Below are 41,815 nucleotides of genomic sequence, written 5' to 3' on the forward strand. Positions count from 1 at the left end.
TTAAAATTAAAGATTATGTCAGACATTGCATCAAGAGTAAAAGCGATTATCGTAGACAAATTAGGCGTTGACGAAAACGAAGTTGTAACAGAAGCAAGCTTCACAAACGATTTAGGAGCTGATTCATTAGACACTGTTGAGCTAATAATGGAGTTCGAAAAAGAATTTGATATTCAAATTCCAGACGACCAAGCTGAAAACATTGCTACGGTAGGTCAAGCAATTTCTTACATAGAAGAAGCTAAAAAATAATATTTTCAAACATCTGTAAGTGAAATACATTGCAGGTGTTTTTTTATTTTTTAATGTCTTTAAAATCTTTTGTAGATTTGTAAAAAACATTGATTGTATTACAATCATAAAAATATTTATGTAATACCCCATTGTTTCTTTTAGTAATAATTAAAAGTGCTTTGGGTTTTTTTATATTAAACAAAACGAACTAAACTATGCAATTAAAGCGAGTAGTAGTAACAGGATTAGGTGCTCTTACACCAATTGGGAATAATATTCAAGAATATTGGGACGCTCTAATAAGTGGAAAAAGCGGTGCTGCTCCAATCACTTATTACGATACCGAGAAACACAAAACTAAGTTTGCTTGCGAGGTAAAAAACTTCAATATTGAAGATTTTATGGATCGCAAAGAAGCCAGAAGAATGGATAAATTTGCTCAATATGCTGTTGCAGCAAGTGAAGAAGCTATAAATGATGCTGGAATAACCGATACCAATGTAGACAAACATAGAGTTGGTGTTATTTGGGGAGCTGGAATAGGCGGACTAGAAACTTTTCAAGAAGAAGTTTTAAGTTATGCTAAAGGCGACGGAACTCCAAGATTCAATCCTTTCTTTATACCAAAAATGATTGCCGATATTGCTCCAGCTCATATTTCTATGAGAAATGGTTTTATGGGTCCAAACTACACTACTGTTTCTGCTTGTGCTTCTTCAGCAAATGCATTAATTGACGCTTTCAATTATATTCGATTGGGAATGTGTGATGTTATTATTTCTGGAGGTTCAGAAGCTGCTGTAACTATTGCAGGAATGGGTGGGTTTAATTCGATGCAAGCATTATCTACTAGAAATGACAGCCCAGAAACTGCTTCGAGACCATTTGACGCTACACGCGACGGATTTGTTCTTGGTGAAGGTGCAGGCGCATTAGTTTTAGAAGAATATGAACATGCAATTGCTCGTGGGGCAAAAATATATTGTGAAGTTGGTGGTGGTGGAATGTCCTCTGATGCATATCACTTAACAGCACCGCATCCAGAAGGATTGGGTGTAATTGCTGTAATGAATAATACACTTCGTGATGCTGGGATGAATCCTGAAGAAGTAGATCATATTAATACTCACGGAACCTCAACTCCGCTTGGAGATGTTGCCGAATTGAAAGCGATAAGTCATGTTTTTGGCGCTCATGCTAAAAACATTAATATCAATTCGACAAAATCGATGACCGGACATTTACTTGGTGCTGCTGGTGCTATCGAAGCTATTGCTTCTATTTTATCTATCAAACACGGAATTGTTCCACCTACAATAAACCACACAACCATCGATGAAAACATTAATCCAGAATTAAACTTAACACTAAACGTAGCTCAAAAAAGAGACGTAAAAGTGGCTATGAGTAATACTTTTGGTTTTGGTGGTCACAATGCGTGTGTTTTATTCAAAAAATTAGTTTAATTACTCGCATGAGTCTTATTAAAAAAATATTTTCAAATTCCCGTTCTCCAGAGGACGGGCTTTTTTTTGATAAACTCGAAAAAATATTAGGGTTTAAACCTTCAAATCTTATTCATTTTCGCAAAGCATTTACACATCGATCGATGAATAAATTAGACGAAAAAGGAAATCCGATGAATTATGAGCGCCTAGAGTTTATGGGCGACGCTATGTTGGGTAGTGTTATTGCTGCTCATTTATTTAACATGGTGCCTACTGGTGATGAAGGATATTTAACTAAAATGCGATCTAAAATTGTAAGTCGTGAACACTTAAACGAATTAGGAAAAGATCTTAATCTGATTCAGTTTTTAGAAAGCAAAGTAACCCTTCAAAATTTTGGAGAAAATATACACGGAAATCTTTTTGAAGCATTTATAGGCGCTATTTATCTGGATAGAGGTTTTGTGTACTGCGAAAAATTTATCCATAAAAAAGTCATCAAACCTTATGTAGATATTGACAAATTAGAAGGAAAAGTCATCAGCTACAAAAGTCTTGTTATCGAATGGTGTCAGAAAGAAAAAAGACAATTTCATTATGATATTTATGAAGATGACGATGCTGGAAAACTTAAATATTTTGCTGTAAAATTAAGTATTGATGGTAAAGTTATTGCAAAAGCTCGGGCTACATCAAAAAAGAAAGCCGAAGAAATAGCCTCTAAAAGAGCGTACTTTGCATTTCAGACTAAAATAGATGGGAAATAACTATTTCATTTTCTGAAAAATGTTAAGTTTATTCAATCAAGACAATTCTATCCCTCAGTTTTTAATTTTCACTCTCATTTTATTGTTTCTTTTCAAGTACTTTTGTGAAAATTTCATTCAAATGCGCACTACAATATATTTTTTACTTCTCTTTATTACCAATATTGCTTTCTCTCAAAGCAAATTTGTTTTAACAGACCAAGAATACCAAAAATTACATGATAAATCACGATTGTTAATAAACTCTAACGTAGATAGTTCGTTTGTTTATGCAAACAAAATTGAAAAATCAAATAATCCTTTACACAAAGCTTTTGCTTACGGAATTAAATCTTATTTGTATCAGCTAAAAGGAGATAGCATTAAGTCTAAACAATTATACAAACAAGCATTTACTTATTTAAATAAAATTCCTCAAAGTGTCGAAAAGACAAAGCATCATTCATATTTGTTAGCTTATGGGGGTTTAGCAGAATCAGTTAGAGGGAATTTAAGCGATGCATTATTGAAATATGAAGAAGGAAAAAAAATTGCGATAAGCACAAATGATTTCCTGCAAGTAATCAAGTTTAGTAATAATTTCGCTTCTTTGTACGGAGATGCAGGAAATTATAAATTAGCAATCAAGGAAGCTCGAATTTCCGATAAAATAATTGATAAATACCAGTTTGAAATATCTAAAGAAAAATATGAAAATAATAAAAGTAATGTAAATATCTGTTTAGGAAATTTTTACGAGTCATTACACCACTTGAATTTAGATAAAAAATCACTTGATTCATCAAAATATTTTTATGCAAAAGCAATTTCATTTTCAGAAAAGCTAGTGTCAAATAGAATTAGTGCAAAATGTGGACTGGGAAATATTTATTGCTTGAAGAATAATTATCCGGAAGCCATTAAAACATATTTAAGTCTTTTTGTTGATTTAAAGGAAAATAATCAAAAATTGGAAAATGCTCAAATATATTATAATACGGGAATTTCCTATTATAACATGAAAAATTATGATGAGGCCTCCGTTTATTTCGCAAAATCAGATTCAATATATCAAATAAATAAATTTAATATAAGTCAGTATTTAGATTCGAATTATTATCAAGCAAAAATTTATGAAATAAAGAATGATCCCGCAAAAGCTTTATTGCACGCCAAAATATATTTGGATAATTTTGAATTAAACGAAATTAAAAAAAGTAATAAAAAAAACGAAATCAATTCTATATTAGGTAAAAAAGACATAGAAAGAGAGATGATTAAAATAAGAGAAAAGTATAGAAAGCAAGCTCTTTTAGAAAGTTTTTTCAAATGGGGAGGCATTGCAGTTATTTTTACGCTGATTATAGTATTACTAATCAATCTTCGTAATAAAAAAGTTAATGATGGAAAATTTAAAAATCTATTACTTGAATTTGAATCAATTACAAACAAACAAGAATTAAATAAGGATGATTACAGTAACGGAGTTTCATCTGATATAGAAAAAAGCAAGAAAAGCGGTTTGTTTAATTTGGACGAAGAAAAAGAAAAAGAACTATTGCAAAAACTTTCGAAACAAATAGACAAAAAAGAATTTTTAAAAGAGGGTTTTACTTTACTATATGTTGCTAATAAAATAAAGACAAATACCACTTATTTGTCCTATGTAGTAAACAAGGAATTTGAAAAAAGTTTTAGCGATTATGCGAATGAACTTAAAATTAATTATGCGATAAACGAGATGATTAACAATCCTACCTATCGCAAATATTCAACGCAAGCAATTGCCGAAAGTGTTGGGTTTAAAAATGCCATTTCGTTCACTAAGTCATTTAATAAAAGAGCCGGAGTGACACCGGCTCAGTTTATCAAAAGAATAGATCATTAATTAGTTGAGGTCACTATAGTGCCGTCTGAAAGTCTACAGTGTAAAAGCTCACCATCAAAATTATAATAACAAGTCATAGGTGGATCAGTAGGACCGGAACCTGGTTTAACAACAACTGTTGGTTTTGGCTTGTCATCAGTACCACATTTAATATTTTTACATTCTTCTGATGTTAATTGCATTGCTTTGAAGCGATCTAAATTTAATTTCATTGTTTTCATTATTTATTTTTTCAAATTTAAGAAGAAATAGAAAAGCAAATCGTTCTTTTCAATTCCCAATTTATTTTAAATTCAATATTTAACATAACTAATTGTCATTCAATAATTTATGTATTTTTTTATATCTAAATAATTTATAAATTATGTATGGTATAATTTACAAATTGTAAATGCACACGCTTTTTTTTAGTCATGAACCGTCTAATCTTTGTCAAAATATTTAGAAAGTCATATTTGGTTTTCGTAAAATAAATAAGATGATAAACATAGTTAAAACGTATTTAGCGTTAAGTCAATTTTCAGATCAGAAAGATAATTTTGAAGATTTATTCTTATCACACCCCAACTACCCAAGCGTATTTGCTATTACGGATTCGTTAGACATTTTGTCTATAGATAACTTAGCGATAAAAGTACCCAAAGAACAATTTGTACAACTTCCCGAATTTTTCCTAGCAGTATATAATCAAAATTTGGTTTTAGTGACTAAAACCAATAAGAGTATTACAATTGAAACTGAAGAAGGAAAGCAACAAAAACTAAGTTTTAATGAATTTCTTACTGGTTGGAACGACATCATTGTTGTAATAGAACCCAATTCAAATACTATAATAAAAAAACAAGAAATAAATACAAAGTGGTTATCATATACTTTGCCTGTTATTGCACTCATTATATTGTCTGCTACTTTCAATAATTACAATTTTAATGCAGCAGTATTATTAAGTACTTCAATCATAGGTTTATTGATAAGTATATTTATTGTGCAAGAAAAATTTGGAATTAAAAATGAAATCGCGTCAAAATTTTGCAATATTAACTCAAATACATCTTGCGATTCGGTAATTAAGTCGAAAAAAAGCGAAATTAACAAATGGGTTGGTTTCTCAGATTTACCCTTGTTGTTTTTTAGTATCAGTATTCTGTCTATCATTATGCAGCCTGAAGAAGCAAGCAATATAATAGGATTTCTAAGTTTAACAGCAACTCCATTAATTCTATACTCGGTTTGGTTACAAAAATTTCAATTAAAAAAATGGTGTGTGTTGTGTTTAGTAGTTTCGGTTGTAATTGTATTGCAAAGTTTGGTTTTTGGTTTCACAACCACATCATTTTCTAATTTCATAGCGATAAACTTTTTTGGATTTTTGTTTTCAGGCATTTTACTCACAACAATATGGTTGTTTGTAAAACCCATTTTTGAAGACAAAATAAAAGCAGAAAAAGATGTAACCCAATTAAAAAAATTCAAACGAAACTATGAAATTTTCAGTTCTTTATCAAAAGATATTTCAGTTCTAAACGGTTTTGATAAACTCGAAGGATTACAGTTTGGAAACAAAACAGCAAGCATACAACTAACCATAATTATTAGTCCGAGTTGCGGACATTGTCACAAAGCTTTCGAAGACGGATTTAATCTAGTCACAAAATTTCCTGAAAAAGTATTATTAAATGTGCTTTTTAATATCAATCCCGAAAACAATGACAATCCTTACAAAGCAGTTGTTGAAAATTTACTTTCTATAAGTAATATAAATCCTGAAAATACAGAAAGTGCTATTTCCGATTGGCATATCAAGAAAATGGATTTAGAAACGTGGCTTAAAAAATGGAAAATGAATACTGTAGATATGAAAGTGAACCATCAGATACACCAACAATATAATTGGTGTCTGGAAAACGAGTTTAACTACACACCAGTAAAAATAATAAACAACAAACTATTTCCTAACGAATATGAGATTAGCGAACTAAAATATTTTCTGAATGAATTTTCGCAAGAAAAAGAAGAAAATTACATTTTAGCAGAAGCATAAAAAACAAATAACACCCTTTAACATAGAGTTTGTCATTCCGACGAAGGAGGAATCTCATAACGAAAGCATCTAATGTGATTCTTCGTTCCTCAGAATGACAAAATAAAGTCTATTCTTATAAAAGTAAAGCATAAAACATAGCAAAACATTCTTGGCCGAGAATCAGACACAAGATCCAAGTGTCTTAAAATGATTGGATTATAAATCAACAAATAAATTATTATATCATGTTAAAAAACATTTTAAAATTAGACGGCGCTCAAAAATTAACAAATAATGAGCAAAAAAGTATTAATGGTGGAATGACAAGAGCTTGTTCAAATGCTATTGCAGCTGGATGTGTGGTAAACGTTTCCGCAGCAGCTTGTTTTGCAGCTGAAGGAGTATATAACTCAGCTTGTAAATGTTGTAACTACTAATCATTAAACTTAAATATCATGTTAAAAAACATTTTAAAATTAGACGGAGCTCAACAATTGAGCAAAAATGAGCAAAAATCAATTAATGGTGGGTTAACTGTAGCTTGTGCTAATGCATGGAGTCATATGTCTTGTACAAATTCAACTTTAGCAAATTGTAGAATTGCAGTTGGGTCGTATTTTTGTGGTAAATGTTGTTTCTAATCATTAAAAACTAAAAAACATTTTAAAATTAGACGGAGCTCAACAATTATCTAATAATGAGCAAAAATCAATTAATGGTGGGATTACAAGAATTTGTAATAATGCAATTCAATTTGGAAGTTGTTATTGGAAAACAGTTGGTGTAGCTTGTTTACCTGGATTTACAACAAATTCTGGAGCTTGTTCAATGGCGAATGTTTGCTGTGGATTAGGTCTTTAATATTGAGATCATTAAACTGCCTAAATTTTTTTTAGGCAGTTTTTTAACCTATTTTTGAATCCAAAATATAAAACTTGAAAAAATTCCCTAATTACATACAAGCCGACAGTAAAGATTGTGGTCCTACTTGCCTAAAAATTGTTGCCAAACATTATGGTAAGACAATCAATATACAAGAATTACGTGATTATAGCGAAACCACACGCGAGGGAAGTAATTTATTATTTCTGAGTGATGCAGCTGAGAAAATAGGATTTCGTACGTTAGGTGTGAAGCTAAATTTAGAACGACTAGATGAAGCGCCGTTACCTTGCATTTTGCACTGGAACAAAGAACATTATGTAGTCCTTCATAATATAAAAAAGGACAAATATTATATTTCCGACCCAGGTTATGGTCTAATAGAATACAATCAAAAAGATTTTATAAAATTCTGGATTGGTAACAATGCAGATAATTTTACCCAAGAAGGGATTGCTTTATTATTGGAACCAACACCTGTTTTTTATCAATCAGAATTTGATAAAGAAGAAAAAAAAGGACTTGGTTTTAGCATGTTAGCAAAATATGTTTTGCCCTACAAGTCATTTATAGTTCAGTTAAGTATAGGATTATTTGCGGGTAGTTTACTGCAACTTATTTTTCCGTTTTTAACCCAAAGTATTGTCGATGTTGGAATTCAGAATCAAAACATCAATTTTATCTACATGATTCTTTTTGCGCAATTATTTTTGTTTGCCGGAAAAACAGGATTAGAGCTCATCCGAAGCTGGATTATGCTTCACCTTTCTACAAGGATCAACATTTCATTAATATCTGATTTTTTTATCAAATTAATGAATTTACCTATATCATTTTTCGATGTCCGAATGACAGGAGACATCATGCAACGCATCAATGACCATCATCGCATCGAAAGAATCTTAACTACATCTTCACTCAACGTATTGTTTTCAGTAATTAATATGTTTATTATGGGGGGTGTTTTAGCATATTACAACTTGCAAATATTCTTAGTGTTTTTTGCAGGAAGTATTCTCTATTTTGGCTGGATAACCTTGTTCTTGAAACGAAGAGAAGAACTGGATTACAAGCGTTTTTCGGAAGTCTCGCAAGAGCAAAGCAAAGTCATGGAGCTCATAAACGGAATGCAAGAAATAAAACTACACAATGCTGAGAAACAAAAGCGTTGGGGTTGGGAATATGTGCAAGCCAGATTGTTCCGAGTTTCTATAAAAGGATTGGTTTTAGAACAAACACAAACCATTGGTTCGTCGGTAATCAATCAATTAAAAAACATTTTCATCATTTTTCTTTCGGCAAAATTAGTTATCGATGGTCAAATTACGTTAGGAATGATGATGGCCATAAGTTCTATCGTTGGCAGTCTAGATGGACCTATTTCGCAACTTATCAGTTTTGTTCGTGAAGTGCAAGACGCTAAAATTTCCTTAGCTCGTTTGTCTGAAATTCATGAAAAAGAAGATGAAATACAGCAAGAAGCAAATCAAACACATGATTTTCCTAAAGATGTTGCCATTGAAATAAAAGATTTGTCGTTTAGATATTTGGGTTCTGACATTCCAGTTCTAGAAGGTTTAAATTTGACTATTCCGCCAAATAAAATTACCGCAATTGTTGGTACAAGCGGAAGCGGGAAAACGACATTAATGAAGTTGTTGTTAAAATTTTATGAGCCAAATAGCGGTCAAATAAATATTGGTAACACCCAATTGTCTAATATTGCACAAAAAACATGGCGAGCTAATATTGGAGCGGTCATGCAAGAAGGATTTATTTTTAATGATACTATTGCCAATAATATTGCTATTGGGGTAGATATTATTAACAAAGAACGATTGGTTTATGCTGCCGATGTAGCTAATATAAAAGAGTATGTTTCTGGTTTGCCTTTGGGTTATAATACAAAAATAGGTTCTGAAGGTGTAGGAATGAGTACAGGACAAAAACAGCGATTACTCATTGCAAGGGCCGTTTATAAAAACCCAGAAATGTTATTTTTTGACGAAGCAACTTCGGCCTTAGATGCTAATAATGAAAAAGAAATCATGGAAAAACTCGATATTTTCTTTAAAGACAAAACCGTCGTTGTTATTGCCCATCGATTAAGTACTGTTATGAATGCAGATCAAATTGTGGTGCTCGACAAAGGAAAAATTATCGAAATAGGAAACCATGAACAATTGGTAAAACTAAGAGGAAGTTATTACGAATTGGTTAGAAACCAATTGCAACTAGGAAGCTAAAGAAATGGAAGAAAAAAATACAACATTCGAACTTCGTAGCGAAGAAGTACAAGATATTCTCACGAAAGTCCCACATTGGATGATTCGTTGGGGAACGGTTCTCATATTTGGAATCATTATTATGCTATTTTTTACCTCATGGTTCTTGAAATATCCAGACGTCGTAGCATCAGAAATAGTAATAACGACTAATATTCCGCCAGAGAAATTAGTGGCTAAAACTTCAGGTAGGATAGAAGCTATTTTAGTAAATGACAAATCGTTAATTATGCCTAACATACATCTTGCTATTATAGAAAATGCGGCCAATTATAAAGATGTATTGCTACTAAAAAGCATTGTTGACAAAACAGATATTAACGATTCAAAAAAAAACTTCCCTTTTAGTAAACTACAAAACCTGCAATTAGGAGATGTAGAAAGTGCTTATGCTATTTTTCAAAAAGATTATATTGCTGATGGTTTAAATGCAGATTTACAACCTTATCAAGTTGAAAATAATGCACAAAAATCCGAATCTACTCAAATTAAAGAAAGGTTAAGCTTGTTATTGCAGCAAAAAGAAATTAACGAGCAAGAGCTGAAATTGCAAAAAAACGAAATTACACGTTACACAATCTTGAATAGTAAAGGAGTTATTTCAGACCAAGAATTTGAAAGCAAAAAATTGAATTATCTTCAAGCTGATAAAAATTATAAGAGTTTATTGAGTTCAATTTCACAATTGCGATCTTCATTAATAGACAATTCAAGAGCAACGAAAGACACGCAAATTAGCGGAACAAAGGAAATGGTTAATTTAGACAGAAGTGTAACACAATCATTTTACCAACTAAAAAAAACAATAAAAGACTGGGAATTAAATTATACTTTAAAATCTTCAATTGCTGGAGAAGTTACTTTTTTACAAGTTTGGACAGAAAGCCAAACCATAACATCGGGAGATAATGTGTTCTCAATTATTCCAACCACTCAAAAAGGATTTGTTGGAAAAGTAAAAGCGCCAGCCTTAAATTCAGGGAAAATAAAAATTGGACAGCAAGTAAATATTCGTTTAGCAAATTTTCCTGACAGAGAATTTGGTGTTCTAAAAGGAGAAATAAAAAATATCTCTCTTGTTCCAGACAAAGAGGGTAATTTGTTAATAGATGTAGTTTTGCCTAAAGGATTACTCTCGTCATATAAAAAGCAAATCCCTTTTCAGCAAGAAATGAAAGGCTCTGCCGAAATTATCACCGAAGATTTACGATTGTTGGAGAGGATATTATATCAGTTTAGGGATGTTTTAAAACCAAATTAAGTTTTATTTTTTTAAAACCCTGATTATAAATAAAAAACAATTAAAACCACAATACCATCATTCATAAATTTAACAAAAACCTAATTTGTTAAATGGTTTTTAAATAATAGAAACGCTATCTTTACATCTTATTTTTTAGTGTTTTATGGCGATTCATAAATTACATCTCGAGGATTTTGATCAAGTCGATTATAACTTAATTGCCATTCATACGGCACAGGAAGATTATAAATTAGCATTTAAGCTAAATCAGAAACTAACTATTTCTCTTAGTAAAAACGAAAATGAAATTCCTGTGGAGATTCAGGAAAAACTAACTTATTTTTCTCGGTTTACTTATGATGATGAAGAAAAAATGGTCGTTTGGGATTTAATTCAAAATAAGCAAAAAATAGATTTGCCTGTTCAAAATTTACCAGCAAATTTATTTGAAAACAAGAATTTTACACGACGAATTTCTTTAGTTTCCGAATTAAAAAAAGTAGATTTTTTTCTAAAAATAGAACATGATTCTCAGTATAAAATAAAAGATATTATAAGCAAAATAAACAAAATTGATTCTATAAGTGCCGTTTATGAAATAAATGCAAACGAAATAAAATCAAAAAATAATTTAATTTTTTAAGAAATGTCAACAAATAAAAAAACTAAAATTGTAGCTACACTTGGACCAGCATGTAGTACAAAAGAAGTAATAAACGATATGATTGTAGCTGGAGTAAATGTCTTCAGAGTAAATTTTTCGCATGCAGATTACGATGATGTAAAATCTAAAATAGACATAATTCGAGGACTAAACGAAGAGTTTGGATACACAACAGCCATTCTTGGCGACTTGCAAGGACCAAAACTTCGAGTAGGTGTGATGAAAGAAGATGTAGTGGTAAACCCCGGAGATATTATCACTTTTCAAACAGCCGATGATGTTCCAGGAACTGCCGAAAGAGTTTATATGAACTACAAAGAATTTCCAAAAGATGTAAATCCTGGCGAAAAAATTCTTCTTGATGACGGAAAACTAATGTTTGAAGCCATTGAAACCAACAGAAAGAACGAAGTCATTTGTAAAGTAATTCAAGGTGGTCCGTTAAAATCGAAAAAAGGAGTAAATCTTCCTAATACCAAAATTTCGTTGCCTGCACTAACCGAGAAAGATATTAAAGATGCCTTATTTGCTATAGAGCACAAATTAGATTGGATTGCGCTTTCTTTTGTAAAAACACCAAGAGATTTACAAGATTTACAGGAATTAATTGCTAAAAATTCGGACTATAAAATCCCAATAATAGCTAAGATAGAAATGCCAGAAGCATTAGTAAACATAGACAAAATTATTGCTCATTGCGATGCTTTGATGGTTGCGCGTGGTGATTTAGGTGTAGAACTTCCTGCACACGAAGTTCCTTTAGTACAAAAAGATTTAATCTTAAAAGCTAAAACAGCTCGTATTCCAGTAATTGTTGCCACACAAATGATGGAAACGATGATTACAAGCCTTACGCCAACTCGTGCTGAGGTAAATGATGTTGCCAATTCTGTTATGGATGGTGCCGATGCAGTAATGCTTTCCGGAGAAACATCAGTAGGAAATTATCCTGTTCAGGTTATCGAACAAATGACTAGAATTATTGAAGCTGTTGAGGATTCTCCATTAATTCATGTTCCGCAAAACACTCCTCAAATAAAAACAAATCGATTTATTACCAAAACTATCTGTCACCATGCTGCTACTATGGCCAATGTGATTAATGCCAAAGCTATTTGCACCTTAACCAATAGTGGATACACCGCTTTTCAGATTTCTGCATGGCGACCATCGGCTCACATTTTAGTTTTTACATCCAATAAAAGGATTCTTACCCAACTTAATTTGCTTTGGGGTGTAAAATCATTTTACTATGACAAATTTGTAAGCACTGATGATACTGTAATCGATATAAACGAAATAGCGCGTGTAAAAGGATTTGTAGAAAAAGGTGATCTCTTAATAAATCTAGCAGCCATGCCAGTAACTGATAAAGGAATGGTGAATACGCTGAGGGTTTCGGAGATTGAGTAGTTTTAATTAAGTACAATTCAAATCCGTCTCGTTTTTTAAACAAGACGGATTTTTTTTAACTCAACACTTAACTGATTAATTCCGATTTTTTTATTTCGGCAATAAGTCGTTTGCCAAAAAAAATTTAGAGATATTTTAACAAATTTCTAATATGTTCTGGATACAATAATTCCTTTATCAGAAAAAATACAAAACAAAATTTCATTTCGGTTTGTTGGTGTTTCATTTCACTTCTGTGAATATAGTGCGCAATCTTATAATACCGAACGTGTTTTTTCCAAAGTGTTCCTAACAAGTTATTCGGCCATTTTTCTTTTTAAATCCTTTCCTGCATAAATAAACCTTATGGTACATTTTATACTGGTTGATTGGAAAAAAATATAATGAATCAGATTTAGGATGATATTATGAAAATAGAAAAAACAGTAGAAGAATAAGAAATCTACTTCAATTCCTTAATTGTACTTTTTTCTATCCAACCTTGTTTTAGATCTAAAAGCTGTATTTTTTTGTAGTTATTTAAGCTTTCTAATACAAAAACCTTGGTTCCTGCATGCAAAATAAAAGCTTCTTGTGCGGTTGATTTTGGTTCACTTTTTACTGATGTAATATTTGCAAAAACAATAGCAGGTCTGTCATTATTGCTTTGGTTTTTTTCAAAAAATCCTGCGAAAACGCTTACGATTGTAAACAATAATACAAAAAGCATGCTTGTAAAGAAAATCCTTTTTAGCATAGTGGAATTCGAAAAATAATAACCTACAAAACACATTAAAAACAAGAGTGAAAAAACGATAGCGATCCAAGCCCAAGTGTCATAATGAAAGCTCGAAGTGAAATCTCCTATAATTTTCGCAAAATCTACTTTTGGCACCTCTACAACTTCATCGATCGTCATTTTTTGAGCGAAATCAAGATTGTTTTGAATTTCTGCATCGTTAGGTTTTAGCAATAAAGCCTTTTCGAAATTAAATATTGCTGGGGCCACTTTGTTTAATTTATAAAAACAATTGCCTAAGTTAAAATACAATTCTGCTGATTGTTGTCCTGATTTTAGAACACTTTCGTAAACGTTTATTGCTTCTTGATAATTCCCTTTTTGGTACAAGTTATTCCCTTTATCGAAAGCAGTTTGTGCCCAAAATGTTTGGGTGATGAGAAGGAATATATAGAGTATATTTTTCATTTGGAACACGGATTTCACGGATTCGGTAAACCGAAAACGCGGATTTTACGGATTTTTTAAAATTATCAATTGTAAATTATTCATTATCAATTATGAAATTTGTTTTTCTAAAATTGATATTATTTCAACGGCTTTATTATAATCTTGTTGAATAGTTACGCTTGTTGATGGCGCATATCTTGCCAATTCGCAGTTTTCTGTTAATGCTATAAAACTACTTACATCTTCTGGGCTAGCATTTCTAGACAATAAGATTTCGCTTATTTTGTCTTTGCTCATTTCCGAAGTTTCGATATGTAATTTTGCTTTCAGGAAGTTGTGCATGGCTTTTTCTAAAGCGATGTAAAACGGTTCTTTGTTTGCAATTTGATTTTTGGCTTCCGATAAATATTTTTTTGCTAATTTGTTAGACAATTTAATTCTGTTTCCAACAAAATCGCCGTCTATCGCTTCTTTTTTCTTGCGAATTACCATTATAACTGGAATTAACAAAAACGGGAAGAACAACAATCCGTAAAATAATCCCGAGCCTAAAAAGTCAGTATTTTTAATATTTGATAAAACTGTTTTTAACTTTATAAATCCGAAAGTAGCGTTCGAAGCCACTTTTGTTTTATTAGAATCGTTACTCGCAACCGCATTGTTATTTGCTGCTGTTGGTCCGTCAAGTACTTCAATATTTATTTCTTTAGAAGTAATTGTTTTATAGGTTTTTGTTGCTAAATCGAAATACGAAAAAGTAAGCGGTTGTATAGGATAATTGCCTTTATATTGTGGAATTATAGTGTATAAATCCGAAATACTTCCTGCCATTCCCGAGAGTGGTGTGGTTACATTTTCTTTATGCACCGGATCGTACATTTCTAATGTACTCGGTACAATAGGTTTGGGTAAAGTAAATAATTTTAGATTCCCTTTTCCAGAAACAATTACATTCAGATCGAGAGATTCTCCGTTTTTTAATTTGGTTTTTGATGGAGTAACTTTAAAATCAAAAATTCCAACTGCTCCTGTAAATCCTTCTGGTTTTCCTGCTTCAGGTAATGGTTTGACATTAATAACTTTGGCACCAGCCGATATTTTTTTATTGGAAGTAGTCATAATAGGTCTTCCAAAAAAGTCTACTTCATTTGATGGAACTTCAACTTCAACATCTAAAGTTAATGGCTCAATTTCTAATTTCCCTGATTTTTGTGGATAAAGAACTGTTTTTCTAAGAACAGCATATCTGTAATCTTCTCCTTTAAACTTCCCTTGTTGAATCTGAAGTTGTTTCACATCGATATTCTGACTCCAAAAATTATTATATTTTGGAGTATCTGTTACTTGCCAACCACCTACTGCCGACCTGTTACTGACATATATTTTGTAAACCACCGTAATGGGTTCGTTTAGATACGGATTTGGATTAGAAATTTCCGCAACTAATTGCACACCACTTTTTCCGGCATAAGCCTGAGGTTGTTGTTGCTGTTGCTGCTGTTGATAATATGGATTATAAGGATCTCTTTCTTCGGCAACTGCATTTCCTACAGTGATTTTAATTGGATTGGTTTTATAAACCTGCCCGTTTATTTCGATAGAACCTGGTTTTATTATAAAAGTTCCTTTTTTTGTAGGTGATAAATAAAAGGAATATGTTTTTTCGAATGATTTCCGACCATTAACCCAAAGATAGCTTGTTGATTGGTTTGGGCCACCTATGATTTTGAATCCTTCAAATGCTGGTGCACTAAAATTATCACCATCATCATTCATCACAAAATCGATACGGAGACGTTCGTTGATACCCAATGAATTTTTGCTTACTTGTGCAACGAATTGCACTTGAGCAAAAATCCCTTGACAGGTTAATAATAATATAATAATGTATTTCTTCATTTCTAGTTTAATCGTTTTACAGATTTTGGGCTAAATCTACCAATCTTTATCGGTTTCGACAGGTTTGCCTTTTACTTTTTTTCCGTTTACTTTTTCTTGTGTTTTCTTCTCTTCATTATTCACCGCATCCAACAAATTTTTCATTCTTTCTTGATTTGCACCACCCTGTTGTGGTTGTGGTTGCTCATTTTGTTTGTCGTCTTTAGGTTTTCCTTTATCATCTTTCTTATCGTCACCTTCTTTTGGCTTGTCTTTCTTGTCGTCTTTAGGTTCGTCCTTTTTATCTTTGTCTTTTTTATCGTCCTTCTTCTTGTCGTCTTTTTTAGGAGGATTGTCTTTTAGCATTTTTTTAGCCAAAGCATAATTATACCTTGTTTGCTCATCTTTCGGATTATTTCTAAGCGCGTTTTTATAAGCATCGACCGCTTTTGAATAATCTTTTTCTTTCATGAAAACATTACCAATATTATGAAAAGCACTAAATTTTTGTTGTTTTCCTTTTGCGTTTTCTATCGCTTTCGAATAAGCATATTTTGCCTCTGTTGGTTGGTTTTGTTTATAAATAGAGTTCCCTAAATTATAAGAAGCGGTAGCTCTTTTCTCATTATTTGCTTTAGATACTCTGTAATTAGATTCTGCCAAAGCATATTCTTTTTTTACATAATTTTCGTTAGCTTGTGGCAAATCGAAGTCTTTTTTCTGTGAAAACATTGATATAGAAAAAAACGACATCAATATTAAAATGATATTTTTCATATTAATTCTTCTTTTTCTCGTTAAATAAATTCAATTTTTGTACCCATTTTGTTTTTCTTTCTAATAAAAAAACGTCTAATAATAATAAGAAAAATCCAATTCCTAAAAACCACTGGAATTGTGCTTGAAAGCTAGCTACTTCTGTAGCATCAAATTCTGTTTTCTGAATATTATTAAGTGATTTTTTAATAAAGCTTACTGCTTCTTTTGTGTTGTTTCCGTTTATATAACCACCTTTTGCTGCTTTTGCAATAGCTTCTAATGCTTCTGGACGCAATTTAGTAACTACAACCTCACCAGTACTTTTGTCTCTATGAAAACTTTCAATCACACCATTCTTCTTATTAGGAATTGGTCCGCCAGCTGTTGTTCCAACTCCAATAGTAATGATTTTCATGCCTATTTTTTTGGCTTCTTCTGCGGCGCTTTCTGCTCCTTCAGAATGGTCTTCGCCATCAGTAAGCATAATCATCAGCTTGCTTGTATTTGGGCTTCCCTCGAAATATTTTCCTGAAAGTTTTATTGCTTCATCAAGATTACTTCCTTGCGACGACACCATGTCTGGAGTCATGCTTTGCAAGAACATTTTGGATACATTATAATCGGTAGTGATGGGCAAAACTGGAAATGCACTTCCTGCATAAGCTATAATTCCTATGCGGTCACTTCCTAAATTATTTATAATTTGAGATACAACTTGCTTACTTTTTTCTAATCTATTCGGTGCAATGTCTTCGCAAAGCATACTTTTAGAAACATCGATTGCAAAAACGATATCTATTCCTTCACGTTTTACTTTTTCTACTTTTGTTCCAATTTTTGGATTAACCAATCCTAAAATAAGCATTGATATTCCGAATAAAAGAATACCGAACTTCAACGCAGGTTTGAAATTTGATTTCTCTGGACTTAATTTTTTTACTAATTCTAAATCACCAAATTCTTTTTGTTTCTTTCTTTTCCAGATTTCAACATATAAGAAAATTGCTGCCAAAATGGGCAGTAGGAATAATAAGTATAAATATTTTGATTCGTCTAATTCGTACATTTTCTTTTATATAAAACTTCTAAAAATAGTATTTCGTAATATAATTTCTATTAATAATAATAAACCTGCAAGCCAAACTAGTGGTCTAAATTTTTCATCATAATTAACAAATTTTAGATCTTCAATTTCAGTTTTTTCTAATTTATTTATTTCGCTATAAATACTTTCTAAACTCGTATTACTTTGTGCTCTAAAATACTTACCTCCTGTTTTTTTGGCAATATCTTTCATGAGTTGCTCATCTATTTCTACGGGTAACATTTTATATAAAAAACCTCCATTTGGCGCAATGGCATATGGGAACGGTGCGTTTCCGTTTGTTCCAATTCCAATAGTATATACTTTAATACTAAATTCTTTAGCAAACTCTGCGGCTGTAACAGGCTCTATAAATCCTGCATTGTTAACCCCGTCAGTCATTAATATAATAACTTTACTTTTTGCTTTGCTGTCTTTTAGACGGTTTACAGCCGTTGCCAATCCCATTCCGATTCCTGTTCCGTCTTGCAAAACATTATCGTATTTGATTGTGTTTATAGCGTCTAACACAACTGCTTTGTCACTGGTAACCGGAGTTTTTGTGTAAGCTTCGGCGGTGTAAACTACAACTCCAATTCTATCATTTGGACGAGCTTCAACAAAACTAGCGGCTACTTCTTTTAGCGCTTCCATTCGGTTTGGCTTAAAATCTTTGGCAAGCATACTGCTCGAAAGATCTATTGCCATAACAATATCGATACCATTTGTAGTATTTCTTTTGTTACTCACGTCGACTGTTCTTGGTCTTGCCATTGCAACTATTAATGCGCTTAAAGCCAATAATCGCATGGCAAACAATACTGGTTTTAGTTTTGGCAAAATCGATTTCGATAATTTAAAACCTTGTAATGAACTTATTTTTAATGTTGGTTTTTCTTCTTTTCGTTTAAAGAAATACCAGCCCATAGCAAATGGAAGTAGTAAAAACAACCAAAAAAATTCTGGATTTAAAAAAGTGATATTGGTCATACTAATTTGTAATTTGTAATTCGACAGAATTTAACATTCGCTCTGATATTTTTTCTGCATTTTCGTCACCTTCTTTGTGCGCTACCATAATTTGTTGTAATCCTCCGGATTGACTAAATAAGAGGATTTCGTAATACATTTTATGTTCATTATTGCTAAATGTTCCATAACCTTTTATTCCTTTAATCCCTTTTTCGGTGGTGAATTCTTCTTGTTTTGTAATGATATTTTGACAGCCTTGAGATTCTAATGTTTGAATTGTTCCGTTGAGCGATTGTGTTAAATCTATTTGCGTTTCTTTTTTGAATTGAATGGTTGAAACAATAATATTAAACTGACCAATTAAGTTTCCATAGCCAAACATTTGCATGTCTTTTATGAGCGCCATCGCATCATTTGGAATCGCTTTTTTAGTGTCTAAACGAGTTAATACTTTTGGTGTTTCTATTGTTACTGATGGATTTCCATAATCACTTTTTATCCAATCACCTTCTAATAATTCAGTGGTAGAATATCCTGAAAATCCGTTTATTACGTAATCTAAACCTTTTGTTGTAATTGTATAAGTAATTAGGAAAGCAATTATTCCGACCAATACGCCAGCAAAAGTCATTTTTTTCTTTCGTTGTTCTTTTTTAAGCTTGATTTCGTGTTGTTGTAATTCCCATTTTTTACTGTTTTCATCTACTACAACTGGAATAGATTTGTCGAGTATTACAATTGTTTTTTCGATTCGCTCTCTATCATCGGCAATTTCGAAATCTAGTGGTTTTACTTTGGCAAATTTCACTAAATCGGCTTGATTTAATACTTTTTCTAAACCTAAAAGAGTTTCTTTAGAAATCTTCATTTTTTTCTTAGTCGATGCTGCTCTAAGTGCCAGAATAAGTTCGGAAGTGGTGCTTTCTTTTGCAGGAATTTCTATGGCTTCTTCGATATAATCACGAGCAATATCTGTTAGTTCCGAATAATATTCTTTTACTTCGCCTTTTTCCAGTAAATGTTTTTGCTCTAACAAATGTAATAAACTCGTTGCTTTTTCTATGGGAGAATTATATACGATAACTTTTTCAGGTACTTTTCGGTATTTTTTCCAAAGAAAATAGCCAAGAAACCCTAAACCTAGAAGTAATAGAAACCCTAAAAGGTATTTCCACCAATCGCCCATTGGTTTTTCAACCAAAATAATAGGTTTGATGTCATACATTTTCTGTTTTAACGTATCGACCTTGATATTAAAAACTTCCACTTTTATACTATCTGAAAAAACTGGAATTCTATCTATTAAAACTGGAATTCTAGGAATTACGTATTTTCCAGAATCGAATTGTGTTAAACCATATTTTTTAATGAGCTCGAATTTATCGTTTTCTTTGATTGTGTCTATCGGATAGGATTCGATAATTTCTAAGCTTCCGAAATTTTTTGCATTTGGAAATACAACTTTCGAGGTAGATTTTACTTTCGCTTTTAGTGTTAATGTAAATTGCGCACCAATTTTATTCTTAGTAGTATCTATAGACGTTTCGACTTTTTGAGCAAAAAGTGAAGTCGAAATAAGTAATAATATGTATAGTTTTAATTTCATTTGATTGTTCATCATCATTCTTAAATCCTTATCTAGATTTAAAATATCCTAATAATTTTGTAACATAACTTTCGTCGACTCTTGTACTTACTGTCCCTGAACCGCATTTTGAGAATATGTCTTTAAAATAACTTACTTTTTCGTTATAATACTTTTCATACTCAAAACGGACACTTTTAGAATTTGTGTTTACCCATTGTGTTTCGCCAGTTTCTGTATCTTGCATAGCAACCAAACCTATGTTTGTCATTTTTTCTTCACGAACATCATATACACGAACGCCAGTGATGTCGTGTTTTTTAGAAGCTATTTTTAATGTTTTTCCGTAATCATCATCTGTAATAAAATCGGAAATCATAAAAACGATGGCTTTCTTTTTTTGTGTTCCAGATAAGAATTTTAACGCTTGCGAAATGTCAGTTTTATTGCTTTTAGGTTTAAATTCTATTAATTCACGGATAATTCTAAGTACGTGTGGTTTTCCCTTTTTAGGTGGAATATATAACTCGATTTCATCTGTAAATAAAATTAAACCTATTTTGTCGTTATTTTGAGTTGCAGAAAATGCCATTGTGGCGGCAATTTCGGTTACAATTTCGCTTTTTAGTTGGTTTTTTGTTCCGAAACTTTCCGAACCAGAAATATCGACCATGAGCATCATGGTAAGTTCTCGTTCTTCTTCAAAAACTTTTACATGAGCTTCATTATATCTTGCTGTTACATTCCAATCGATAGCTCTAATGTCGTCACCATATTGGTATTGTCGCACTTCCGAGAAAGTCATTCCGCGTCCTTTGAAGGATGTATGATATTCGCCCGAGAAGATATGATCGCTCAATCTTCGAGTTTTAATTTCTATTTTTCGGACTTTTTTTAAGAGTTCTTTTGTATCCATAGTTTCAGATTTCAGATTTTAGATTTCAGATTTCAGATTTTTTTCAAATCATCCTTCTAAACTCTAAAACCCTTTCATTTCTAACCTCAAATCTTTAAAATTTTAAATTTTTTAAATCTAAAATCTAATATCAGAAATCTAAAATTACTACGGCACTTCTATTTCGTTTACGATTTTGTTGATAATATCTACTGAAGTTACGTTTTCAGCTTCCGCTTCGTAAGTAATTCCAATTCTGTGACGTAATACATCATGCACCACTGCACGAACATCTTCTGGAATTACATAACCACGACGTTTTATAAATGCGTAACATTTTGCCGCCATGGCCAAATTGATACTTCCACGAGGCGATGCTCCGAAACCAATAAGTGGTTTTAGGCTTTCTAATTTGTATTTTTCTGGATAACGTGTGGCAAAAATAATATCGAGAATATATTTTTCGATTTTTTCGTCCATATAAACCTCACGAACTGCTTCTTGTGCACGAACAATTTGTTCTATAGAAACTACTGGATTTACTTTTGCAAAACCTCCATTTAGATTTTGACGGATTACCATACGTTCGTCTTCCATTTTTGGATAATCGATAACTGTTTTAAGCATAAAACGATCGACTTGCGCTTCTGGCAAAGGGTAAGTTCCTTCTTGTTCGATCGGATTTTGTGTAGCAAGTACTAAAAATGGTCTGTCTAATTTGAAAGTAGTATCGCCAATGGTTACTTGTTTTTCTTGCATGGCTTCCAAAAGCGCCGATTGTACTTTAGCCGGCGCACGGTTTATCTCATCGGCAAGAACAAAATTAGCAAAAATTGGTCCTTTTTTTATCGAAAATTCATTTGCTTTAATATTATAAATCATGGTTCCCACAACATCGGCAGGCAATAAATCTGGTGTGAACTGAATACGACTAAAAGAACCTTCAATAGCTTGCGATAATGTATTTATTGCTAAAGTTTTTGCTAAACCCGGAACCCCTTCAAGTAGAATATGTCCTTGTCCCAAAAGCCCGATAAGCAAACGCTCAATCATGTGTTTTTGTCCCACAATTACTTTGTTCATTTCCATGGTGAGAAGGTCTATAAAGGCACTTTCTCTTTCAATTTTTTCATTAATCGCTCTAATGTCTAAAGTTGTTGTATTTTCTTCCATTTTTATTTTTTTAAAGCCGTGAATTTAGGGTGTATTTTATTATGGTGCAAATTGAATTTTTTTTTAGAAGTAAGATGTTAAAAAATGGTTAAAACTTCTATGAAACATTTAATTTTAAGGATGATTTGTGATAGTATTTAACTATTTTTAAGAATTGAAAAAAAACATACTGTTTTGATTAATAAACGGCTCCTTATAAAAAACCTTTTGGCTCACAATGATGAGTGTAGTTTTTATGACAAAAAACGCCAGTTAAACTTGCATTCTCGTGAAGGTAAAGCTAAGTTTTTGAAACATATTTGCGCTTTGTCAAATTCAAATCCTACTAATAATTCTTATATTGTAGTTGGTGTTGAAGATTCTGATAATGAGATTGTAGGCGACGACTTTTTTGATGATAGTAGAATTCAGAATTTGGTGAATGCTTTTTTAGAAAATCCACCAAAAATCCAATACGAGAATGTTCCGTTTCCTAATCTTCCAAAAGATAAAGTGATTGGGTTGGTAACAATAAAACCTAATAATAAAGTATCATTTTTTAAAAAAGGAATTCATACGATTGTTGCCAATTCTACTTTCAAGCGTGTGGGAAGTAACACTGTTCCTACTGTAGATAAAATTCCTTTTTCCAAACAAAACACAGAAGCTGTAATTAGCATCGAAAATAATTCGAGAAATAGCATTGGTTATACGCTAGAAGGTGTTTTAGATTTTATAAACATTCGTCATAAAGACATGTTTAGTGAATATAAAGTTTTTAAAGAATTGTTTGTAGTTTGCTGGTCTGGAAATAAGAAAAAAGTAAAAGATAAAACTTATTTTTCTAGAGTTGATATCGAATTAATAAATGAGCAAATAAAACTTTTTTACTCGGCACAAGATGAAGTTTCGATCGAATATGATGACAATTACTTTGCCATTACAGAATATATTTCTCTGGGTTTGAACGACAAAACAAGTTATTATCCCCTAGAAAAAGTAACCATTACCTTTTTTGATAATGGTTACTATAAGATTGAAAATAAAATGTTATTCGAGCCGCCAGAATACAACAAGAAAATGTTGTATCATATTTATAATGCAAATTTATCTTTGATTTCTAAAATGGAAAAAGGCTTTACATTGACAGAAAGAGAAAATAAAGATCTTGAAAATTTACCATCAACACTCATGATTTGTTATCTTAATGGGTTTGATGAGGCGAAACAAAAGCTTATTGATGCCAAACATTTATTAAAATCACATTTTCAAATTTATGTTAGTTTTAAAGAAGCTTTACGTGTTTTGAGAAAAATGAAATACGACAAACAAGACTTTAGTTAAATATTATTAAATTCATCAAAGAAATAGTCTAATTCGTATATGCTTTTTATAGTATGGGATGTCATTAGATACCAAACTACAAAAAACGAAATGATATTAAAAAAGATAGGAGCACCTATTTTTTTGTTATTTAGAGTATAATAGCCATCTCTTATAGAAAATAAAATAGTTTCAAAATTTGGTTGTTTTATAAGGTCGAGCATATAAATAATTGAGAGGGCAACATTTAGGACGAACATAACAAATGCGGCAAGTACAAATGTGGTGATTAGCAAACGATATTTAGTTTGCGTGTCTAAATTTTGGATGTTTCGTATCATAATACTAGGGATTAAGGGTTAGGGATGTTCTTTAATGTTTTTTGAAAAATTAAAGAGATGTTATGTAAAATTAAATTATATAAAATATATAATTTTACGGCTTTCCCTTACATATTGTTAAAATTTATGTACAGAAAACATAGGACAATAGTATACTGATCTAAAGGATTTAGATGCAAAAAATCATAAAACAACGGGATTATACTAGGCCAGATTTTTTAGCTTCTCTAATAATATCTTCGTCGCTTCCTTTTTCTAAATTGAAATAGCAACGAATATTTACTTTTCTTTTTTCGATAGCACTCATAGAAATGTTCAGGTAGCTTGGCAAATTTTTTGTTTTTATACCTTGTACTAACAAAGAAATAATTTTTCTATTTTGCTGGTCTAAAATCTTTTTTTGAGAAAACATTTCTTTCAAATTATGTTTCACAGTTATACTATGATAAATCTCGCCTTCCATAATTTTGTCGAAGGCAGAAAGTAGTTCCTCCGCACTAAAATCACTTTTTACTAACAATCCATTTGGTTCTATTTTACTTATAATGTCATAGAGTAAGATTGATTCTGTATGTGAGGTAAGCATTACGATTTTAGTATTTGGTAAATGGATTTTGATTAACTTGGCTAGGTCTTGTCCAGATTTTATATTCTTTTCCTCATATGGTGGTAAACTATAATCTAGAAAGACCAAATCGAAATAAATTTTATTAAACTTATTGGTAATTATTTTATAGGCAACTTCGCAATTATAAGCTGCAGTGGTTTCGATTTCTAATCCTAAATTATTGTAGGACAAAATAATCTTATATCCTTCAATCATTGAAGGATGATCGTCAATCATTAGGATTTTTAATTTCTTTTGCATGATTTTATTAACAATTGCTAAAATACTATTTAAGTAGGAATAATCAAACTAATTTGTGTTCCTTTTCCTACATTTGATTTAATATCTAATTTTCCATTAATTATCATTACTCTAGACAAAATATTTTTTAGTCCAATTCCTGATTTTACTTTCTCTACATTAAATCCAATCCCGTTATCGTTTATTTCGATATGAATATGGTTTTCGTCTTTACTTATATGTGCAGAAACAATATTGGCTTTTGAATACTTACGAATGTTTTGCAATGCTTCTTGAAACATTCTATAAATATGCATTTTAATTGATGCTTCGACGGTTTCCCAATTTATGTCATCATCTATTTCAATACAACTATTTATTTCTGAAATGGTTTTTAAATCATCGAACAAATTGGTTATAATTGATTTGAAACTATCTTTTCCTGCAAAAATATCTTTATTTAAATCGTGAGAAATAGCTCTTATTTCCTTTTCTATATTTTGAATTTCTGCAATATGCAAAAGACATTTTTTTATGGTTTCTTCATCAGTCTTTTTACTAAGAATAAACAAATTTAGTCTAGTGCTAGTTAGTTTGCTCATTATTCCGTCGTGCAATTCTTGTGCAATACGTTTTTTTTCGGTTTGTCGTCCTTCATCAATTTTACTTTGTTGGTCTAGCATTAATTGATAAATTTCTTCATTTGCCTTTCGTTGTTCTTGTTCAAATTGTAATTCTTTATTTTTATTGTGTTGCAATTTTGCAAGATATAGTAATGCTATAACCAATATAAAAAACAAACTAAATCCTAAAATTAGCCATCTTTGAAAAGAAATTTTATCCTTTTCTTCTTCAATGTTTTTTTTCTGATTTAAAATCTCATCAGTTTCAAACTCGATTCTTGCAAATTTATTGCGTGTTTTTCGTTCGTTATTCTGAAGGCTATCGGTTAATTTCATAAATCGATTGTTATAAAATGTAACATTTTTAACATCAATTTTAGCCAGTAACTCGAGCGATTTTAGTTCGTCTTCAAATATTTTATTATCATGCGCTAGTGTATTTGCTTCTGTGTTAAATAAGAGCGCTTTTTTTATGTCATTTTTATTAAAATAATATTCTGAAAGATTTATTTTGCTAGATACTATTCCTGGAATGTTTTTGAGACTATCTCTTATTTTTAATGCTTTATTTAAATACAAAACAGCAGATTTATCATGTAATTTGAATTTAGAATATCCTAAATTATTAATCAAATTTGCATATAATAGAGGTTCCATATTGCGAAAATCTAATAAACTTAATGCTTTATCGAAATAATAAATAGCTTTTGTATGTTTGTTTTCTTTCTGAAAAACTTTTCCTAAATAATTATAGGTTTGCGCTTTGAGTGATAAATATTGTGAATCATTTTTTAGTTGATTCGTTATTACATCTGCTTTATTGTAATAAATTAAAGCTTGTTTAGTATTGTTAGTTCCTTCTAGCGTATTTCCTAAAGTGATATAACAATCATACAATAATCTAATGTCATTTTTATTTTTTATATTTTTCAGAATATTTATGACTGCAGTTTCGCAACCAGAAAAATCCTTTTCATAAAACAAAATATTGGCTTTATAGAGCTTAAGCCTGTCTATGTTTTCATTATTTTTTATATTCAAATAAGTCTTTTCAGCTTTGCTATAATAGTAATAAGCGCTATCGTTAGTAAATTTATTATAGTGGTAATCTCCTAAATATTGTAACGATTTTGCAATGCCTAGAGAATCTTTGCTTTCTAGCGACAAATCATAAACTTTCCTACATGTTTTTAGATATTTTTCACTTTCGTTAAGATTATAATGTCTTCCCGCTAGTTTAAAATAATAATGTCTTGTTAACGAATCGTTTGGTCTGTCACTTAAAACAAATAAAACTTGATTTACATAATTGTCTCTTTGTTTCTTATCGAGTTTAAAATTGTATGATCTAGATAATAAAGTATCTGTATTATCATTAAAGTTTAATGCCTGATTTTTTTCTTTCAGGTTACAACTCAAGAATAGGCAATGAAACAAGATTATAAAAATTATTTTTTTCAAACCGGAAAATCAATATTAGTAAATAAAATCAAATTTACTCTTTTTAGAACTATGATTATACTTATCTTTATTTATTACATTGGTTTTGGTGCTGGAATTGGTGGATCAATAACAGTGCAAGTTTGGGTTGTTGTTTGATCTGTAACGTTATTTATAACATCTTCTACTGTGCATGATGCAAATGTTAGCAATAAAGCAATAATTCCTAATGTGTAAGTGATAGTTTTCATGTTTTCTGTGGTATTTAGTTAAAATTTGTTTTTTAATACAAAGCACTTTTTTTAGCTTTATAATTTTGTTAAAATTATAACCACTCCGAAAATTAATTTTACGGTAATTCCGCATATTTTGTTAAAGTTCTAAGTGAAATAAAATTTATTTAAAACCAATTTTTATGTATATTCACTGCTATAATATTCATAAATGAGAACATTAGTAATAGGCGATATACACGGAGGATTAAAGGCATTAATACAAATTTTAGAAAAAGCTATAGTCAATAAAGATGACTTGCTAATTTTTCTAGGCGATTATGTAGATGGTTGGAGCGAGTCGCCACAAGTTTTAGATTTTCAGATTTCTTTACAAAAAACACATCGTTGTATTTTTCTCCGAGGCAATCATGATGAGTTGTTGTTAGATTGGCTCATGAACAACAATGAAAAAATTAACCAAGAAATGTGGTACAAACATGGTGGCGAAGCTACCGTTTTAGCCTATCAATCAGTTTCAAATGAAACGAAACAAAAACATATTCAATTCCTACAATCGTTACAAAATTATTATTTAGACTCACACAACAGACTATTTGTTCACGCGGGTTTTACAAATATGAATGGCGTGCATTTTGAATATTTTCCCAAATTATTATATTAGGACAGAACGCTCTGGGAAACTGCAATAGCATTAAACGAAAGTTTAGAAACCAATCATAAATATTACCCAAAACGATTTACGATATATGAAGAAATTTATATTGGTCATACTCCTGTGACTAGAATTGGAGAAACGATACCTGTAAATAAAGCTAATATTTGGAACATAGATACTGGAGCCGCTTTTGCTGGGCCACTAACAATTCTCGATGTAAATACTAAGCAGTTTTGGCAAAGCGAAAATTTGTCTGATTTATATCCTAAGGAAAAAGGGAGAAATTAGATTTCTATATTTTATTGAATTTTGTTATTGAAATTGATTTTTACTGTTGTCATTGCTATCGAATTTATATATTTGCCAATATTTAAAAATTTATATTTAAGATGAAAAAAATTATTACACTCTTACTTGTTGTTTCAGCAAGTATTGCAAATGCACAAGCATACAAAGGAAAAGGAGATGTTAAGGCGCAAGTTGGAGCAAATATTCAAAGTGGAGGAACAGGAATATTTGTTTCTGGAGATTTTGGTGTTGGAGAAAATATGTCTATTGGTTTCTCAACAAATTACTTGCTATCTGCAAAAAATACTTATTTATCAGTCAACGAAACAACATTTGCAATTGAAGAGAACAAACCGAAATTTATAGATAGAATCGACGCAAAAGCTCGTTTTAATGTAAATTTAGGAAGTGTTATTGGTCTTGACGAAAAAATGGACATATATCCAGGATTAGATTTAGGGCTAAGGAATTTTGGTGCACACACAGGTTTCCGTTATTTCTTTACTGATGGTTTTGGTGTTTTTGGCGAAGCTGGTATTCCTATTGCAAAATACAGCAAAAAAGATGATGGTTTTAAATATTACAACAATCAATTTACATTTAATGTAGGTGTTTCTTTTAATTTGTAATCCATTTTAAAAAAATAATAAAACCACTAATTCACAAGTTTTAAATTAAATATTTGTGAAATAGTGGTTTTTTAATAAAAAAAACTCAAATGACTCCAATAGAAAAAAAATTATACGACAGAAGCGATTCCAAATGTGAATTATGTGGTTCTAACGAAGATTTAAGAATACATTTAACCAAAGAAGAAGCTATCTCTGTTGATAATTCGGTATTGGTATGCACCACTTGCAAAAACCAAATAGAAAACACCACAACGACCGATCCCAATCACTGGAGATGTCTTAGTGATAGCATGTGGAACGAAAACAAACCAGTACAAGTTGTAGCTTGGAGAATGCTAAATAGATTGAGACCAGAAGGTTGGCCTCAAGATTTGCTAGACATGATGTATCTTGATGACGAAACCTTAGTTTGGGCTGGAGCAACTGGCGAAGGAGAAGACGAAGAAGGTAAAATAGTGCACAAAGATGGTAATGGAAACATCTTGAAAGACGGTGATTCTGTTGTTTTGATAAAAGATTTAGATGTGAAAGGCGCAACTTTTACCGCAAAACGCGGAGCAGCAGTACACAATATCAAACTAGTTTGGGACAATTCTGGTCAAATTGAAGGTCGAGTAGAAGGACAACACATCGTAATTTTGACGCAATACGTTAAGAAAACAAAATAATCCTATTTATATAAAAACAAAAAAGGGTTTCAATTTATATTGAAACCCTTTTTTTATGATTAATAGATGATTACAAATCAAATTTAATTCCTTGTGCCAATGGCAACTCGTGATATAGCTAATGCTTATAAATTAAAGACTTGCTTTAACAAAAACTCTTTTTAATACACCATTTTTTTCAACACCTTGAACAATTAAATCAAATTGTTTATTCGTTTTATGAAAAACTTTGCAGTGTATCAATTTGATACGTCCAAGATATAATTCTCCTTTAAAAATTTTCACAGCTTTTTTATCATACAAATTATTTGGTTCTAATTCATATCTTAAAACATCTCCAACAGAAACAGATTCTGAGGGTATTTGACTTTCTAATAAATTAGTTATTTCAGTAATAAAAGATAAATCATTAACGGGGTTGAAATTAGCTAAAAACTCAAAATTATCTGTTGGTAATAGACCTTGAGTAAAAGCCAGCATATAATATTTATCTTCTTTTTTTTGCAAATCAATATTCCAAAAATCATAGAAATCTTTCAAATCAGGCCTTTCGCTACGCATTAATCTTTGCCCGAAAATTTCAATTACGTTTTCGGTATAAACCTTATTGATATCTGGAAAACCTTCGTAATGCACAAAACCTAACTTCTTGGCTTCTTCAACACCTTCTTGATTGTATTGAAAGCGGATTCCTTCCGAGGTACTTTTTTTAATAGTACCAACAGAAATTCGTCTACTACCTTTACCCGGTCTCCAGATAAGGTGTATGTTTCCTATTGCTTTCATAAATACTGGATTAATTTTTCAATGCGCAAAGTTACCAATTTAAACATCAATTGTTTTCTTGTTTCCGATAATTTAAAGTTAATTAAATCTGTTGGAATTTTTATGTCAACATTTTGAATTATTTCTTTGATTGATTCAGAGTTGTATTTCTCTTTAACTCTAACTATAATTTTTTTGGTTTCTGTGGGATAATGTTCCAACAGCAATTCTATTAATTCAAAATGTTTTCTTTTTTTAGGTTGTCCTTCCCAATGGATTTCCGATTCTCCTTTTCTAATATATGCTTCAATCATTTGAGAATCGTTGAGCATTTTTAAAACTTTGTCGTCTGTATGTTCTCTTCCAAGACAACAACCGCTATCGTAAATTGGTGCGAATTTATGGAGGGTAATATTAGAATGAAGTTTTAAATTTGCTTTACTAATTACTCTTTCTTCTTTATGTAATAAAATAAAAAATTCATTTAAAAAACGTTTAAATTTCATGTCTATTTTCTTCCAAAAACTTACTTTTGAGTTTAATAACTCTTCATTAATTTTGTTAATTGAATTTCTATAATACATTATGATTCCCCAATTTTCTTGATGTCTATCCGAATTGCCAATAATTGAATCAAAAATGATAATTTCAATTATATTTTCAATATATTCATCAAAATTAAAACCAATTAATGCATTTTGGATGAATTGAAATGTATATTTATTTTTATCTTCTTCTGGATTATATTTTGAATCAAATCCCGTCAAATAAGTTATGCCTTCGGTTAGATTATTTTCAGAATTTAAAACCATAGATTTAGATATGCAACCTATTTTTTGACGATCATTTTCATCATATGCGATATTATAATCTAACATATTAAATCCTAAAAATTGACCAATTTTTGAAGAAACAATCTCTGACCAAAATTCAGTTGGATATAAAGTTCCTCCATTTTTTTTATTTATTTTAGAACCTTTGAAAAAATATTCATCATTTGTAACGGGATGAATTACAATTTTTTTACTTCTAGTCCCTCCAGTGCTATAATAAATATTTTTATGCCAATCATTTATTTCAGTAAAATCAACTTTTAAATTAGACATCAATTGTTTTTTTGTCTAAATTATAAAAAAACGCTTTACCTAAATAAGATAAAGCGTTTAAATATTAATTTATTGTTCTCTAATTATTACAAATCAAATTTAATTCCTTGTGCCAATGGCAACTCATCAGAGTAGTTAACTGTATTTGTTTGTCTTCTCATGTATACTTTCCAAGCATCTGATCCAGACTCACGTCCACCACCTGTTTCTTTTTCTCCACCAAAAGCTCCACCAATTTCCGCACCAGAAGTTCCGATGTTTACGTTAGCAATTCCACAGTCAGAACCAGCAAATGATAAGAATTTTTCAGCTTCTTTCATGCTGTTTGTCATAATCGCAGAAGATAAACCTTGCGCTACACCATTTTGTTTGTCAATCGCATTTTCTACTTCACCTTCATATTTCATTAAATATAAAATAGGAGCAAACGTTTCGTGTTGTACAATTTCAAAATGATTCTCAGCCTCAATAATAGCTGGTTTTACATAACATCCAGATTCGTATCCTTCGCCAGTTAAAACGCCACCTTCTACTAATACTTTTCCACCTTCCGCTTTCGCTTTTTCAATCGCAGCTAAATAAGTGTTAACCGCATCTGTATCGATAAGTGGACCGATATGATTTTTTTGATCTAAAGGATTTCCAATCGTTAATTGCCCATAAGCACCAACAATCGCATCTCTTACTTTATCGTAAACTGATTCATGAATGATTAATCTTCTTGTTGAGGTACATCTTTGTCCGGCAGTTCCAACCGCTCCGAAAACCGCTCCAGGAACTACTACTTTTAAATCAGCAGTTGGAGTGATGATAATTGCGTTGTTTCCACCTAATTCTAATAAAGATTTTCCGAAACGTTGTGCTACAGTTGCACCAACAATTCTTCCCATTCTTGTAGAACCTGTTGCAGATACTAATGGAATTCTTACGTCAGTAGTCATCATTTCACCTACTTTGTAATCTCCATTAATAATACAAGAAATTCCTTCTGGTAAATTGTTTGCTTTTAATACATCAGCAATAATATTTTGACAAGCAATCGTACAAATTGGTGCTTTTTCAGAACCTTTCCACACACAAACGTCTCCACAAATCCATGCTAAAGCTGTGTTCCAAGCCCAAACTGCTACTGGGAAGTTGAAAGCTGAAATAATTCCAACAACACCAATAGAATGCCATTGTTCTCTCATAACGTGACCTGGACGTTCAGATGGAATCGTTTGTCCGTTTAATTGACGAGATAAACCTACTGCGAAATCGCAAATGTCAATCATTTCTTGAACTTCACCGTAACCTTCTTGTAACGATTTACCCATTTCGTAAGAAACTAATTTCCCAAGTGGTTCTTTTAATTCTCTTAATTTATTTCCAAACTGACGTACAATTTCTCCACGTTGCGGTGCTGGCATTGCGCGAAACATTTTGAATGCTTCCGTTGCACTTTGCATCACTTTTTCGTAATCTGCTGCAGTTGTTGTTTTTACTTTTCCGATTAATTGACCATCAACTGGTGAATAACTTTCGATAATTTCTCCTGAAGAAAAACTGTTTGAACCTGTTGAAGTTCCGTCGTTTATTGCTTTTACACCCAATTGTGCTAATGCTTCGGTCATACCGAATTGTTGTGCTATTGTTGACATTATATTGTTGTTTTTTTAATTCTGGTGCAAAGTTATGATTTTTTGTTTAATCGGAAAGTGGTTTAATCGTTTATTCGTGGACATATCCGTATTATCGGGTTTTGGGAATGATTTGTTAACTTTTTTCTAGGAATTTTAAACTCATATAGGTAGAATTGTATTACCAAAAAAAGGATTCGATGATTAAAGTTTACAATAATAGCCATAAAAACACATGTATTTTATTCTCTATTTTTTCATTATATGTTCTTTCATCCTTTGTGTGGGATTTTATATGGAATATTTATCTTGTGATTATGTGGTTTGTTTTAGCAATCGAAATATTATCAATATATATTGAAAAAAGAGTATCAAAAATTATTTTAGATTTGGATAAAGGTGAAATTATTATTTTTGAAACTAAATTCTTTAAAAACAAAAATTTAAAATATAGTTTGCCAATTGATGATGTAGAATGCTTTTTTTATAAAAGTCGAGGTCCAAGGCTTGGTTTTCAATATTATTTTAAAATTGAATCGAAAACAAATATTGTTTTCGATTTCAACATTAATCATCATGGTTGGTCTAAAAAAGATTTAGAAGATTTGGTAAATCAAACTAATAAATATAAAACCAGATAGTGCGGATTTACAATCTGTGTCATAATAAAAAATCAATTAATAAAATCAAAAAACCTAAACGAAAGTTTAGGTTTTTTTAGCAGAGAGGAAGGGATTCGAACCCTCGATATGTTGCCATATACACGCTTTCCAAGCGTGCGCCTTCAGCCACTCGGCCACCTCTCTTTTTATGTTTTGCAAATAAAAGAATAAATTTCTTGGGAAGTAAACAATTACGGTATTAATTCATCTCGCCACGTAAAGAAGTTTCAAAAATGGTTTTGAAAACACTTGGCGCTACTTTTTGTCCTAACAAATACATCAGTTTTGTAATGGCTGCTTCGGTAGTAATGTCTTTTCCCGAAATTACTCCAATTTGCTTAAGTTGTGAGCTGGTTTCGTACTGTCCCATATTGACACTTCCTCCGGAACATTGGGTCACATTTATAATATGCAATCCGTTTTTTATGGCGTTTTCAAGTAAATCGATAAACCATTTTTCGGTAGGAGCATTGCCAGAACCATAAGTTTCTAAAACAATTCCTTTTAAATTCGGTATTGATAAAATAGTTTGAATTACTTTTTCATTAATACCCGGAAAAACTTTAATAATGACCACATTGTCATCAAAATGTGTATTTACTTTTAGTTTTTTACTAGTTGTATTCTTAAATAAAACATTTTCATTAACATTTAAATGAACACCAGATTCAGCTAATGCAGGAAAATTAGGCGAAGCAAAAGCACTGAAATGTTCGGCACTTATTTTTGTAGTTCTATTGCCACGATACAACTTGTATTCAAAATACAAACAAACCTCATTGATAATCGATTTGTTTTTATTTTTTAGCGATGCTACTTGAATGGCTGTAATTAGATTTTCTTTGGCATCAGTTCTTAAATCTCCAATAGGCAGTTGAGAGCCTGTAAAAACAACTGGTTTATTTAGATTTTCTAACATAAAACTTAATGCTGAAGCGGAATATGACATCGTATCCGATCCATGTAATACGACAAAGCCATCGTAATTATCGTAATTTTCTTTGACAATTACGGCTATTTTTTTCCATTCCTCGATATTCATATTTGAGGAATCGATAGGTTTTCCGAACGAAACTGTTGCAATATTGCAGTCTAGTAATTTAAGTTCGGGAATATTTTTTAGTAATTTCTTAAAATTGAATGCTTTGAGAACGCCAGTTTCAAAATCCTTGACCATTCCTATGGTTCCACCTGTATATATGAGAAGTATATTGGCTTTAGATAGCATCATTATATTTCATTTTATTTACAACAGGATTGGCATACATAGCTAGGAAACCTTCAACCATTTGTGCATTTTTAGCATCTATTTTTAATTCTAAACGACGTTCGAATAGCGATTTTTCATTTTCGGTATAATGAATAGAAAACTTGTCTGTTTTATACAATATATCGTAAGCTATAAAATTTGTTGTCCATAATTTATAAGATTTCAAAATCGATTCGTCAACAACTTGTGTCAAGGCTTGAATTTGCTTGTTTGTGTTTGAGAATTCTTCTTTAATTGTATCTAATTCAGCGTCTAAAATATCTCCAATATGTATATGAATTCGTTTTTTCTGACCTAGAATACCGCTCAAAATATTTTGAAAATCTTCATTGTCACTTTTAACGTAGGTTTCCTGATTGGCTTCTGCCATAAGTTGTGGCATTTTTAGCGCATCGGTCGGATCGTACTCGTAAGAAATAGAAACTGGAACAATTTTCAACTCCTTACAATAATCCATAGCATCTTTTTTGGAAGCCATTGTTAGCATTTTTAGCACACCCGAATTGGTCGCATCGTTACCATCTTTAGTCCTTCCTTCACGTTGCGCAATCCAAACAGAACGGTTTTCGTGCAATAATAATTGTTCGATATATTCGGACAATAATTGAGAGCTTTGTAATAATTCTCTTGGCGACAATCCTCTTTGAACAATGAAATTTCGATTTAATCTGGAGAGAGATTTTATAAAATCTTTCTTTACTAAATTGTCCCCAATTGCTGATGCTGTCATCACCAATTCATGTTCGAAAAGTGCGGCATTTAGCAAAGATGTATCGAGAATTATATCGCGATGGTTTGATATAAAAAGGTAAGCGGTGTTTTTTTCTAATTTTTCGAAGCCTGATGTAGATAAACCTTCGGAGCTTTTTTCAAGAACTTTTTGAATGGTTTCGTATATGAAATTGCACTGAAAATCTCGAATAGAATGCGTTTTGCGAAGTTGATTTTTCCAAACTTCATCATCAATTCCTGGAAAAGCAAAATTCATCATCGCTTTAAGCATCGGATGTTTTAAAGATGCTTGTAAAGCTTGGTTTACTTCGGCATCATAATAAGGACGAATGGTATCAAATTTTGACATGTTGTTACTTAAATTATTCCTACAAAGAACGGATTTTTTTTCGAAATATAATTAACAGTTTCTAAAAATGGACAAAGCATTTTTAGTCGTAATTCTTGCAATTTCTTCTACTGGAAGATTGTAAATTTCTGAGAGTTTTTCTGCAACTAGCGTTACATAAGAACTTTCGTTTCGTTTTCCTCGAAAAGGAGCAGGTGCGAGATAAGGCGAATCGGTTTCTAGAACGATGTTTTCAATGTCTATTTGATTTAAAAATTGGTCTATTTTTCCGTTTTTGAAAGTGACAACACCACCAATTCCGATTTTCATATTATAAGAAATGGCTTGTAAGGCTTGCTCATGATTTCCAGAAAAGCAATGAAAAATTCCGAACAAATCATCACTTTTTTCGAGTTCTAGCACTTCAAAAATTTCATCGAAAGCATCACGCCCATGAATGTTTATAGGTAGTTTATACTTTTTTGCTAATTGTATTTGGTACTGAAAAGCTTTTTTCTGAATATCTAAAGTGGTTTTGTCCCAATATAAATCGATTCCAATTTCGCCAATAGCAGAAAATTTTCTTTTGGCTAGTTCGGTCTCTACGTGTTGTAATTCTTCGAGATAATTATCTTTTACATAACAAGGATGCAAACCCATCATTAGAAAAATATTTTCAGGATATTGTAATTCTAAATCATACATTTTTTGGGTATAACTGGCATCTATCGACGGAATAAAAAATCGAGAAACTCCTTTTGTAATTGCACTTTGAATCATTTCGTCTCGATCGGAATCAAATTCTGAAGAATATAAATGGGTGTGGGTATCTGTTAGTGACATTTCAAATAAATAAGAAACAAAGATACGATGGTTAACAGATTAATCTAAAATTTTTAATAGTTTTTCAACTTGATTATAATTTTCAAAATCGCTAGGAATTGTTAGTAAAATCTCTTTACAATATTTATAGTCTTTTTGTTTAAATTTAGATAAGGCTAAATACCAAGTTGCAGTATTTTTATATATCGATTTCCCTTTTATAATTTCATTTAAAACCAATTCAGAATCAGCAAAACGATTATCTTCAAGTAACGAAATAGCATAAAAATATTTAATTTCTGGTCTTGGATATTCTCTTATAACCAATTCAAAATTAATAATTGCTTGTTTATAGTTTTTATTATTAAAGGCATCTTGAGCGAGTTTTAATGCTTTTATTGCATCACCGCGTTCTGTAAAATGAGCTTCTTCATGCTTATTGAAATCTTTATATTCTGGAATGTCATTTTGAAAAAGTTGTAACCCAAAAAACAAAACAAAAACCGCTGCAATAGCATATACAAAAGTTTTTAATTGAATAGCTTTTCTTTTTTTAGGTTTATTTTCTTTGAATGAATCTTTAGCAATTGATTTCAAATTTTCTTTGAATGCAAATGTTTCGGGTGAAAATTTAGTTTTTAAAAACTGATTAGATTCTTTGTAAATTTCAAATTTTTCATTGATGTCAGAATCATTTTGAAGTTGATTTTCAAATATTATTCTCTCTTCCTGCGAAAGTTCGTTGCTAAGATAATTTTCAAATGCTATGTATAAATCTTCATTCATGACTTAGGGTTTTAATGTTTTGTATTTACTTGATTGCTGAATCATTTCTGTAAGCTGCCCTGTACAAAGCGATTTTTTCTTACGCACATAACCATAAGTTACATTTAGTTTTTGCGCTACTTCTTCCATAGTTTTTGTTATAAAACTTAGCTTGAGTACTTCTTGGCATTTTTCTCCTAATTTTTGAAACATTTCGTCAAATAACGACTGCTTTTCTTCAAAAATTTCGGTTTGATTTGCCATTTCTATGGCCGATTCATCTTTATATACATTCTCATTAATAATTGTTACCTCTTTATTTGAAGCTTTTTTTATTTCGTTTAGCCAACGCCTTTTGCACAACAAGAAAAAATAAGCATCAAAAGGACAGGAAAGTTGTAATCCCTTTGTTTTGGCTTGATTGTAAATAGTAATTAGCACTTCTTGAATAACATCTTGGGCACGATCTTCATCTCCAGAATTTGTTTTGATATAATAGATCACTTTGGGTGCAAACTTATTATATATAGATTGAACTACTGCCGAATTATTATTGGCAAGACCATCAATATATAACTGGTCTTCATGAACAGTATAATTAGCCATAAAAAAACTTTTTATCGAAAATAATAAAAAAAAGGGTAACAAATTAATTATGCTGTTGATATGAATATATAACCGTTAAATAACAACATTAAAAATTAGAAATCATGAAATCAGGAATTAAAAAATTAGGAACATTAGCTTTATTAGCCATCACATTAGTAAGTTGCTCACCAAGTAATCCTCCATTACCGCCTTTGCCTCTAGCTTGTAACACAGTAGGAACAGATTTTCAAAATCTTTATGCCGCAACTTTGGTAAGTAACGCTCTATATGACAATTATCTTACAATGGATTTAGTTACTCACGAATATACATTTACCGTAAGTGCAAATAAAACTGTTTGTACGCTTGGATATCAAGGGAATGCAACTCTTTTTGCGAATAGTATTCCTTACACGATGGAAATTTATAATAACACAACTAGTACTATGGTTTATTCTGGAAACATTGTCTTTAACTCTGCCTCGACCGATTATCAACCTATAACACCAACACCGCTTATTGCAGGAAATAGTTACACGATTAGACGAAATGCTAATAATTTCCTTGGAAACATAGGAAACACAATAGGTAGAATTTGCAGAAAAAATGCTGGACCAAACCAATATCCAGCAACAAATGGTGTATTAACTATATCGGCTTCTAATTTTTATGGTAGCGGAGGTCCAGTACCTAACTACGGAATTCCATACATAGATATTGTATTTCAATAAAAAAAATAATTTAAAAAAAGGGTAACAATATCAAACCTTAATTGATATAAGTATACAAACAAATAATAACAATATTAAAACATTAGAAATCATGAAAAATTTTAAAAACATTTCACTAGTAGTATTAGCAGCTGTTGCATTAGCAAGTTGTAGTAAAAATGATGATGAAAGCATTACAATTGCACAATTACCGCCATCATCACAGGAATTTCAAAGTATTAGACAAATAGCTTTGCAGAATCAAACGCAATCATTTACAGCAACGGCTGGGACTGGAGTAATTACACTAACATCGGCAAAAGGTGTAACAATCACATTAAACGGGAACAACCTTACAAAAAACGGTAATCCAGTAACAGGAAGTTTCGATATTAAATTCATTGAACTTTTCGACAAAGGAACCATGTTAGTAACAAATAAACCGACAATGGGTGTTATGCCAAGTGGAGATAAGGGAATCTTAATTTCTGGAGGAGAATTTTATATAAATGCTATACAAGGGGGTGTGCAATTAGCAACATTGTCATCAATACAACTAAATGTGCCAAATAACTTATCAGGAGACCCTATAGACAATACAATGGTATTTTGGACAGGAGACACAACAGATGCGGATAATTTAGCTTGGAAAAGAGACGGAGGAACACCAGCGGGAGGTCAAGGTGGTGCTGTAGATTTTAATCAAAATAGCTACAATGTAACTTTTGGTAACTTTGGTTGGACAAACATAGATCGTTTTTATAGCGACCCAAGACCAAAAACTCAAATTTTAGCCACTGTTCCTGCAGGATATGATAATACAAATAGTTCTATTTACTTATCTGTAGATGGTGAAGGTCAGAATCAATTAGCGAAATTTGACACTTATAATGCAATAACACAACAGTTTAGCGAACACTATGGTCAAATTCCAATTGGATTGTTATGTCACATCATTTTCGCAACCGAAGACAACGGACAATGGAGATATGGTATAAAAGCAGTAACTACAACAGCAAACGCTGTTTATGCATTCTCTCTAGCTGAAACAACAGTTGGTACTGAAGCCCAAATGATTGCTGCCATAAATGCAATACAATAAAAGTTTGGTTTGCTTGGTTAATTTAGAAAAAGTGATGGATTATCTGTCACTTTTTCTTATTTTTAAAAAATATTATGAAACTAAAGACAATACTTGTTGACGACGAAATTCTAAATCTAAAAAATTTAGAAATCATGCTAAATGAAAATTTCCCTGAAATAGAAATTCTAGGATCATTTCAAACCGTTATCGATGCGAAATTGTTTATAGAAAATAATCCAATACATTTACTTTTTCTAGATATTTCTATGCCAATAGAAAACGGATTCGATTTATTAGAATATTTTCCGGTTAGAGATTTTCAAGTAATTTTTGTTACAGCCCACGAAGATTATGCTATTCAAGCTATCCGTGTTGGAGCTATAGATTATTTGTTAAAACCAATTTTAACCTCAGAATTGAGAATAGCTATTCATAAAGTTTCACAAATTTATAGTTTAACTAATAAACCCAATACGGAGAATAAACTAACTATAACTTACGAAGGAGGAAAATCAATAATAGATTTCGATGAGATTCTGTATCTCAAGGGATTCGACAATATAACAACAATTTATCTTACTCGGAATAGGAAGCTTACGGTAGCAAAAACATTAAAATATTTTGAAGCTGTTTTGCAAATTAATTTTTTTAGAATTCACAAATCATTTATAGTTAATCTGAAATTTGTAACAAAAATTTTAACCCGAGAATCTTATTTTATTGAATTGAATGAAGGAACACAATTACCCATTTCTAGGCGTAATTACAAAGATTTAAATGAGGTGCTAAATAAATAATTCTGTTATGAAAGTGTTTTTATCCTTCTTACTATGTTTTTTATTTACAATTGCAAATGCTCAAGTTCGATACAAATTCAACCATTTTACTACAGATGAAGGCTTGCCATCTAACTCGATTTATAGTATAACTGAAAATAATACTGGTAATATTGTATTGGGAACAGACAATGGTTTAACTTTTTTTGACGGTAACGATTTTACAAACTATAATATAAAGGAAGGACTTGTAAACCCATATATAACGGCAGTTTCCACAGATGAAAAAGGAACTATTTGGTTGATAAACTACAATGGAAAACTACAAAAATTCGAGAATAATAAAATTATAAATACACCAATTTTTACTGAGACCTACAACCAATTATTCAATATAAAAGATAAATTATTTTTGTACACAATACAAAACAGATATAGTAACAAATGCTATGTTTATAATGAAATAAATAAACATAATTGGTTGGTTTTTAAGCCAAAAAACACAAGTATTTCACAAAGAATCGCGCCACCAGTATTAGTTCAAAATAATCAAGAAATACGATTTCAAAATAATAATCTGATTTATAATAATTTGAAAGTTCCGCTTCCTAAAGAAGTAAAACTTTTGCATAAAGTGATTTTTAGAAAAAACGATCTTTGTCTCCTTGATGAAAGTTTCCTGTTTTTTGTCGATTACAAAGGAAAAATAAAAAACAAAATAAAATTACCACAATCACTTTCTATAAATCCTATATATAAATATGATTTTATTGTTGATAAAGAAGAAAATTGTTGGCTGAGTATTCAAGATAAAGGACTTTTTGTACTAAAAAATAACAATTGGAACTCAATTAGTGAAAATTTAGGTTTGAATACTTCCGACAATATCAATTTTTTGTATTGTGACAAAAAAGGAAAAATATGGATTGCAACCAATGAGAGTGGTTTATTTTGCATTCCAGACACGTTTGTTTCGAGCATTCAATTTAAAAATAAAGAAAATTATTTTAACGGTTTTGCCAATTCGTTAGATGAAAAATCATTATTTATTTCTACAAAATTTAGTTTGTATTCTTATCAAAAAAAAGAGTTAAGTTTATTAAAAAAATCTAATTTAGAAATTAAAATTGGGAATTATAATGATTTTTCTATTTTTTATATTCCTATGAATAATGAGATTAGTTGGAATAATGAGACAAATTTACTAACCGTTTCT

39 protein-coding genes, 1 tRNA gene and 1 pseudogene are annotated in these 41,815 nt (G+C 31.0%); 19 read left to right on the forward strand and 22 right to left on the reverse strand.

Annotated features, from left to right (window positions below; all coding sequences use genetic code 11):
- Positions 1-15 precede the first annotated feature (15 nt).
- From ACH2BP_RS06205 to ACH2BP_RS06220, 4 genes are all read left to right on the forward strand, one after another.
- Positions 16-252, forward strand: coding sequence for an acyl carrier protein (locus ACH2BP_RS06205; RefSeq protein WP_007137004.1), 237 nt, complete (start codon positions 16-18; stop codon positions 250-252).
- Between the two features lie 197 nt (positions 253-449).
- Positions 450-1,700: a beta-ketoacyl-ACP synthase II gene (fabF, locus tag ACH2BP_RS06210; RefSeq protein WP_395058059.1), complete on the forward strand. Its 1,251-nt coding sequence runs from the start codon at positions 450-452 to the stop codon at positions 1,698-1,700.
- An 8-nt stretch (positions 1,701-1,708) separates the two neighbouring features.
- Complete coding sequence (gene rnc / locus ACH2BP_RS06215; RefSeq protein ID WP_395058061.1) at positions 1,709-2,449, forward strand: ribonuclease III; 741 nt, start codon at positions 1,709-1,711, stop codon at positions 2,447-2,449.
- 121 nt (positions 2,450-2,570) lie between these two features.
- Complete coding sequence (locus tag ACH2BP_RS06220) at positions 2,571-4,316, forward strand: helix-turn-helix domain-containing protein (RefSeq protein WP_395058063.1); 1,746 nt, start codon at positions 2,571-2,573, stop codon at positions 4,314-4,316.
- On the opposite strand, the gene ACH2BP_RS06225 is transcribed toward ACH2BP_RS06220, so the two are convergent.
- Positions 4,313-4,537: a hypothetical protein gene (locus tag ACH2BP_RS06225; RefSeq protein WP_395058065.1), complete on the reverse strand. Its 225-nt coding sequence runs from the start codon at positions 4,535-4,537 to the stop codon at positions 4,313-4,315. The genes ACH2BP_RS06220 and ACH2BP_RS06225 overlap by 4 nt on opposite strands.
- A 257-nt stretch (positions 4,538-4,794) precedes the next feature.
- On the opposite strand from ACH2BP_RS06225, the gene ACH2BP_RS06230 reads away from it, so the two are divergent.
- The 6 genes from ACH2BP_RS06230 (at position 4,795) to pyk (ending at position 12,826) form a co-directional block, all read left to right on the forward strand.
- A complete protein-coding gene (locus ACH2BP_RS06230) occupies positions 4,795-6,357 on the forward strand; it encodes a vitamin K epoxide reductase family protein (RefSeq protein ID WP_395058067.1) in 1,563 nt (520 codons plus the stop codon).
- A gap of 227 nt (positions 6,358-6,584) precedes the next feature.
- On the forward strand, positions 6,585-6,776 hold the full coding sequence (locus tag ACH2BP_RS06235; RefSeq protein ID WP_395058069.1) for a hypothetical protein: 192 nt from the start codon (positions 6,585-6,587) through the stop codon (positions 6,774-6,776).
- 498 nt (positions 6,777-7,274) lie between these two features.
- Entirely contained in the window at positions 7,275-9,467 is a 2,193-nt protein-coding gene (locus tag ACH2BP_RS06240; protein WP_395058071.1) for a peptidase domain-containing ABC transporter, read from the forward strand.
- Between the two features lie 4 nt (positions 9,468-9,471).
- Positions 9,472-10,767 (forward strand): HlyD family secretion protein, encoded by a 1,296-nt coding sequence (locus tag ACH2BP_RS06245; RefSeq protein ID WP_395058073.1) that lies wholly within the window; start codon positions 9,472-9,474, stop codon positions 10,765-10,767.
- A gap of 145 nt (positions 10,768-10,912) precedes the next feature.
- Entirely contained in the window at positions 10,913-11,392 is a 480-nt protein-coding gene (locus ACH2BP_RS06250; RefSeq protein WP_395058075.1) for an IPExxxVDY family protein, read from the forward strand.
- A gap of 3 nt (positions 11,393-11,395) precedes the next feature.
- On the forward strand, positions 11,396-12,826 hold the full coding sequence (pyk, locus tag ACH2BP_RS06255) for a pyruvate kinase (RefSeq protein ID WP_395058077.1): 1,431 nt from the start codon (positions 11,396-11,398) through the stop codon (positions 12,824-12,826).
- Between the two features lie 442 nt (positions 12,827-13,268).
- On the opposite strand, the gene ACH2BP_RS06260 is transcribed toward pyk, so the two are convergent.
- The 8 genes from ACH2BP_RS06260 to ACH2BP_RS06295 all read right to left on the reverse strand — a co-directional run bounded on the left by ACH2BP_RS06260 (position 13,269) and on the right by ACH2BP_RS06295 (position 22,340).
- Complete coding sequence (locus ACH2BP_RS06260) at positions 13,269-14,012, reverse strand: tetratricopeptide repeat protein (protein WP_395058079.1); 744 nt, start codon at positions 14,010-14,012, stop codon at positions 13,269-13,271.
- 90 nt (positions 14,013-14,102) lie between these two features.
- Positions 14,103-15,893 carry a BatD family protein gene (locus tag ACH2BP_RS06265; RefSeq protein WP_395058081.1) on the reverse strand — a complete coding sequence of 597 codons (1,791 nt, stop codon included), beginning with the start codon at positions 15,891-15,893 and terminating at the stop codon, positions 14,103-14,105.
- A 36-nt stretch (positions 15,894-15,929) separates the two neighbouring features.
- Positions 15,930-16,649 carry a tetratricopeptide repeat protein gene (locus ACH2BP_RS06270; RefSeq protein WP_395058083.1) on the reverse strand — a complete coding sequence of 240 codons (720 nt, stop codon included), beginning with the start codon at positions 16,647-16,649 and terminating at the stop codon, positions 15,930-15,932.
- A 1-nt stretch (position 16,650) separates the two neighbouring features.
- The gene (locus tag ACH2BP_RS06275) at positions 16,651-17,697 is read right to left on the reverse strand and encodes a VWA domain-containing protein (RefSeq protein ID WP_395058085.1); all 1,047 of its coding nucleotides are present in this window, start codon (positions 17,695-17,697) and stop codon (positions 16,651-16,653) included.
- Between the two features lie 6 nt (positions 17,698-17,703).
- Positions 17,704-18,705 carry a VWA domain-containing protein gene (locus tag ACH2BP_RS06280; protein WP_395058087.1) on the reverse strand — a complete coding sequence of 334 codons (1,002 nt, stop codon included), beginning with the start codon at positions 18,703-18,705 and terminating at the stop codon, positions 17,704-17,706.
- Between the two features lies 1 nt (position 18,706).
- The gene (locus tag ACH2BP_RS06285; RefSeq protein ID WP_395058089.1) at positions 18,707-20,293 is read right to left on the reverse strand and encodes a hypothetical protein; all 1,587 of its coding nucleotides are present in this window, start codon (positions 20,291-20,293) and stop codon (positions 18,707-18,709) included.
- A 28-nt stretch (positions 20,294-20,321) separates the two neighbouring features.
- Entirely contained in the window at positions 20,322-21,188 is an 867-nt protein-coding gene (locus ACH2BP_RS06290; RefSeq protein ID WP_395058091.1) for a DUF58 domain-containing protein, read from the reverse strand.
- A gap of 147 nt (positions 21,189-21,335) precedes the next feature.
- The gene (locus ACH2BP_RS06295) at positions 21,336-22,340 is read right to left on the reverse strand and encodes an AAA family ATPase (RefSeq protein ID WP_395058093.1); all 1,005 of its coding nucleotides are present in this window, start codon (positions 22,338-22,340) and stop codon (positions 21,336-21,338) included.
- A gap of 174 nt (positions 22,341-22,514) precedes the next feature.
- Between ACH2BP_RS06295 and ACH2BP_RS06300 the strand changes: the two genes are divergently transcribed.
- Positions 22,515-23,663 carry an ATP-binding protein gene (locus tag ACH2BP_RS06300; protein ID WP_395058095.1) on the forward strand — a complete coding sequence of 383 codons (1,149 nt, stop codon included), beginning with the start codon at positions 22,515-22,517 and terminating at the stop codon, positions 23,661-23,663.
- Here the strand turns inward: ACH2BP_RS06300 and ACH2BP_RS06305 are convergent.
- From ACH2BP_RS06305 to ACH2BP_RS06320, 4 genes are all read right to left on the reverse strand, one after another.
- The gene (locus tag ACH2BP_RS06305; protein ID WP_395058097.1) at positions 23,660-23,983 is read right to left on the reverse strand and encodes a hypothetical protein; all 324 of its coding nucleotides are present in this window, start codon (positions 23,981-23,983) and stop codon (positions 23,660-23,662) included. The two genes, ACH2BP_RS06300 and ACH2BP_RS06305, sit on opposite strands and share 4 nt — an antisense overlap.
- Positions 23,984-24,182: 199 nt before the next feature.
- Positions 24,183-24,851, reverse strand: coding sequence for a response regulator (locus tag ACH2BP_RS06310; RefSeq protein WP_395058099.1), 669 nt, complete (start codon positions 24,849-24,851; stop codon positions 24,183-24,185).
- 29 nt (positions 24,852-24,880) lie between these two features.
- On the reverse strand, positions 24,881-26,872 hold the full coding sequence (locus tag ACH2BP_RS06315) for an ATP-binding protein (protein ID WP_395058101.1): 1,992 nt from the start codon (positions 26,870-26,872) through the stop codon (positions 24,881-24,883).
- A gap of 116 nt (positions 26,873-26,988) precedes the next feature.
- Positions 26,989-27,144: a hypothetical protein gene (locus ACH2BP_RS06320; RefSeq protein WP_395058103.1), complete on the reverse strand. Its 156-nt coding sequence runs from the start codon at positions 27,142-27,144 to the stop codon at positions 26,989-26,991.
- A gap of 193 nt (positions 27,145-27,337) precedes the next feature.
- Between ACH2BP_RS06320 and ACH2BP_RS06325 the strand changes: the two are divergent.
- The 3 genes and pseudogenes from ACH2BP_RS06325 to ACH2BP_RS06335 all read left to right on the forward strand — a co-directional run bounded on the left by ACH2BP_RS06325 (position 27,338) and on the right by ACH2BP_RS06335 (position 29,372).
- A pseudogene (locus ACH2BP_RS06325) lies at positions 27,338-28,072 on the forward strand (metallophosphoesterase).
- 101 nt (positions 28,073-28,173) lie between these two features.
- Positions 28,174-28,701 (forward strand): DUF6646 family protein, encoded by a 528-nt coding sequence (locus ACH2BP_RS06330; protein ID WP_395058105.1) that lies wholly within the window; start codon positions 28,174-28,176, stop codon positions 28,699-28,701.
- Between the two features lie 89 nt (positions 28,702-28,790).
- Entirely contained in the window at positions 28,791-29,372 is a 582-nt protein-coding gene (locus ACH2BP_RS06335) for a PhnA domain-containing protein (protein WP_395058107.1), read from the forward strand.
- Between the two features lie 132 nt (positions 29,373-29,504).
- Here the strand turns inward: ACH2BP_RS06335 and ACH2BP_RS06340 are convergent, their stop codons facing one another.
- From ACH2BP_RS06340 to ACH2BP_RS06350, 3 genes are all read right to left on the reverse strand, one after another.
- Positions 29,505-30,158 (reverse strand): hypothetical protein, encoded by a 654-nt coding sequence (locus tag ACH2BP_RS06340; RefSeq protein WP_395058109.1) that lies wholly within the window; start codon positions 30,156-30,158, stop codon positions 29,505-29,507.
- Positions 30,155-31,243 carry a hypothetical protein gene (locus ACH2BP_RS06345; RefSeq protein ID WP_395058111.1) on the reverse strand — a complete coding sequence of 363 codons (1,089 nt, stop codon included), beginning with the start codon at positions 31,241-31,243 and terminating at the stop codon, positions 30,155-30,157. The genes ACH2BP_RS06340 and ACH2BP_RS06345 overlap by 4 nt, the downstream gene beginning before the upstream one ends.
- Before the next feature lie 86 nt (positions 31,244-31,329).
- A complete protein-coding gene (locus ACH2BP_RS06350; protein ID WP_395058113.1) occupies positions 31,330-32,883 on the reverse strand; it encodes an aldehyde dehydrogenase family protein in 1,554 nt (517 codons plus the stop codon).
- Positions 32,884-33,062: 179 nt separating this feature from the next.
- Here ACH2BP_RS06350 and ACH2BP_RS06355 point away from each other — a divergent pair, with 179 nt between their 5' ends.
- The gene (locus ACH2BP_RS06355; RefSeq protein ID WP_395058115.1) at positions 33,063-33,503 is read left to right on the forward strand and encodes a hypothetical protein; all 441 of its coding nucleotides are present in this window, start codon (positions 33,063-33,065) and stop codon (positions 33,501-33,503) included.
- An 80-nt stretch (positions 33,504-33,583) separates the two neighbouring features.
- Here ACH2BP_RS06355 and ACH2BP_RS06360 read toward each other — a convergent pair.
- The 6 genes from ACH2BP_RS06360 to ACH2BP_RS06385 all read right to left on the reverse strand — a co-directional run bounded on the left by ACH2BP_RS06360 (position 33,584) and on the right by ACH2BP_RS06385 (position 38,047).
- A tRNA-Ser gene (locus tag ACH2BP_RS06360) sits at positions 33,584-33,668 on the reverse strand.
- A 55-nt stretch (positions 33,669-33,723) separates the two neighbouring features.
- On the reverse strand, positions 33,724-34,752 hold the full coding sequence (locus ACH2BP_RS06365; RefSeq protein WP_395058132.1) for an asparaginase: 1,029 nt from the start codon (positions 34,750-34,752) through the stop codon (positions 33,724-33,726).
- Entirely contained in the window at positions 34,742-35,875 is a 1,134-nt protein-coding gene (locus tag ACH2BP_RS06370; RefSeq protein ID WP_395058117.1) for a 1-acyl-sn-glycerol-3-phosphate acyltransferase, read from the reverse strand. Before ACH2BP_RS06370 ends, ACH2BP_RS06365 begins: the two co-directional genes overlap by 11 nt.
- Before the next feature lie 51 nt (positions 35,876-35,926).
- Positions 35,927-36,697 (reverse strand): TatD family hydrolase, encoded by a 771-nt coding sequence (locus tag ACH2BP_RS06375; protein ID WP_395058119.1) that lies wholly within the window; start codon positions 36,695-36,697, stop codon positions 35,927-35,929.
- Between the two features lie 39 nt (positions 36,698-36,736).
- Entirely contained in the window at positions 36,737-37,462 is a 726-nt protein-coding gene (locus ACH2BP_RS06380) for a tetratricopeptide repeat protein (RefSeq protein WP_395058120.1), read from the reverse strand.
- A gap of 3 nt (positions 37,463-37,465) precedes the next feature.
- The gene (locus ACH2BP_RS06385) at positions 37,466-38,047 is read right to left on the reverse strand and encodes an RNA polymerase sigma factor (protein WP_395058122.1); all 582 of its coding nucleotides are present in this window, start codon (positions 38,045-38,047) and stop codon (positions 37,466-37,468) included.
- Positions 38,048-38,151: 104 nt separating this feature from the next.
- On the opposite strand from ACH2BP_RS06385, the gene ACH2BP_RS06390 reads away from it, so the two are divergent.
- From ACH2BP_RS06390 to ACH2BP_RS06405, 4 genes are all read left to right on the forward strand, one after another.
- Positions 38,152-38,760 (forward strand): hypothetical protein, encoded by a 609-nt coding sequence (locus ACH2BP_RS06390; protein WP_395058124.1) that lies wholly within the window; start codon positions 38,152-38,154, stop codon positions 38,758-38,760.
- Positions 38,761-38,851: 91 nt separating this feature from the next.
- On the forward strand, positions 38,852-39,841 hold the full coding sequence (locus ACH2BP_RS06395) for a hypothetical protein (protein ID WP_395058126.1): 990 nt from the start codon (positions 38,852-38,854) through the stop codon (positions 39,839-39,841).
- Positions 39,842-39,915: 74 nt separating this feature from the next.
- Positions 39,916-40,620 carry a LytR/AlgR family response regulator transcription factor gene (locus ACH2BP_RS06400; protein ID WP_395058128.1) on the forward strand — a complete coding sequence of 235 codons (705 nt, stop codon included), beginning with the start codon at positions 39,916-39,918 and terminating at the stop codon, positions 40,618-40,620.
- A 7-nt stretch (positions 40,621-40,627) separates the two neighbouring features.
- Positions 40,628-41,815 (forward strand): two-component regulator propeller domain-containing protein (locus ACH2BP_RS06405; RefSeq protein WP_395058130.1); only part of this gene is annotated, 1,188 nt, incomplete at its 3' end.

Origin of the sequence: Flavobacterium sp., assembly GCF_043756175.1 — a bacterium.
GTDB lineage: Bacteria > Bacteroidota > Bacteroidia > Flavobacteriales > Flavobacteriaceae > Flavobacterium.

Bases quoted from the DNA above. Each gene is read 5' to 3' on its own strand.
- ACH2BP_RS06345 (WP_395058111.1), bottom strand. From the start codon at position 31,243: ATGTCTAATTTAAAAGTTGATTTTACTGAAATAAATGATTGGCATAAA.
- ACH2BP_RS06350 (WP_395058113.1), bottom strand. From the start codon at position 32,883: ATGTCAACAATAGCACAACAATTCGGTATGACCGAAGCATTAGCACAA.
- ACH2BP_RS06380 (WP_395058120.1), bottom strand. From the start codon at position 37,462: ATGAATGAAGATTTATACATAGCATTTGAAAATTATCTTAGCAACGAA.
- ACH2BP_RS06335 (WP_395058107.1), top strand. From the start codon at position 28,791: ATGACTCCAATAGAAAAAAAATTATACGACAGAAGCGATTCCAAATGT.
- ACH2BP_RS06310 (WP_395058099.1), bottom strand. From the start codon at position 24,851: ATGCAAAAGAAATTAAAAATCCTAATGATTGACGATCATCCTTCAATG.
- ACH2BP_RS06280 (WP_395058087.1), bottom strand. From the start codon at position 18,705: ATGACCAATATCACTTTTTTAAATCCAGAATTTTTTTGGTTGTTTTTA.
- ACH2BP_RS06375 (WP_395058119.1), bottom strand. From the start codon at position 36,697: ATGTCACTAACAGATACCCACACCCATTTATATTCTTCAGAATTTGAT.
- ACH2BP_RS06230 (WP_395058067.1), top strand. From the start codon at position 4,795: ATGATAAACATAGTTAAAACGTATTTAGCGTTAAGTCAATTTTCAGAT.
- ACH2BP_RS06275 (WP_395058085.1), bottom strand. From the start codon at position 17,697: ATGTACGAATTAGACGAATCAAAATATTTATACTTATTATTCCTACTG.
- ACH2BP_RS06260 (WP_395058079.1), bottom strand. From the start codon at position 14,012: ATGAAAAATATACTCTATATATTCCTTCTCATCACCCAAACATTTTGG.
- pyk (WP_395058077.1), top strand. From the start codon at position 11,396: ATGTCAACAAATAAAAAAACTAAAATTGTAGCTACACTTGGACCAGCA.
- ACH2BP_RS06250 (WP_395058075.1), top strand. From the start codon at position 10,913: ATGGCGATTCATAAATTACATCTCGAGGATTTTGATCAAGTCGATTAT.
- ACH2BP_RS06245 (WP_395058073.1), top strand. From the start codon at position 9,472: ATGGAAGAAAAAAATACAACATTCGAACTTCGTAGCGAAGAAGTACAA.
- ACH2BP_RS06340 (WP_395058109.1), bottom strand. From the start codon at position 30,158: ATGAAAGCAATAGGAAACATACACCTTATCTGGAGACCGGGTAAAGGT.
- ACH2BP_RS06285 (WP_395058089.1), bottom strand. From the start codon at position 20,293: ATGAAATTAAAACTATACATATTATTACTTATTTCGACTTCACTTTTT.
- fabF (WP_395058059.1), top strand. From the start codon at position 450: ATGCAATTAAAGCGAGTAGTAGTAACAGGATTAGGTGCTCTTACACCA.
- ACH2BP_RS06355 (WP_395058115.1), top strand. From the start codon at position 33,063: ATGATTAAAGTTTACAATAATAGCCATAAAAACACATGTATTTTATTC.
- ACH2BP_RS06305 (WP_395058097.1), bottom strand. From the start codon at position 23,983: ATGATACGAAACATCCAAAATTTAGACACGCAAACTAAATATCGTTTG.
- ACH2BP_RS06265 (WP_395058081.1), bottom strand. From the start codon at position 15,893: ATGAAGAAATACATTATTATATTATTATTAACCTGTCAAGGGATTTTT.
- ACH2BP_RS06365 (WP_395058132.1), bottom strand. From the start codon at position 34,752: ATGCTATCTAAAGCCAATATACTTCTCATATATACAGGTGGAACCATA.
- ACH2BP_RS06270 (WP_395058083.1), bottom strand. From the start codon at position 16,649: ATGAAAAATATCATTTTAATATTGATGTCGTTTTTTTCTATATCAATG.
- ACH2BP_RS06235 (WP_395058069.1), top strand. From the start codon at position 6,585: ATGTTAAAAAACATTTTAAAATTAGACGGCGCTCAAAAATTAACAAAT.
- ACH2BP_RS06395 (WP_395058126.1), top strand. From the start codon at position 38,852: ATGAAAAATTTTAAAAACATTTCACTAGTAGTATTAGCAGCTGTTGCA.
- ACH2BP_RS06290 (WP_395058091.1), bottom strand. From the start codon at position 21,188: ATGGATACAAAAGAACTCTTAAAAAAAGTCCGAAAAATAGAAATTAAA.
- ACH2BP_RS06205 (WP_007137004.1), top strand. From the start codon at position 16: ATGTCAGACATTGCATCAAGAGTAAAAGCGATTATCGTAGACAAATTA.
- rnc (WP_395058061.1), top strand. From the start codon at position 1,709: ATGAGTCTTATTAAAAAAATATTTTCAAATTCCCGTTCTCCAGAGGAC.
- ACH2BP_RS06390 (WP_395058124.1), top strand. From the start codon at position 38,152: ATGAAATCAGGAATTAAAAAATTAGGAACATTAGCTTTATTAGCCATC.
- ACH2BP_RS06330 (WP_395058105.1), top strand. From the start codon at position 28,174: ATGAAAAAAATTATTACACTCTTACTTGTTGTTTCAGCAAGTATTGCA.
- ACH2BP_RS06385 (WP_395058122.1), bottom strand. From the start codon at position 38,047: ATGGCTAATTATACTGTTCATGAAGACCAGTTATATATTGATGGTCTT.
- ACH2BP_RS06370 (WP_395058117.1), bottom strand. From the start codon at position 35,875: ATGTCAAAATTTGATACCATTCGTCCTTATTATGATGCCGAAGTAAAC.
- ACH2BP_RS06220 (WP_395058063.1), top strand. From the start codon at position 2,571: ATGCGCACTACAATATATTTTTTACTTCTCTTTATTACCAATATTGCT.
- ACH2BP_RS06225 (WP_395058065.1), bottom strand. From the start codon at position 4,537: ATGAAAACAATGAAATTAAATTTAGATCGCTTCAAAGCAATGCAATTA.
- ACH2BP_RS06320 (WP_395058103.1), bottom strand. From the start codon at position 27,144: ATGAAAACTATCACTTACACATTAGGAATTATTGCTTTATTGCTAACA.
- ACH2BP_RS06295 (WP_395058093.1), bottom strand. From the start codon at position 22,340: ATGGAAGAAAATACAACAACTTTAGACATTAGAGCGATTAATGAAAAA.
- ACH2BP_RS06400 (WP_395058128.1), top strand. From the start codon at position 39,916: ATGAAACTAAAGACAATACTTGTTGACGACGAAATTCTAAATCTAAAA.